A 57671-nucleotide genomic window follows, 5' to 3' on the forward strand; every position below is an offset into this window, starting at 1 on the left:
TAACATGAGTAGTTTTACAGGCAAAGCCGAAACGGATGATAACCACCTACTGAAGTAGGTGGTTTAGGGCTGAAAACGAAAAGAGAGCACAATTGTGCTCTCTCTTTATACCATTTAGTTCTACTTTTTGAAGGGTAATTAAATCGTAAATACTCGGTAATCTTTTAGCTCAGGGATTTTCTTCAACAGATCGTTTTCTTGCCCTGCCATGTCATCCAGCGAATCGCACAAGTCTTCTGCTTGTTGCTCTACCTCTTTCGAATGCTCGGCTAAACGCTCTTCTACTTTCGCGCTGAGTTCAGCCATACTCTCTGATAATGCAGTGAGGTTTATCCCTCCCTCTTCCTTCATTTTTTTCGATAAAGCATCCAACGAACTGGCTAAAAACTCTTTATTGAAGATCTCTTGTGCTTTTGCAAAGTCTTCAGTCCACCCTTGTGTCATAGACTCAAAACTCTCCGCAGGCAGGATGAAATCACCATCTTTGTAGTAACGTGATTCAACATCAGCGAAAAAGTCCTTTACTGCGACTTTTACATTATCAAACGCACCAGGTGCATCGAGGCTTTCCGCAACATCATCAATAATATCATTCGCAAGCGCTAAACCATCACTCGCCAATTGCTTTGCTTGTGGAATATACGCGTTCATTTTTTCGCGATAGTCTTCAATTGCCGCTTTTTGGTCGGCATTGAGTTCAATTAGCTCACCTTTGATGAAGAGGTTGTTATCCTCATCCACGACAGCTTTATCACCTGTCGTTTGGCGAATTTCCAAGCTTTGCCCATCCATACGGACTTCATTATTGATGTCCACACGACACTGCGCTGCATAACCAGTAGCACTGACCATCAGCAATGAGAGTGTAAAAAGCTTTTTCATGTCATTCTCTTTTATTTAACATTACTCGTGTTAAACATAACACTGAGTGATACATGAGATGTCAGCAAACCGTCACGACTTCGTAACAAGTTGTTTTATCTCCTATTTTCACGTCAACCTCATCACCTTCTTCTTTTCCGAACAACGCTCGACCCAGAGGAGATTTAGCTGTTAAGACAAAGACTTCCTGAGCCTGATATTGAACAGTCAAACCACCAGAGCAAGGGCCTACAAAGAAGTGCTTTTCAAGCAAATTCTCATCTGCGAGAACAACGTAAGCGCCAACACCAACAGGCGCATTCTTAAAGTCGCGAGTCACTAAAGAACGATATTGACGCAATTCCTCTTCACTATCTTGGATTCGCATGGCTTGTCCATGAGCAAGATACGCGGCTTCAAGTGCCAATGTATCGTACTTGTGCTCGGGAACAGTTTCTTCATCTGTCGCGGCATCGATCGCTCGCTGAGCCGATGCATGGGCAACTTGAAGTTTTTCTTCCAGATGTTGGATGATAATTTGGACTAAGTCAGCTTTGTTCATACTTTTAGGACGCGCGTTTAGTATTCGGGGTGTGTTAATGTAGCCAAGTTTACCATCAAAGAAAGGTTTCCCTATTATGCAAAGTGACTCGCTGCATCAAACACTTCAATCTGTATTTGGTTTTGACTCATTACGCCAAGGTCAGCAACCCGTTATTGAAGCCGTTATGAATGGTTACTCTGCTGCGGCTATCTTTCCTACAGGCTCGGGGAAGTCACTCTGTTATCAACTACCTGCAACCATATTACCCAACCTTACGTTGGTGATCTCTCCGTTGTTGGCGTTAATGAAGGATCAACTGAGCTTTTTACAAAGTAAAGGAATCGCTGCCGCTTCTATCGATAGCAGTCAAAGTAGAGAAGAAGCACAAAAGGTCATGGCTGGCGTGAAGAATGGACAAATCAAAATCTTGATGATTTCTGTTGAGCGGCTAAAAAACGAGCGTTTTCGTGAATTCGTTCGCCAAGTACCGATTTCTTTGATGGTCATTGATGAAGCGCACTGTATTTCCGAATGGGGGCATAACTTTCGTCCAGATTATCTCAAACTACCGCAATATCAACGTGAACTGAACATCCCACAGTCTTTACTTCTCACCGCAACGGCAACGCCTGCAGTTATTGAAGACATGCAAAAAAAGTTCGATATTGCCAGTGAACATATTACCGTTACAGGCTTCTACCGCCCCAATCTGGATATATCGGTGATCCCGTGTGAGGAAACAAAGAAACAAGAACAGCTCAGTGAGATCATCGCCTCTTCACCTAAGCTTCCGACCATCGTATACGTGACGCAGCAGCAAACAGCAGAACGAGTAGCAAAGTCATTAATCCATATTGGCATTAACGCTCACGCATACCACGCTGGCATGAAAAGCGACGTTCGTGCACAAATCCAACAGCAGTTCATGGATGGCCAAATTGACTGTATTGTTGCAACGATTGCATTTGGTATGGGGGTCGATAAATCTGATATTCGCCGCGTCATTCACTTCGACTTACCCAAATCAATCGAGAACTACGCACAAGAGATTGGACGTGCAGGCAGGGACGGGAAACGCTCTGAGTGCATTCTGCTAGGCAATACGTCCGGCTTAACGGTGTTGGAGAATTTTGTCTATGGTGACACACCAGAATTTGCGTCAATTAACTATGTAGTCGAGCAAGCGAAAGAACATGCTCCACAATGGGAGGTAGTGCCACTGCGTTTGTCGCGTGAAAGTAATATCCGCCAATTGCCACTCAAAACCTTGTTGGTTTATTTGGAGCTACATAACGTCATTGAAGCAAAGTACAGTTACTTTGCAGAATATCGGTTTAAGTTTTTGCACGATCAGCAATTTATTGTGAATCAATTTCAAGGCGAGCGACGTCAATTTGTGGAGGCTATTTTTTCCTGCTCACAAAAAGCCAAAGTGTGGTGCCAAGTTGATCTAGAAGCGCTATGGATGAACTATCAATCGGAACGCAGCCGAGTTGTCGCAGCGCTCGACTATTTTCACCAGAACGGCTGGATAGAACTAGAGAGCAAACAACTGACGGACGTGTACTCAGTTATGCCAACCAAACAGAGCTCGGATGTTTTAATCCAACAACTGTCTGAACTGTTCCAATCCAAAGAAAGCAAAGATATCGAAAGAATCCACACCATGCTGCACTTGTTCCAGTCCGAGCACTGTTTGAGCTCACAATTGGCGAACTACTTTGCGGATCACGATGCACCAAAGCAATGTGGTCACTGCTCCGTGTGTCGTGGTCACGTCGCCACATTCACAGCACCAGAACCTGAAGATATTGAACAATCTCAAGTATCGATATGGGCGCAGGAGTTTATTCAGCTTTCCCCATCGGCCATCAGTAATGATGCCGTTGCTCGCTTCTTGTGCGGAATCAGCACTCCTTTGATTAGCCAGCTAAAAGCCTCAAAGCTAGCAGGTTATGGTGCAATGGCAAACGTAAGTTTTGAGCAGGTATTAACGCAGGTAGAAACGGTAAGGGCCTAAAAAAAGCTCAATTGACGCGCTTGGTCTTCGGGCTTGAGCATCACGTTCAAGCCTAAAAGGCGAATTTCCCGTCCATTTTGGCGTTTAAGAATATCTCTTAGCAAGATCTTGAAGTCCTCAAGCTCTAATTGCGGATGGATGTGCTCAATTGTTGTCAGTTGAAAGTCGGCAAATTTGACTTTAATACCTTGTTTAATAATCGACTTATCTGGGCTTGCACGCTCTAAACGTTTCTCGAGTTCAGGATAAAGTTTCTCCTCAATCACTTGCCAACATTCATCATAGGTTGCGATGTTCTGGCTGAATGTCCTTTCCACACCGACGGACTTTCTCTCGCGCTCAACAACGACTTCTCGATTATCAATTCCATGGCTTCGCTGCCATAAGGAGGCACCCTGACGACCAAACTGCCTCAACAACTCTCGATAGTCACTGTTTTTAATGTCCTCACATCGATAAAAACCGGCTTGGTGGAGCTTCTCAAGACTCACCTTCCCCACACCAGGAATGTTCTCTAGCGGAAGACTATCGATAACCTCTTGGACTTTCTCTGGCGGAATCACAAATTGACCGTTGGGCTTGTTCATGTCTGACGCGACCTTGGCAAGAAACTTTATCGGAGCAATGCCCGCCGATGCCGTCAACCCAAGTTCACTCCAGATATCGCGGCGAATTGACTCTGCGATCAACGTAGCGGAGCCACGGCAAGCTGTCGAGTCCGTGACATCGAGGTATGCTTCATCCAATGAGAGAGGTTCAATGATAGGCGTATAACGCTCAAAAATAGCACGAATCTGCTGAGAGACTTGCTTATATACATGCATTCTACCGGGCACAACCAACAAATGAGGACAGAGTTGCAGCGCGCGCGCCGTTGACATTGCACTGCGAACACCATATTTACGCGCATCATAATTACAGGTGCTAATCACTCCACGCTGCTTTTCATGTCCGCCAACAGCGAGTGCAATGCCACGGTAACTGGGGTTATCTCTCATCTCTACGGCAGCATAAAAACAATCCATATCGACATGAATAATTTTTCTAATTCGATCTGACATAGCCATCAAAGCACTGTTCAAAAAAACAGTATAAATCAAATCTACCTGAAGAGAAATGGGCGTGTTTAAGCGAACGTCAATCTCGAAGCATTACGTCCAATTGATCGACTAATTCGGCCCAATCTGCATCTTCTTCGATGGCTTGTTTTAGAAAGTTCGCCTGTGACATCGTCCAAAAGCTAGCTTCATGTAAAGGCGCAGAATCTCTTTTGTGTCGATGTTGATTAATAAAATCTTTCATTTCTTGAGGAGAGCTACCGAGGCCCAGTTGTTGAAATAGCTCAGCCATACCATGTTGATGCATTTCCATACTACTTTCTCCCTACGTTAGCTAAACATAATTATATAACTAAGACAGGAATAATGATGTGATGTTAACGGATGCGTGTCAAACATTTGAGTAGTTGTTCTACTTTTGGTTGACATGTGTTTTTTGATGGCGATAAGTTTAATTTTAGTTATCATTGATTTTAAACAATTAATTTTGGGGACTGCGCTTGAGTAATAAGATTCTGGTTGTTGAAGATAGTCGTGCATTTAAAAACTTTCTTTGCCAAACAATAAGCCAAGCTGGTTATGAGGTCATCGCAGCGGAAAGCTACGCGGAGGCAAAGAACTTGTTATCTTCAGCACAGGACCTCTTCTGTGCGGTTTTAGACTATTGTTTACCGGATGCTCAAGATGGCGAGATTATTGACCTCGTTTTGGAACATGGTCATCGTGTCATTGTTTTAACGGCTCGATTTCAAGAAGACACTCGCGAAAAGATGCTTGCAAAAGGTGTCCTCGACTATATTTTGAAAGACAGCATGGCGTCCGTTTCCTATCTATTACCACTCCTCAAGCGACTAACCAACAATCAACAACACAAATGTTTAGTCGTTGATGATTCACACACCGTAAGAAGACACATTGCCCAACTTTTGGAGCATCAATATATTCAGACGTTGGAAGCTGACAATGGGCAAAAAGCCCTAGAGCTTGTCGAGCAAAATCCAGATATCACTCTCGTTTTAACCGACCATGATATGCCCGTTAAAGATGGCATTACTATGGTGCGTGAATTACGTCGGAAGTGGGATAAAAATCAATTAGCCATTCTCGGCTTGTCGGGTAGTAACTCTAAGACCATGACGGCTAGGTTTCTAAAAGCAGGGGCCAATGACTTTTTATACAAGCCATTTAATCAAGAAGAATTTTTTTGCCGTATTCACCAACTGTTAGATATCAAAGACGCAACATCTGAACTGTTTAAAATGGCAAATCAAGATGCGCTAACGGGCTTATGGAACCGCCGCTTTCTGTTTGAGCAACCCCATGTAGAAAACGCTCAAAGAAACATCGCGATGCTTGATATCGATTTCTTTAAGCAAGTAAATGATACACACGGACATGAGGGCGGCGATGCAGTGTTAGTCATGATAGCGAATATTCTAAAAATCTATTTTCCAAATGATATTGTCGCTAGGCTTGGTGGCGAGGAGTTTTGTATTCAAGCCAGTGGCGACTATGACGGCTTTCTAACACGCTTAGAACAAATGAGACAGCGCATAGAAAAAACGCCAATAACTTATTTGGACAAAAACATTCTTGTGACCGCGAGTATTGGTGTAAGCAACATCGAGGGGGAGCTGGAACAACAAATAAAAGTGGCGGATGAGCGACTTTACATGGCCAAAGAGAACGGACGTAACCAAATCATTTCTTCGTCCTAATGACTATCAGTGTGGTCTTGCTCTGTAACATGAGAGAAAGAAACAACAAAACACGGTATTGGGCTCTTTCTCGGACATCTGAGCTTTGGTTAGCTGCCTAAAAATAAAGCTCAGCAGAACGCTGAGCTTTATCACTTTCTTAGTACGATTAACCAATACTAAGCAATTCTATCTTTTTCCCACGCAGCCAATTTCTCAGCACGCGCAGCCTCGCGCGCTTCACGTTTTTTACGCGCATCGCAGGGTTCTGGACAATTACACACTTTTTCGATGCCAACTGCCCCTAAGCCACCACAGCTACCTTTCACGACTTTCTTTTGGAAAATGTATCCGACAGCCATTGCAGTGATTACCGCGACAAACACAGCAAAGGTAATTAGAAATGTATTCATAAAAACATGCTCACTTCTGTTGTTATTTCTTCATGAATGGCTTGTATGCTTCCGAAGCCAACTCTTTAAAACCATCTTCCGTTTTCACAATCATGAAAACAGGAATATTATTTTCGTTCGCAATTGCCATGCCTTTGTCTTCACCTAGCACCATAAGACCAGTTGCAAGACCATCAGCAGTCATCGACGATTTATCTAATACCGTTACAGACACCACTTTATGATGAATTGGTTTGCCTGTTCGTGGATTAATAATATGAGAGTATCTCACACCATTACTCTCAAAGTAATTACGATAGTCACCACTTGTTGCAATTGCCATGTCGCCTGGTTCAATAATTTCTTGAATTGAACGTTCATCAACGGTCGGTTTTTCAATTGCGATACGCCAAGGCACACCTTCACGATTGACACCTTTGAGACGCATTTCACCGCCAACTTCGACCATAAAGTTCTGTACCCCTTCAGATTGAAGGTAGTCAGCAACCACGTCAACCCCCCAACCTTTCGCAATCGTCGATAGGTCGACGTACAAGTTAGGAAGGTCTTTGGACAGTGTATTACCATCAACAGATAGGTGGTGAATACCGGTATTTGCTTTGCGAGCAGCGAGTTCTTCATCGGTTGGAACTACATCTGGACGAGCTTCTGGACCAAACCCCCACAGGTTAACTAGAGGGCCGACCGTCACATCCAATGCACCTAAAGTAAGACCGTTAAGGCGAATTGCTTCTTTCACTACCGTTGCAGTTTGTGTCGAAACTGTAAATGGCTCGCTCGTTTGATGCTGATTAAAACGACTTAACTCTGAGTCGTCACGATAGGTCGACATTTGGTCATTAACCTCTTCCAATAAGCGATCAATTTCTGTCTGCATCGCTTTTGGCGTTGGAATACCATCTTGCTCGATATACTTGATGTTGTAAGAAGTCCCCATGGTAGGGCCACTTAAATGAATTTGATCGGCAGGCTGCTCACAGCCAGCCAAAATCAATAGAGAAGCAAATGCAACAAGCCACTTTTTCACTTGTTAACTCCCAATGTTGTTGAATTGATATGGGAAATAGGATCAATCCTTTCAATCCGATTACCTATATCAACTGTTGAGTATCAGTTTTATGTCTATAAAAAATAATGGCTAGCTCTCTTGGAGAGCTAGCCATAGATTCAATCACTTGGAGGAATTAACCACCGAAGTCATCTAGTAGGATGTTTTCATCCTCTACACCTAGATCTTTTAGCATGCCGATTACAGCAGCGTTCATCATAGGTGGACCACACATGTAGTATTCACAGTCTTCTGGCGCTTCGTGATCACGTAGGTAGTTCTCGTAAAGAACGTTGTGAATAAAGCCAGTGTAACCATCCCAGTTATCTTCTGGAAGTGGATCAGACAGTGCACAGTGCCATACGAAGTTGTCATTCTCAGCTTGTAGCATATCGAAGTCTTCTACGTAGAACATTTCACGCTTAGAACGTGCGCCGTACCAGAAAGACATCTTACGCTTAGAGTGCAGACGCTTAAGTTGGTCGAAGATGTGTGAGCGCATTGGAGCCATACCAGCACCACCACCAACGAATACCATTTCTGCATCTGTATCTTTCGCAAAGAACTCACCAAATGGACCAGAAATAGTACACTTGTCGCCTTCTTTTAGAGACCAGATGTACGAAGACATGATGCCTGGTGGTACGTCTGGGTTGTTCGGCGGCGGAGTTGCGATACGAACGTTAAGCATGATGATACCGTGCTCTTCTGGGTAGTTAGCCATAGAGTATGCACGAATGGTCTCTTCATTAACTTTAGACTCGTAACGGAAAAGGTTGAACTTCTCCCAGTCTTCACGGTATTCCTCAGGAATATCGTAGTCTGCGTATTTCACGTGGTGAGCAGGAGCTTCAATCTGGATGTAACCACCAGCACGGAAAGGTACTGATTCGCCATCTGGAATTTGTAGCTTAAGCTCTTTGATGAATGTCGCTTTGTTATCGTTAGAGATAACAGTACATTCCCACTTCTTAACGCCGAAGATTTCTTCAGGAAGCTCGATATCCATGTCAGTTTTCATTGCAACCTGACACGCTAGACGCTCACCTTCACGCGCTTCACCTTTAGTAATATGGTCAAGCTCGGTTGGTAGGATGTCGCCACCACCTGATTTAACTTTTACGCGACACTGACCACATGAGCCACCGCCACCACAAGCAGAAGATACGAATACGCCAGCACCTGCTAGAGCACTCAGTAGCTTACCACCTGGTTGTGTAACGATCGCCAGAGAAGGGTCATCGTTCACAGAAATTGTAATGTCACCTGTTGGTACAAGCTTAGACTTAGCGAAAAGAATCACTAGTACTAGTGCTAGTACGATCAGAGTAAACATCACTACACCAAGAATAATGTCCATTGACTATTCCTTAATTGTTGCGGTTTACCCGACTTACAGTTGAACACCAGAGAAAGACATAAAGCCTAACGCCATAAGACCTACAGTGATAAATGTGATACCAAGACCACGTAGACCTGGAGGTACGTCAGAGTACTTCATCTTCTCACGGATACCTGCAAGAGCAACGATTGCTAGCATCCAGCCCACACCAGAGCCGAAACCGTAAACGATCGATTCAGCAAAGTTGTAGTCACGTTGTACCATGAAAGATACACCACCGAAGATTGCACAGTTTACTGTGATCAGCGGTAGGAAGATGCCTAGCGCGTTGTACAAAGGTGGGAAGAAACGGTCTAGGACCATCTCTAGAATCTGTACAAGTGCTGCAATTACACCGATAAAGGTGATGAAGTTTAGGAAGCTAAGGTCCACGCCCTCAACTAACGCGTTCTCTCTCAGAACTAGGTTGTATACCAGGTTGTTCACAGGAACAGCGATAGTCAGAACTACCACAACTGCAACACCTAGGCCGAAAGAGGTCTTAACCTTCTTAGATACGGCAAGGAAAGTACACATACCTAGGAAGAAAGACAGAGCCATGTTTTCGATGAAAATCGATTTAACTAACAGACTAATGTAATGTTCCATGACGTCCTTACTCCTTCGCTTCTACTTGTTCTGGTTTCAGAATACGGATTACCCAGATAAGGAAGCCGATTAGGAAGAATGCTGATGGTGCTAGTAGCATTAGGCCGTTAGGCTGGTACCAACCACCGTTGCTCACTAGAGGTAGAACTTCTAGACCAAATAGTTTGCCTGAGCCAAATAGCTCACGGAAGAAACCTACAGTGATAAGAACGAAGCCGTAACCTAGACCGTTACCAATACCGTCAATAAGAGATGGTACTGGCGCAGACTTCATTGCGAATGCTTCAGCACGACCCATTACGATACAGTTAGTGATAATCAGACCAACGAATACAGATAGCTGTTTAGAGATATCGTATAGGTAAGCTTTTAGCACTTGGTCTACCACGATTACTAACGATGCGATGATTGCCATCTGAACGATGATACGCACACTGTTAGGAATGTGGTTACGGATCAATGAAACAGAGAAGTTAGACAACGCAGTTACAAATGTTACCGCTAGTGTCATTACAAAAGCTGTTTCTAGTTTAGTTGTTACTGCAAGAGCAGAACATACACCAAGAACTTGTAGCGCGATTGGGTTGTTATCCAACACTGGCGCTAGGATGCTCTTTTTAACGTTTTGTGCACTAGACATTAGTTAAGTTCTCCGTCACGAACTTTTGCTAGGAAAGGACCAAAGCCCATATCACCTAACCAGAAGTCAAATGTGTGTTGAACACCATTACTAGTGAGCGTCGCTCCTGATAGGCCATCAACACCGTGCTCAGAACCTTGCGGTGCGCCGCCTTTCACGACCTTAATCGCTGGCTGGTGATCTTCATTGTACAATTTCTTGCCAATGAATTGATCGCGCCATGAAGGGTTCTCTACTTCACCACCAAGTCCAGGAGTTTCACCTTGCTCGTAGTAAGTAATAGCAGACACAGTGTTACCATCAGTTTCAACGGCTACAAAGGCATACATCATCGACCATAGTCCTTTACCGTGCATAGGCAGGATAACTTTTTGGACTTCATCTTGATCTTTTACAAGGTACACCACTGCTGTATTCGCGCGACGACGGATATCAGCTACATCTTCTTCTGGTGTCAATGCGATTGAACGTTCTGCATCTTTTGATGCTTCACGTTGATCGTACGTAGATGCATTACCCTCAGTAAAGTTACCTGTTTCAAGGTCTACTAGACGAGGTTCGATGTACTCAGCAAATAGCTCTGGTACTTTCTTACCGTTTGCGTCAATGCCTGCAACTTCAACGATCTTTGATTGCTTATCTAGGACAGCGTTAGCTTTTTGCTTATCACGCAGACCTACTGCTGCTGTTGATACGATGATTGAACAAACAAGGCTCAACCCGATAACAACACCCAGCGTCTTTTTAATGCTGTCGTTATTACTTGCCATAGCGTGCTAGTCTCCGCTTGATGTTCTTCTCAATCACTACATGGTCGAACAGAGGTGCGAATAGGTTCGCGAATAGAATCGCCAGCATCATACCTTCTGGGTACGCTGGGTTAACTACACGGATCATCACACACATTGCACCAATCAGGATGCCGTACCACCATTTACCTTTGCTAGTAAATGACGCTGATACTGGGTCCGTTGCCATGAAGAACATACCGAATGCAAAACCACCTAGAACTAGGTGCCAGTGCCATGGCATATTAAACATTGGATTAGTGTCAGAACCGATCACGTTAAACAGAGTCGATACTGCGATCATACCGATCATCACACCCGCAATGATGCGCCATGAAGCGATTCGCATGTAAACGATCATCGCTGCACCGATCATTAGAGCTAGAGTCGATACTTCACCAATAGAGCCAGGGATGTTACCGATGAACGCGTCCATCCAAGTGATAGGAGCGCCAGTTACTGTGTTAACTAGAGCACCGTTACCACCTTGAGCCCATTGGCTAAGAGCAGTTGCACCAGAGAAGCCGTCAGCTGCAGTCCATACTACGTCACCCGAAATTTGTGCTGGGTAAGCGAAGAATAGAAATGCACGACCTGCAAGTGCAGGGTTAAGGAAGTTACGACCTGTACCACCGAAGATCTCTTTTGCTACAACAACACCAAATGTGATACCTAGTGCCGCTTGCCATAGAGGTAGCGTTGGTGGAACGATAAGTGCGAATAAGATAGAAGTTACAAAGAAACCTTCGTTAACTTCGTGTTTACGCACCATACAGAACAACACTTCCCAGAAGCCACCAACAATAAATACTGTTGCGTAGATTGGCAGGAAGTAAGTCGCACCTAGTAGCATCTTACTGCCAACACCCGCTTCCGCACCGATAGTGCCGCCAAGCATTTCTGTTAGCCAGTAGTGCCAGTTACCTGCGATAACTGTCGCTAGTTGGTCACCAGCGTACATGTGGTTAAGTGCTGCAATAGCTTGGCCACCTGCGTTGTACATACCCCAGAACATTGCTGGGAATACCGCAAACCAAACCATGATCATGATACGTTTTAGGTCAACGCTATCACGAACGTGCGAGCTTTTATTTGTTACGATACCTGGGGTGTAAAAAACTGTTGCTACAGCTTCGTACAGGGCAAACCATTTTTCGTGTTTGCCACCAGGCTCAAAATGATGCTCGATGTCTTCAAGAAACTTTTTAAGAGCCATGAAAATTACCCTTCCTTCTCGATAGTATCTAGGCATTCACGAAGTAACGTACCGTACTCGTACTTACCTGGACATACAAAGGTACACAATGCTAGATCTTCTTCATCCAGTTCAAGCGCACCCAGTGCTTGAGCACTGTCTGTGTCGCCGGCACATAGATCACGAAGCAGCAAAGTAGGCTCCATATCTAGAGGCATTACGCGTTCGTAGTTGCCAATTGGAACCATTGAACGATCACTACCATTGGTCGTCGTTGTCATATTGAACAACTGACCTTTGAATACGTGACCAAGGAAAGAGCGAGTTACCGAGAACTTATTCTTACCAGGCATTGCCCAGCCAAATAGTTCTTTTTCACGGCCTTCACGTAATACAGAAACCTGTTGATGGTAACGGCCAAGGTATGCGTGTGGACCAGTTGCATGTGTACCTGTTAGTACTGAACCAGAGATCACACGAACTTCGCCAGGCATCAGCTCGTTATCTGTTAGGTCATCTAAGCTTGCACCCATTACGGTACGAACTAGACGAGGGTTATTCACAACTGGGCCAGCTAGAGACACAACACGATCTGTGCATAGCTCACCAGTTAGGAACAGCTTACCGAACGCGATAACGTCTTGGTAGTTGATGCTCCATGCCACATTCTCTGCATTTACTGGGTATAGGAAATGCATGTGGGTGCCAGCAAGACCTGCTGGGTGAGGGCCATCGAAGACGTGTTCTTCTACGTTAGACTGTGAAGAGCGTGGCAGGCTAGTGCCAGATTTACATACGTAAACCTTGCCTTCTGTCAGGGCTGAAAGAATGTCTAGACCAGCAATGAATGCTTCTTGTTGCTCATTAATGATCAACTCAGGCTTAGCTGCTAGTGGATTAGTATCCATTGCAGTTACGAAAATAGCCTTAGTAGAAGACTCGATTGCAGGAACCTTGCTAAACGGACGAGTACGTAAAGCGGTCCATAAGCCAGAGTCAACCAACTGAGTCTTGATCACTTCACGATCTAGACCTGAAAGTTGAGCGGCTTCGAACTTATCAAATGTCACCTGCTCTTCACCTGCCACTTCAATCACTACAGATTGAAGGACACGTTTAGCGCCACGGTTAACTTCGATCACTTTACCGGCTGCTGGTGCAGTAAATTTCACGCCTGGGTTCTTTTTATCTTCAAAAAGAACTTGCGCTTTTTTCACTTCATCACCAACGCGGACATGCATGGTAGGTCGCATGCCAACGTACTCTTCGCCAAGCAAGGCGACTTTTTTGATGGTCTTACCATCATTAATCACCTGGGATGGAGTTCCTGCGATAGGAAGATCCAAGCCCTTCTTTATTGTAATCATACGCACTTGCACTACTTTTATCGGGAAAAAGATTCTTTTGATTGCGTAACTTTTAGACACGACATCAGTGTCCGGTTTTGATGTTGTTTTAAACATCAAAATCGCAACATCCTATTAAAAATCTCGTCACAAGGAATACGCGAGATTTATCAGGTGCCGTAGTCTAGCATTTTTTAGGAACTTGATGCCATGATCAATCATTAGAATAGAGGGGTTATTTCGGTAGAATCAGGTCTAAAAGGTCAAAGAATAGTCATAACTTTGACCCATCGCACAAATGCCATATTCCATACATATCTTATGGAAAAGTGATATTCATCGCCTGAAATATTCTGCAATTTCCATTCATTTGTTGAAACACTGTTAACACATTTTTTAACCAGAATTTGTGCCACGTTAACGTCCCTAAAGAATGTAAAACGAAAAAAGATGGCCTTAAGCCACCTTTCTCTGCACCTTTATATCTTGCGTTTTTAGTGACCACCACCCATACACATCGGGCTATCAGGGGCGCCATCTTGTTCACGCTTCCACTCTTCATCAGTATATGTATGAATAGCTAATGCATGAATGTGGTTGTCCAGTTCATCTGCCAAAATTTGATGAACTTGACGATGGCGCCCAATCAAACGCTGTCCCGCGAACGAATCACTCACAACAATCACTTTGAAATGACTCTCTGAGCCTGGTGGCACATTATGCATGTAGCTCTCATTAATGACTTTGAGATAGCTGGGTTGCAGCTCACTGTGTAGTTTCTTCTCTATGATTTCTTGGATCATATTCGTTCCTCATTGATGCGAATTCCATAAGTATATACCTAAGTAAAGCAGACATGCATCACTCAAACGTCACTCTCATTATTGACGCACTTTGTAGACATATTGTCTCAAGGCGCTTGACTCCACGAACATGTCTAAAGAGCAGCCATCACTGAACTCGTAAAATTTGACAGCTTTTTGTATCTCGACACGTCATCATTTGCGACAATAACACTTAATTTCTAAATCAACTTACATTTAGCTATGAAAACCGAACTGAACCTTCACGAGCGAAGCTTAACACTTCATCGTTTCCCAAAACGTAGTAACGAAACGCTACAAGCGTGGGATGCCGGTGATGAGTATCTTATTAATCATGTTGAAGAGCTTGCTTTGCCAGACAATCAAAACATCCTCGTGATTAATGACAGCTTTGGTGCCCTCTCCTGCTGGTTTTCGGAAAAGCACCATGTAACGCTAATGAGTGATTCATTCATCTCACATAAAGGTGCACAGCAAAATCTCGAGCAAAACCAGTGCAATAAAGTAGCGTTTGCCACCACGATGGACCTCGTTCCTGCCAATATTGATCTCGTCTTGCTGCAACTGCCCAAAAGTAACCGCCATCTAGTGTGGATACTAAGCCAATTAAGAAAGGCGCTACCGGCTTCCTGCCCCGTCATTGCAGTCAATAAAGCGAAAGACATTCATACTTCGACGCTAAAACTGTTTGAAAAATACTTAGGCGAAACAAAAACATCTTTGGCCTGGAAAAAGCACAGATTGGTGTTTTCTCAAGCAACAGTTGAGCCTACGATTGAAGTAATGCCTTTCACGACTTGGCGCGTTGATGGCGAAGATATCGAACTCAAGAACATGCCAAATGTCTATTCAGGAGAAAGTTTAGATTTAGGTGCACGCTTTATGCTGCAGCACCTGCCTCAAGACCCTTCAATAGACAATGTCATCGACCTCGGCTGCGGCAATGGTGTTCTGTCTGTTAAATTTGGTCAGTTGAATCCAAATGCTCGGCTAACATGTGTTGATGAAAGCTTTATGGCGCTTGAGTCGGCAAAACAGAACCTACGCGACAACCTTGGTGAAAATAGAGACATACAGTGCATAGCGAACAATTGCTTGGACGGTTTTAAACACAGCAGCAGCTCTATGGTTATGTGTAATCCACCGTTTCATCAACAACAGGCAATCACCGATCATATTGCTTGGCAAATGTTCTGCGATGCTAAACAAGTATTAAGTGAAAATGGCCGTTTACTGGTTATCGGAAATCGTCACCTCGGGTACGACGCAAAACTCAAACGTCTGTTTGGCGATAAAAATGTGAAACTTATCGCTTCCAACAATAAGTTTGTGATTTTACAGGCTACAAAAAATCCTGCTAAATTAAGCGCAAAATAAGCTTTAGCAAAATAGTTAAAAGGAATAATAAAATGAGAAAATTGGTACTTGCGGCTTCGGTTGCGTTGCTTGCTGCGTGTTCAGCCCCTCAACAACCTCAGCTGAACCTGATGCCAGAAAGCACATTGAGCACCAATCCAATTGTTCAAGGCAAGACTTACAGTTTGACCAGCAAAGATGTACGTGCAGCGCAGTACGTGGCGTTGGTGGATAACGGCCGTTCGAACATTCTTCCTCTTCATGCTAAACAGAATTTACGTATTGCGTTAGAAGAAGCATTAGAGAAGCAATTCTCATCTCAAGGTTTCCATGCGGATCTAAACAGCAACAACGCGATTGAATTGAGCGTTCAAGAAGCGTTGGTCAACGTGAAGCATTCGGTGATGGAAAATGAGATGGATGCTAAAGTTGTGCTGGAAATCACAGCAGAGACACCTGAGGGCAAGCTAGTCAAAACTTATACAGGTACAGCAAAGCGATCTGGCACATTGAGTGCTTCTGATGCCGATATTGAAGAGACATTGAATGATGTGGTGACATTGACGCTTAAAGAGATTGCCAATGACCCTGAGCTTCGTCAGTACATGCAGGAGCGTTTCTAATGTTACGCAAAGCGATTCTGTCCTTAGCACTACTCAGCTGCAGCGTTTGGGCTGGACCAAAAGTAGCGTTTGAAACGACACTTGGTTCATTTACGGTTGAGTTAAACGAAGAGAAAGCACCTATCACTGTCGCTAATTTTCTAAAATATGTAGAAGATGGGAGCTACGAGGGTACTATTTTTCATCGTATTATCCCAGGCTTCATGGCACAAGGTGGCGGCTTTAACCAAGATATGCAGATGGTGAAAACATACGCGCCAATCAAAAACGAAGGAAATAATGGTCTAAACAATGACCGTGCTACCATCGCCATGGCACGAACCAATGCACCAAACTCTGCAACTCGTCAGTTTTTCGTCAACTTAGTCGACAATGACTTTCTCAACTATGGCGCTCGACCACCAGGTTATGCTGTATTTGGTGAGGTTACTGAGGGGTTCGACGTTATCCAGAAAATGGCTCAGCAGCCGACCACGACGGTAGGCCGAATGCGTGATGTACCAGAGACGCAAATCGTCATCACCAAAGCTACACTACTTAAATAGCCAAAACGATAAGCCCTTTGAATAATCGAAGGGCTTTCTCTTTCAACGGCTTCATTTTATTGGATTGATTTATGTCTTCATTACCTTCCATCACTTGGTTGGAAACGGTAAAAAGTTACCTCGATAAACGACTCATGTGGGTTTTCATGCTGGGCTGCTCTAGCGGCTTTCCGTGGGTTCTTATCGGTTCAAACATGTCAGGTTGGCTAAAAGATGCCGGCTTGACCCTCTCCGCAATTGGCTATTTTGGTAGCGTTTTTGCGGTCTATGCGATCAACTTTCTGTGGGCACCTCTGGTTGACCGCGTGAAGCTGCCAGTCCTCTTTAGACTGCTGGGGCAAAGACGTAGCTGGATTTTCTTTTGTCAAAGTATCGTACTCGTCGCTACCCTATTTATTGCCGGTGTTAATCCAGCGGAAAACTTGGTGTTTGCGTCACTACTCGCCTTGTGTATTGCAACGGCTTCAGCGACACAAGACATCGCAATTGATGCTTTTCGTATTGATACTTTCCCAAAGTCAGAAGAGTCTAAACTGCCTCAAGCTTCTGCAATGGCGGTCATTGGCTGGTGGACAGGTTATTCACTACCGGGTTATTTAGCGTTTGTTAATGCTGACAGTGTCGGTTGGAATGGTGTGTATTACGGGATGGCGGTGATAGTCGGCATTCTAATGGTCTTTACGATTTTAGTCGGTGAACCTAAGACTCAACGCGAACAACTTCAGTCTGCCGCTGAACAACGCCACAAAGAAGTGGTTGGTTCGAAAGTCGTAGCTTGGTTTACCGTGACTGTTGTGGAACCTTTCCTTGATTTCTTTAATCGCAATGGTGTCCGTGTCGCGATTACTCTGTTGCTGTTCGTTTTCCTATTTAAAATTGGCGAAGCGTTTTTGGGCAGGATGTCGATCGCGTTCTACAAAGATATTGGTTTTAGCAATGAACAAATTGGCTATTACTCCAAACTGATTGGTTGGGGAGCCACCATCTTCTTTACTTTTGTCGGAAGCATGTTCAACGTTAGGTTTGGTATTGTACGTGGATTAATGATCGGTGGTATTGCTATGTCTGCCAGTAACTTGATGTTTGCTTGGATTGCTTCGGTAGGCCCAAACGAGCACTTGTACTTAGCCACGATTATTGTCGATAACTTTACGACTGCTTTCTCAACTGTCGCTTTTGTTTCATTTTTGACGATTCTAACCGGACAAGCATTTTCGGCAACTCAGTATGCGTTGCTTGCTTCTCTAGGAAACTTCGGACGGACGACTCTTGCTTCTTTCAGTGGCGAGCTAGTGGATTATCTTAATGATTGGAGCACATTCTTCGTGCTTACCGCTGTCATGGTCGTGCCAAGCTTGATTATGTTGTACTCGCTACGACATTACTTTGATGCTCTATTGGAAAAAGCACGTCACAAGCATTAACGAAACATATAAAAAACCACCGAATTCGGTGGTTTTTGTTTTGCGAGATATAAGATAAGAGGTCTATGGGTATAACCCTTTACCAAACATATTAAATATACGTGCCACGCCTTGAGTAAAGATCATCGGCTCAGTCAATACGGTTAAACACAAGCAGTCTTCTCCGGCCTTAGTGTAAGGGCTGTGCTTCACTGATGCGTCTCTAATCATCAAATCGCCCTCTTCATATTGGCCATCCTCGTCACTAAATCCGCCATGCAGGATCAATGTAGACTCCAGGCCTTTGTGCGTATGTTGAGGAATTTGCACATCTTCCCCGATGTACATTAAGCTGACACGAGCGTCTTCCCCTAGGTCAATCTGAGCACTAAAAACCTTGCCTCCGTAACTTCTCCATGACCCTACGAGGTCAGAGAAACGCGCTAAAGTTTTAGGAAGAGCGAAACTTTTTCCTGCGACATTAACAGCAGCAGAGTCGCGGATCACGATATTATCAGTCGCTGGCTCCGCATTGATGATGTCATTAAACATGTCGTCAAATTCAGAAACATACTCAGAAGGTATGTCACTTACGATGTTCGCTTGACTTGCTTCGACTTGGTTCACATAAGCTCGGCACTTGGTGCATGTTTCTAAATGGGTTGCGACCACAAGACCAGAAACCGCATCAATGCTTCCCGAAGCGTATGCTTCTAACAAGCTGTTATCTGGGTGTTTGTTCATAGTTGCTCCGTATGCATTGAATGCCTTAGCTTTTCTACTGCAAGCCTCAGCCTGGATTTTACAGTACCGAGGGGTATATCAAATAATTCCGCGACCTGTTGATGAGGTAGCTCTTCAAGATATACCGCTTGTAAAACATCTCTCTGGTTTTTCGGTAATATATCTAAAAACTTAACCACCTGTTCTTTCAACATATCTTGTTCTGGTGAATAGTGATCAACAAGATCAGGTGGATAATACTCTGACGGCCAAATGTCATCAGAATGAATGTGTAATTCCTTACCTTTCTGTTTTCTCAGCAAATCAAAACAAAGGTTTCGGATTATGGTATATATCCAAGTCGATAACGCGCTCTTTTCACCATCATAGAGGTGCGCTTTCTGCCAAACTGTCGCCATGGTCTCTTGCACCATCTCCATAGCAACTTGCTCATTACCAACATGTTTGTAAGCGAATTGCTTCAGCTTGGGTGCGTAAAAACGGAATACAAAAGCGAACGCATCTTTGTCTCGAGCCTTCACTTTATCCATGTAATCGTTCCAATCACTGCGCCCCAGTTTTTTCGGGCTATCACTCATCATAATCGGCCTTAATTTGTGGGAGGAGTCTCCTCCTCCCATTCGTCCTAATCGGTCACGTCATCGACCAACAAGTTGAAACCACCGTTGTTCCCATCATCAATGGCAACGACTTGGTACACAACACCGTTCATTACATTGACTGGTGCTGAGTCAACCGCAACAATACTTGGGTTACCAGCCACTGTTACCGTTACATAATATGTACCTTCAGCGACATATAATCCTTGTACGCTATTTTTATACGCAAAATTAGCAATAGTTGGATCACTTCCATCTATTCCTGCACTCGTAGTGAGGTAAATATCCACCATTTCCGCTATAGGATTAGCCGCAGCGTGTGTCACATTCAATGTCGCGCTAGTCGCCACAGCGCGTCTCATATCTTCAACAACCAGAGCTTCGATATCAATCGCTGGGCTAACAACACCGACTGCATAAACACTGTAATCCATTCCACCTGCAACCATTAACCCGTCAACATCTATGATCGGATTGGTTGTTGTGCCATCCACGTAAACGTCAATATCGTAAGCGCCAGCAGCAAGATCCAAATAACCACGAATCTCTTTGAACGCTAAGTCGGCAAGAGGAGCGAAGGCCGCCCCGTTAACGTTAACATCGACGACTGGCGCTCCATCGACAAGGTGTCCGACTCTTACTTCAGCTTGGCTGCCCATATCTTCAATTATAGAAGAGCCCGAACCGTCCAACACCAAGAGTTTGACAGGTGACGTGCTATTCGAATCTCCTGTGCCGATAGCGGCAATCGTCAAGTTGGAATTAGCCGCAAGAGGTACTGTGCCGGAGTCAAAAGCAACGCTGTCTCCTACGGCAAGTCGAACTTGATACTCACCAGCTGGGATGTTCAATACGTCGGTAGAAGCTTTGTAAGCAAGGTTAGTTATTGGAGTCGCGCTAGCAAGAGCAACACCTGGCTCAGTGACATAAAGATCAACAGCAGGAACGCCTGAAGCTGCATGAACAACTTGAACATCTAGACTATTGGCATCAGCCATTGAATCGGCGCTGCGAGTCACAACTAAAGGCTCAACTGGGTTTGGCGAACCATCGGCATCGCCAACAACGAACACGTTATAATTGAGGTCGGAATCAAGATCTAGTTCTGTTTTAGGTATTACGGTCGCGGTTTCATTACCTGGGAGCTGAACATCGACCTGAATCGAATTCATCCCCTCTCGCAATTTAACGTAGCCAGATCCCACACCATAATCAACATTCGTTAATGATGGTTTATCGTTGATCCACACATTTGCAAGCGGCGCATCAGAAGACGCGTGCACTGCTTGTAAATTGGAATACCCGATAGTGTCACTGTCGGAGCCACACGCCGCCAGTCCTAATGCCGCCACCATAGTTAGCGCAGCTCTGCCAAATCCTTTCATATCCTTGCCTCTTTGTTAGTCGGGGCTTCTATGGCTTCTGTCAGAAATTGCAACGCAGGAATGCAGTTCTCTGCGCCAACGAGCTGTTCGAACAGATTGCAGTCTAAAGGAAGTAATTCAAGCCAGCGCTGGGTCACCCAAGCTGAGTCATCGTAAAAACGATGCTGGTAGAGGTTTCCAAGTTGAGGAAACTCTTCATAAACATGGGATAACTGCTGGCTTAAATAGAAGAAATCTGGTGAGTTGTCTGGATGTTGCCAATTGTCTAACCATTCGACCTCTGCATGGCGTAAGCCGTCCGCATCTGCACGAACTCGTTTGACAACAAAGCGTTTCTCACCAGCGACTGTAATACCAAGAAGACCATCACTGAGTGTTTCAAAATCAACAATCCTGACCAAAGTTCCGATAGATGAAACGTTACCCACGTCTTTAGGGTCACCTTCACTTCCTACTAGGCAAACTCCAAAACCCACATTTTGTAGGCTGCATTCCTTTACCATTCGCTTATATCGTGGCTCAAAAATGCGCAGATTCATTTTACCTTCAGGGAGTACAACTGAAGTGAGTGGGAATAACATGACTTCTTTCATTCAAACGTCCTCTTTGATTCACGGATACATACGAATCCCTTATCACTCCGATCACTAACGATTTATGTTGGTTAATCGACTGGCTTAAAAAGTCATAAAATCGCTCACGCAAACGATCCAAATCACACATTTATTGCAATAAAATGCAACAAACAAAAAGTTCCGTAAATAAAGATAATTTCGTGATGCAACTCACCAAAAACGTTTCATTTTGCACCCTTTATCACTTTCATTTGGGATTTTTATCGCTATTATTCCCGCCAATTGGAAAGCGCAGCACAGATTGCGTGTTCTGAATCATTACAAACATAGAGAGTCCCCTTATGCGTAAATCACTTTTAGCTCTTAGCCTTCTAGCGGCTACTTCAGCTCCAGTTATGGCGGCAGATTACTCTGACGGCGATATTCACAAAAACGATTACAAGTGGATGCAATTTAACCTAATGGGTGCATTTGACGAACTTCCAGGTGAGTCTTCACACGACTACCTAGAAATGGAATTCGGCGGCCGCTCTGGTATCTTCGACCTTTACGGCTACGTTGATGTATTCAACCTAACTTCTGATCCAGGTAGCGACAAAGCTGGCGCAGAGAAGATCTTTATGAAATTCGCTCCACGTATGTCTCTAGATGCGGTAACTGGTAAAGACCTATCTTTCGGTCCAGTTCAAGAGCTATACGTTGCAACTCTAATCGAGTGGGGTGGTAACTCTGGTGTTAACTCTCAAAAAATCGGTCTAGGTTCTGACGTAATGGTTCCTTGGTTTGGTAAAGTTGGTGTTAACCTATACGGCACTTACGACGGCAACAAAAAGGATTGGAACGGTTTCCAAATCTCGACTAACTGGTTCAAACCATTCTACTTCTTCGAGAACGGTTCATTCATTTCTTACCAAGGCTACATCGATTACCAATTCGGTATGGATGATGATGCTGGTAACAAGTTTGGTTCAACCGCGTCAAACGGTGGTGCAATGTTCAACGGTATCTACTGGCACTCAGACCGCTTCGCAGTGGGTTACGGTCTAAAAGGTTACAAAGACGTGTACGGTATCAAAGATACTGATGGGTTCAAGTCAACTGGCTTTGGCCACTACCTTGCTGTAACTTACAAGTTCTAATTGAACCACTAAGTTTGCTCAAAAATGGCGCCTTTCGGCGCCATTTTTATTTGCTTTCCTTTTTTCCCTCATTATCCTTGCAGCAAACCTTTTTAATGAGAGCGTTTGGTGAATATCCTTATCCTCGGTCCAGGTGCGGTGGGCTCACTCTGGGCAACAAAATTTAAGCTTGCCGGGCACAATGTTTCATTGTGGGGAAGAAGTTCTGAAAGCCAACAATCACTTCAGTTGGATGACACACCCGCAATCGTATTCAGTAATCAAGATATTTCCTCCGTAAATAAAGCAGATCTCATTTTGATCACGGTAAAAGCTTGGCAAGTGGAAGACGCCATTCAGCCTTTGCTCCCTCATATCAATACAGACACGATTATCATGCTGATGCACAATGGTATGGGTACTGCCTCTGCCTTGGAGAAGGTTGTGCCAAACAATCCGATAGTGCTCGCAACAACGACGCACGGCGCATACAAACCAGATAACCAACACGTATTGCATACCGGTCACGGAACAACGCAAGCGGGTGGTTATAATGACAAAGGAATGCAGTGCGCTTTTCTGCAAGATGTTATGCATCATGCTCTTCCAGAGGTCATTTGGAATCCACACATCCAATCTGCGTTATGGACTAAGTTAGCAATTAACTGCGCGATTAACCCACTGACTGCGATTCACCAGTGTAAGAATGGTGAGCTTGCGCAGCCCGAGTTTAAGATACAACTCGAAAGCATCACTCAAGAACTGGTTGAAGTAATGAGTAAAGAAGGTATTGCTATCGAGTTTCGCTCTCTTTTCGATACGGTAATGCAAGTGGTGAACGCCACAGCTGAGAACTATTCTTCAATGAGGCAAGACGTATTCCATCAACGTCGAACGGAAATTGATTTTATAACCGGATACTTGTTAAAGGCTGCCGAGAAACATCGTATCAATACGCCTGAGAATTTAAAACTTTACCAACGCATCAAACAAATAGAACAAAGCTGGACAGAACAATGAGTAAGAAAATCTTAGTGCCAATCGCTCCAGGCACCGAAGAAATGGAAGCCGTCACCGTTATCGACATGATGGTTCGCGCGGGTTATGACGTTACAGTAGCGAGTGCTGCTTTTGATGGATCATTGACGATGAAAGCTTCTCGCGGAGTCACACTAACTGCCGATTGTAAGCTAGTCGATATCGCTGATGATGAGTTTGACGCCATAGCGCTTTCTGGTGGTGTTGGTGGTGCAGAAATTTTTCGTGATAGCACGGTGATGATAGAAATCCTTAAGCAGCACATCTACGAGGGAAAATTGGTCGCTGCTATCTGCGCAGCACCGGCGTTGGTATTGCAACACCATGATCTTTTCCCACAATCACTGATGACCTGTCACCCGAGCTTTCAGTCACATATCCCGGAAGAGAAGTGGCGCAGCAAACGCGTGACCTTTGATATCAACCACAACCTGATCACCAGTCAAGGTCCGGGTACAGCTTTAGAGTTCGCGATGGAAGTAATCATTCAACTCTCAGGTAAAAAACACGCATGGTCAGTTGCTGAACCAATGATCCCTCTGCCTACTCTGCACTACCACAAGCTTGGTGAAGAATAATGTTTGACGTAAATGCTGTACGCGAGCAATTTCCTGCTCTAAACCAATCCGTCAACGATACGCCCTTAGTGTATCTAGATAGCGCAGCGACAACGCAAAAACCGCAATGTGTGATTAATGTCATCAGTCATTACTACAGTGCGCAAAATGCCAATGTTCACCGTGGCAGCCATAGTTTAACGGCTAATGCCACCAGCCAGTTTGAAGCGGCACGAGAACGAGTGGCAAGCTTTATTGGTGCAAACAGCTCTAAAGAGATCATTTGGACACGGGGCGCAACCGAAGCACTGAACTTAATTGCTCAAACCTACGCCCGTAGCACGTTACAACCAGGTGATGAGATCTTGATTAGCGAGATGGAGCACCACGCCAACATCGTGCCCTGGCAAATCGTGGCAGAGCAAACGGGTGCTAAAGTCATTAAAGTTCCGATGACATCAGATTGCCAGTTCGACATCAGTGCATTTGAGGCGCTTCTGTCTGACCGCTGTAAAATTGTTGCTTGCGCGCAAATAACCAACGTAACAGGCACACGCCAACCTATAGAAAAAATCACTGAACTGGCGCACAACGTTGGCGCGGTTATTGTAGTTGATGGCGCGCAAGGCATCGTACATGAGCAACTTGATTTATCGGCATCAGATATCGATTTCTACGTTTTCTCAGGTCACAAACTTTATGCACCAGCAGGCATTGGGGTTTTATACGGCAAGCTTGAACTTTTGGAAGCCATGCCACCATGGCACGGCGGCGGTAAAATGGTTGAACGCGTTTCTTTCGAAAAAACGACGTTTTCTGCACTTCCTGGAAAATTTGAAGCGGGCACACCAAACGTTGCGGGCGCGATTGCTCTAGCGAAAGCCATTGAGTGGTACCAAGGTTTTGACCATCACGAAGTAGAGACTCATCTCCATGCGCTTCAGGATAAGGCCTACCAAGCACTAAGCGCTTTGGATGACATCCATATTCTAGGCTATCAACCGAATGCCTCTGTACTGACCTTCGTAATGGACGGCGTTCATCACCAAGATATTGCGACGCTGCTCGATCAACAAGGCATTGCGGTACGAGCAGGACACCACTGCGCTCACCCATTGATGGATGCGCTAAATGTGAAAGGCACGGTACGCGTCTCTTTTGGTATTTATAACACGACGAGCGATGTGGAAAGACTCATCGCCGCCGTAGAAAAAGCCGTCGACATGCTATAACGCCAACGGTTTGATTTGGAGTAACCAACAAGGTTACTCCATCTGCCTATCCAGAGTCGCCACGCAATTTCTGCCATTTCTTTTCGCAGCATAAAGCGCTTTATCTGCATGCGCATACAAACGTTTGGTGGTTTCATTTCTGCCTATTTCCACCACGCCTACACTCACCGTGACCGGAATTTCAATCTTTTCAAATTCGAACTGACAATTTTGAATGTGGGAACGTACTTCCTCTCCTACCTCTTTCGCCGCCGACAGAGAAGTTTCTGGCAAAATAATCGCAAACTCCTCCCCTCCGACTCTTGCGAAAATTTCGTCTTTGACGAGTAAGTGAGAAACCAAATCAGCTAACGTCTCTAAGACATAATCCCCCGCATCATGACCACGTTTATCATTGATGACTTTAAAAAAGTCCAAATCAAACAATAACAACGCGGAGTGATAATCTGGAGCTTGGGATTTAATAACTTCTTCTGTGAGCTTTTCGAAAAAAACACGTCGGTTGTAGATATTGGTGAGAGCATCTATTTGGCTTTGATGGCGAAGAAGGGTTTCAACTCGGTGGCGATTGGAGATGTTGCGTGTAAGAATAAGGACAACGCGACGACCCCGGTATTTTATAGCGAGTGGGCAGATCTTGCCTTCGTAGTATAGCTCGCCTCTTGGCCCACTGTTAGCATCTATTCCCTGAATGCTGTCGGCGCACATCTTGTACTCGATCGTCACAATACTGTCTTGTTTCAGTGACCGATTTATCTGTTCGATAAACCAGTCAGCTTTATCTTTCTCGAGTACGCTGTGCAGCGTCTCACCTATCAAATTACTTCCATCGTGATAGGCTTTTTTATCTGTTCCTCCAAAAACATCAATATAGATACCATCTTCACTCAGAATAAAAGTGGGGTCTGGCATTCCGGATAACACGTCTTGCGCATGTTCCAAGGTGAATTGCATATAGGGAGGTTCCTAGCATTTGTATCTAAGTAACCCAATCGCTTCCAAGTGTGTTTCCACATTGGGGAATAGGAGCGAATGGGGCATATGTCTATTATCTAATATAGACAAATTTTAAATACAATTGAGTTTATAAAAACCAAGTGGGCAATATAATGAACCAGGATCAATAGAATGGTTAATTAACGCTAAAATAGTCGACCATTTGCATACTTTTTATCCATATGCAAAAAATATCTCAACTCAGATACAAAAAACGCCAAACAGTTAGGCTATTCGGCGTTTTTTAAGAGTTGGGAAAATGACTCGTTACACGGCGATTTGCTTAATCTGCTCTACAATAGCTTTCAAGCCATTACCACGTGACGGGCTTAAATGGGAGACAAGCCCCAGCTGATCAAAATAAGCATCAATATCAAATGCTTGAATTTGATCGGCCGTTTTACCGTCATAAGCTGCCATTACCAAGGCAATCAATCCACGGACGATACGCGCATCGGAGTCCGCACAAAAATGCCAAACGCCATCTTGCTCTTTGCTCACTAACCACACCAAGCTTTCACAACCCGAAACGGTAACTTGTTCTGATTTCAGCTCTTCTGGCATTTGTGGCAGCTTTTTACCCCACTGAATAACCTGACGGTAGCGATCTTCCCAGCCTTGAAATTGCTGCATAGTCGCTACAATGTCTTCGCTGGTGATATCTGTACCAAATGGAGAAACGGGAAAATCTGTCATGATGCGCTCTTCTTCTAGTTTACTTCTTATATTTTGAAATCAACTTCTCAACGATTCGCGATACCGCGACAAAGCCAAACGTTGCAGTTACAACAGTCGCCGCACCAAAACCGCTAGCACAATCCATACGTTTTGGGCCTTCCGCTGTCGACTTCACACCACACACTGAACCGTCTGCTTGAGGATACTTCAGCTGCTCGGTTGAAAACACGCAATCAATACCAAACTTACGAGCCGGATTCTTAGGGAAGTTATGATGACGACGCAAGGTGTCTTTGATTTTCTTCGCTAGAGGATCTTGGATCGTTTTCGTTAAATCAGCGACCATGATCTGCGTTGGGTCAACCTGACCACCAGCACCACCCGTGGTGATCACTTTGATCTTGTTGCTGCGGCAATACGCCAACAAAGACGCCTTCGCTTTTACGCTGTCAATCGCATCTAGCACGTAATCAAACTCTTTGCTTAAGTACTCATGTTGATTGCCTGGCGTGATGAAATCATCAATCAGGTTGACTTTACACTCTGGGTTGATCAATTTGACACGCTCGGCCATCACTTCAATTTTGCTTTGGCCAACGGTGCCCGTCATCGCATGAATTTGGCGGTTAATATTCGTGACACAAACATCGTCCATATCAATCAGAGTCAACTCACCGATCCCCGTACGAGCCAGCGCTTCCACCGCCCATGAACCTACGCCACCAATACCAATCACACAAACGTGTGCAGCGCGAAGAATGTCTACTTCACTGTTGCCATAAAGACGACGAGTGCCGCCAAAGCGTTGATTGTAGCTGTCAGATGCTGGGGTATCGAGTTCACGCATATTGAAGTCCAGATGATCGATAGAAAAACAAAGAGTGCGATTTATACGCACTCTTTGATGAAATGTCTAGATAAGAGAGTGTTCCTCTTTCTTGGGTCGCTATTGTAGCTTTTCTGGCGGTAAAGCCCAAGGCGCTTGAGTTGGTGAGTTTTCCAGCCCAAGTTTCCAAACTCGACCAAAATGCTTGTAGTGCCCTGCTTCCGTTCCTGCTCTCGCACCAATGCCATGATACAGATCCAAATGGTTCTGTTTTACCGCACCACCAGTGTCTAAAACGATCAGCATTCTCAGTTGATGAGCACCGCTCCACGTACCATCCGCATTCAGCAATGGTACTTCCGCCAAGATTGGTGTGCCCATTGGTAAGATAGAACGGTCACCCGCGACCGCGGCCATTGGCAACAAAGGAATACCAGCCGACCCCGTTACTGGCGCTTCCGCTTTTGGCGCAAAGAAGACGTAAGAAGGGTTTTGCTCCAACAACTCGCGTACTGTTGCGTCGTCGTTGTCCATTACCCACTCTTTAATCGCTTTGAGAGACATTTTTTCACGCGGGACTTCACCACGTTCAATCAAAATTCGGCCAATGCTGACGTAAGCTTTATTATTTTTCCCTGCGTACGCGAAGTACTCCAACGTATCATCATCTTCAAAATGCACATAGCCACTGCCCTGTACTTCCATCATAAATGGGTCGATACGATTAGGCGCGTAACCTAGCACCAAACCTTGTCCATCTAGTGCTCCATTGTAGATCTCCGCGCGAGTCGGACAATCTGATGAGCAGTTTGGCTTGCCATAAACTGGGTACTTAAAAATGTCGTTTGGTGTATGACGCAGTTCCATCACGGGAGAAAAGTATCCGGTAAACAGCACATTACCTTTTTTATCACCACCACCCAATTGCGCGGCTTGAATGCCAAACGCACTCAACGCACTGGTATCTCCGCTCTGTTGCGCCCACTCACTTAATCGTTGATATAGCGGTTGGTACATCTTCGCCATGGATGGTGACTTTATCACCACTTGCTCAGCTTGCTTGTTAAATTCAGTAAAATCGCGTGGTTTGTTAGACTCAACCACATCCACTTGATTGAGGATCTGAGGAAACTCACCATCAAGATATTGCTGAGCACGATCATTTTGTTGAGCACAGCCAAAGAGTAGGCTCAAAGAGATAATAGGAAGGAGTTTTTTTAACACGTGTCTTTTCCGTAAAAGAGAATAGCAAAAGGATGGCAAACAAATGCATACGGTGCAATTGAAAAGCAACGACAAATGTTTCAACGCTAAGCCAATCCGTTTACTCGTTGTGAATTCATTCAGTTAATACAACATGATAGCAGCGGAAGAATTACGGAATTGTCCGGATTATGTTTGAAAGTAAGATTTACTGATTGAGAGATGAAATTGTGATCATCCATGTGACTCACAGACGCAAGAGATCTCTGCTTAACAGACAAAGATAAAAACGACTATCTTACCGCAATCCTTGCACGCCCCTCTAAACGGAATACAGGTAGATAATGTGCATTGGCATCCAGCTTCATTTCTGCATGCTGCTTACCCACAAAATTGAAGTGCCGCTCATTTGAACCCACTCGATACGAAAACGAATCCCCATCGAATTCAAAACTGGTCGCCACTGTAGAACCATTTACGGTAACACCGCGCTCACTCAACACAAATTCTTCACGAGCATAAGGCGCAACATCTTGCTCAACCCAGCGACCATAAATTGTCGATTTGGGAATGGGCGGATTAATGGTTCGAGTAATCAAATCACTATACAGCATGCACACGACAACGGTTCCAACTATCGCTATAAGCATGAGAGAACGCTCTAGCCACTTACGAAGCATTGATTTAGATGACGTTTTTGACAGATTTGAAGCAGTGATCGCAGCATTCTTATTAACAGCAGAAGACATGAGGTTCACGTATTGAGGAAAGACGCCACCATTGTAACCTTCCCTCTTAACAGGACCAAGAACCTACCTCAATATGTTTGTGCTTTATTCCAAAATTTCACCTTGCCACCAAGTGAATAAAAAGGCATTATTTTGACATAATTAAACAAAGGAATGGCTGTAGTGAAAATTCGTAGTACTGCTCTCGTAAAAGGATTTCGTCAATCAACACCTTATGTCAATGCTCACCGCGGAAAAACCATGGTGATCATGCTGGGCGGAGAAGCCGTCGCACACAAAAATTTTGGCAATATTATTAATGATATCGCACTCATGCACAGCCTCGGAATCAAAGTCGTGGTGGTGTATGGTGCACGTCCTCAAATTAATCAGCTGCTAGAAAAACAAGACCTCACTACGCCTTACCACAAAAATATCCGCATTACGGATGAATCGGCTTTATCTGTTGTTATGCAAGCTGCCGGACAACTTCAACTTGCGATTACTGCGCGCCTATCAATGAGCCTCAACAACACTCCGATGGCAGGCACCCAGCTCAATGTCGTTAGCGGAAACTACATCATTGCTCAGCCACTCGGCGTTGATGATGGTGTGGACTATTGCCATAGTGGACGCATTCGCCGCATTGACACCGATGCTATCAACCGCACTCTTGATCAAGGTTCAATTGTTCTGCTAGGTCCCATTGCTAGCTCTGTGACTGGCGAGTGCTTCAATTTATTATCGGAAGAAGTCGCCACCCAACTAGCGATAAAGCTGGGTGCGGATAAGCTGATTGGTTTTTGCTCCGAACAAGGTGTCATTGATGACAACGGCAATGCTGTCGCCGAGTTACTACCAATTGAGGCGGAGCATGTCATCAAAACGCTTTCTGAAAATACGTCTCCTGACCTAGATTACAACACTGGGACACTGCGCTTTCTTAAAGGCTCTATTGCCGCTTGCCGTGCCGGAGTACCTCGTAGCCACTTGATCAGTTATAAAGTAGATGGCGCCTTAATTCAGGAGTTGTTCTCTTTCGACGGTATCGGTACCCAAGTTGTTATGGCGAGTGCTGAACAAGTGAGGCAAGCTAATATTGACGATATTGGCGGTATCTTAGACCTCATTCGCCCTTTAGAAGAACAAGGTGTACTCGTTAGGCGCTCTCGAGAGCAGCTAGAGCAAGAGATAGGAAAATTTACCATCATCGAAAAAGACGGCTTGATTATTGGCTGTGCTGCCCTTTATCCATACCCAGAAGAGCGTAAAGCTGAGATGGCTTGCGTAGCGATTCACCCTGACTATCGTGATGGAAACCGAGGTTTGTTACTGCTCAACTACATGAAACATCGTTCTAAATCCGAAACCATTGATCAGATTTTTGTCCTCACGACACACAGTTTGCATTGGTTTAGAGAGCAAGGTTTTTACGAAGTCAGTGTCGACTATTTGCCTGGAGCCAAACAAGGGTTATATAACTTCCAGCGTAAGTCCAAAATCTTAGCGTTAGATTTATAGCTTAACCTTAAATCAGGGAGCGAAACTTAACGTTCCACTATACCAACTAACCTCAAAGGGCAGGATTTAGTTCATTAACGCTCAACCCTGCACATCGAGCTTGTTTAGGAACGAGTTTGTTTAGGAGTAAGGCCACACATAACCCCTACTCCGGACTAGCGGGTCATCATGTAAACCCAACTTAGATATGCGCAAACCATTGCTTGATTTTTGTTCCAATTTTATCTTTTAAATATACATTTGGTTGGCTATACTCTGCTCGCTAGTGATTGGTTTTTAACCAATACGAATGGATCTAGGTGATGTAATGTAGCCTTCACCCTAAAATACTGGGCAATTGAAAAACTAGTTAGCTCCGTATTGCACACCAAGGACAGTTGTTAATCTGACTTTAAATAAGCCGAGACGAGCACTGTTATGAGAACAATCATTTGTAATTCGCTTCAAAGCTTCTGGGATATGGCTGACAATCAGTTTTTAGAAGGCCTAGACGTCCACTGTGTTTTCCCCGTAAATGACGCTATCCGAGATTTTATTCTTGCTTATCAACAGCAATACAAAATACGCAGCGTGTCTTTTACCAACGCGTTTGCAAAACATGCATAAAAGAAGACCGAGCCATAAGCTCGGTCTTCTTGTTTTAGTTAGTAAGCCGCTGTACTAACCCACTCGCACGAGTGGTTTTCACCTTAATGCCTCGCTTCAGAACATTAAGTTCGGCGTAAAGAGCTAAACGCTTTTTCGCGCGGGTAATGCCTGTGTAAATCAACTCACGGGTTAATATCGGGCTAAAGTCTGGTGGCAAAATCATCAGGGTGTAATCAAATTCACTGCCTTGCGATTTATGGATGGTCATGGCGTAAGCCGTTTCATGTTCAGGTACTCGGCTCGGTAAGACCGATTTCACACTGCCGTCAGGTAACTCAAAAAAGACTTTCAAACGCGGTTCTTCTTCAGTGTCATCTCGCATGCAAATACCAATATCACCGTTATACAAACCTAAACCGTGATCATTACGCGTAACCATAACGGGTCTGCCGTGATACCAAATTTCATCCTGAACTTGAATGAACTTGCGCGCCGCGAGCGCTTTCTCGATGCGCTGGTTTAGCCCAGCCACACCAAAGTCACCTTCACGGATCGCGCACAGCAGTCGGCATTGGTTGAAAGTATCTAACACCGCTTTGGCTTTGTGCGTTAGCGACTCTGGCTTTCCGGTTTTAGGATCAGTTTCCTGTTGTCCAATGCGTTTGAGGTAACGACCGTATTCCTGCACCAACGTCTGCATCATTTGGTTGTAATGTTGACTACTTAGCGCGAAATGTTCGATGTCAGAAAAGTCACGCGCCCAGACGTTATCTACGCTCGCAGCAGAACCTGAGTTAACCGCTTTTGCCAACTGACCAATGCCTGAGCGAGCGTCAAATCGGTAGCTCTTTTGCAGCATACATAAACTATCAGCAATGCTAGATGCACTGTTACCCGTATGCGCTAAAGTATCGAAACCCGTCAGTTTTGCGATGGCTGACGCCTGCTCTTTGCCATAACCCAATGCATGGAACGAACAGATATCACCCAACACTGCCCCAGCTTCAACTGAGGCAAGTTGGTCTTTATCACCTAACAAAATCAGCCGCGCATGTTTCGGTAAGGCATCGACCACTTTGTACATCATTGGTAAATCGACCATCGACGCTTCGTCGATAACTAAAATATCCAAATGCAGTGGATTTTGCTTGTTGTGACGAAATTCTGCACTATTAGGAATCGCGCCCAGCAACCGATGTAAAGTGCTCGATTCAGTCGGAATTTTGGCTTTTAGCTCCGGAGAAACTGGCAGTTCTTGCACCGCTTTACCAATGGACTCGGTTAATCGCGCCGCCGCTTTCCCCGTCGGGGCCACCAGCTTAATGGTTAGATTTTTCTCTTGCGTCGCCTGTTCAATCAAAGCAGCAAGCAATTTGGTTACTGTCGTCGTTTTACCCGTACCAGGGCCACCAGAAATCACAGCAAATCGACGAGTTAACGCAACCGCCGCCGCGACTTTTTGCCAGTTCACACAAGCTGAGAGTGGCACGAGTTCATCCAGTGTTTGCAAATCTTGAACCTTACGCGCATTGCTAAGCACGGAATCAATCGCGTGCCAATCCAACGATTCGCTTGCGACCACATCAAGGTGGTCACACACCAATTGTTGACGCAACACTTGGTTGCTGCTTCCCGCTTCTACTGCTTTGCCTAACGCGTTAAACAGAAAATGGTATTGGCGTGCAAACAAATAGTTGAGCAACTCGGATAATCGCGCAAACTCTTGTGGTTGCAAGTTAACTGCGGCGCCCAACTGATTGAGCTTTTCCGCCAGTGTCACTTCATAATGCCAATAGCGATGCAGATACAGACGCTCACCATCGAACATTAAAGGCAAGGCTTCTCCTTGCGCGCCGACCACGCTGGAATTTTGTAATACTTGAATCCAGTCTATGCCTTGCAACTGTGTGTTGAGCGCCAATGCCGACTCACCAAACAGCCCTAACTTACTGGCTAAATCCGCAGATTGCCCTTGTGCATCGAACAGAGACAGACAGATATGTCCTTTGCCGAGCTCACTACTGACAACACCAGCGATAAACGCCAATGCTTGGCTGTCCGACGATTCATCATGCGCTTGAGAATCAATAAAGCAGGCGAATTGGTAGTCGAGCTGACGAATAGCACCTTTGTGCGCCAAGCGTTCCAGCACTACCAATAGACTATCTTGGCCAGAATGAAGATTGCGATTTGTCGTCATTAAAGTAGCTCCATCTGCCCGGCTTGAGTTGAGCGCGTTTCAAGTGCTTGACCATCAATCAAACGATCCATCTCTTGTAAGAAGTCTAAGGTTGGTTTCGCGGCAAAAATGCCGTGGTCACTCTGCCCATCCATGCCGCGCAAGAACAAGTAATACACGCCACCGAAGTGCTGTTCATAATCATAATTGGCCAATCGGCTGTGTAGGAAACGATGCAGGGCTAACGCATAAATCTGATACTGCAAATCGTAGCGGTGATCCGCCATCGCCGATTTCAGAGCCTCACCATGATAGTGCGTTACATCGTCGCCAAGATGATTCGATTTCCAGTCAAGCACGTAGTATTTACCTTGATGTTCAAACACCAAGTCGACAAAACCTTTGAGCATGCCTTGCACGGTTTGGAAACCTAAATCCCCCGCTTTCGCCGACAACGGATCGTGACGTTGAATGACTCGGTTTAACGCCGGCGCAGACAACACTTCAATCGGCAACAAAAATTCCATCTCCACCAAACGTTGCGACGGTGCTTTTTGATTCAGCAGCAAAGACTTACCATCCAACGGCGTTGCGAGTACGGTATCAATCAATTGCTGTAAAATGGGCAACCACTCTTCATCTAGCTGTTCGCTTTCCATCAAGCCAAGGATGATTTGTGTATTCTCTTCCGTCGTGGCTGGCTGAGTAAATTCAATTTCCTCAAACAGGCTGTGCAGGAACGTACCCGGACGCGCACCACGAGGGAAGGTAAAAATCGAACGCTCTGGCTCCACCAAATCCGCTTCGTCTTGTTCTTCAGATGAGTCGATATCAAAACCCGTAATCTCAATCGTGGCATCATGCTCGGCGTGATGAGAGCCTTGCTTGACCAAGCCAGAGTAACTGGTGATGCGCCAGTTTCTGTCGATAGGGTTTTGCAGTTCTTTCGCACTAAGATCGTGTACTTCTTCTTGTGGCGCTACGTACTTCTCTTCGAGTTTCTGCGGCGGATCGGCCACAACGACACAATCAAGCTCGTCTTGTTGCTTTGTTAAACCTTGGTGCAAATCGTTAATGCCACCTTCTTGACCATTCTGAATCAAATAGCCAATCGCACTGCGGTGTACGCCAGTTGGCTCTTTGGTCGAACGACCATTGCGCAAAGGCGAGGCTCCAATAAAACACGCATACACAGCACGCGTTAGTGCCACGTATATCAAGCGTAAGTCTTCCGCCAAACGCTCTTTATCCGCTTGCTTCATGGACGCATCGTTGCCAGTGATATCCAGTACCGTGCAGTCATTGGCTGCATCGTAATATTTGGCTTCACTGGCTTCTCGATAGCTGAACACAAACGGCAGAAATACGAGGTCATACTCCAAGCCTTTTGATTTGTGAATAGTTACGATCTGCACTAAGTTACGTTCCGATTCTAAACGTTGGATTTGGTCATCACTGCCACCCAAACCGTTTTCCGCATCACTGATAGACTGAGCGAGCCAACGCAGCAGACCGTGGTCGCTATCCAGTTCATTACTGGCTTGTTGAAGCAGTTCACCGATGTGCATTAAATCGGTAAGTACTCGCTCACCATTCTCACCCTGTGAACTAGCACCTTCTTCTAGTAATCGCTCGGCAATATGGCGTTTGCTGATCACCGCGCGCAACATCGGCAGCACACCACGTTGAACCCAAAGTTTGCGATATTCTTTGAATTCGTTTACGGCGTTTTCCCACACCACTTCATCGTTATTAAGCGCATCCAAACTTGCTGCGTCGAGGGCAAACAGCTCAGAAGCAAGACTTGCACGCAGCGCACGGTCATTTTCTGGAGTCAGCACCGCTTGCAGCAAACGCTGTAAATCCTGCGCCACTGAACTGGTAAACACACTGTCTCGGTTAGACAGGTACACGCTGGCAATACCTTGGTCTGCTAGCGCTTGTTTGATCATCCGACCTTCGCTACCTGTTCGAACCAACACTGCGATATCGCCCGCTTGAACCGCTTTCTGTTTTTCGCCATTCACCAGACACGCTTGCCCCTGTTGAGCCTGCGTCAAAATGGTTTGGATTTGGCTTGCGGTCGCCTCTGCCATTCGAGTCAAATACTCGCCTTTTGGTAGCGGTTTATCGTCCGCTTCTTGCAACCAATAAGTCAGCGCGGGTTGCTTTTGGCCACCCATAGTCCAAATGCGTTTTTCGGCATTGGGACTGTATTTTACAGGTAAGAACGGGATGTCCGAATCATAGATAAATGGACTGTCTGGCAAAGCAAATACTTGGTTTACCGCCTGCACCATATCTGCGCTAGAACGCCAGTTGGTTCCTAACGTGTAGTGGGCACTTACTTGGTTACGCGCTTTGATATAGGTGAAAATGTCTGCGCCACGAAAGCCATAAATCGCCTGCTTGGGGTCCCCGATCATAAACAAACCACATTCCGGGTTGCTCAGATAAATACGGCTGAAAATACTGTATTGAAGCGGGTCGGTATCTTGGAACTCGTCAATCATTGCGACAGGATACAAAGTACGAATACGCGCCGCTAAAAGCTCGCTTTCGTCCGTATCGATAGAAGCAGAAAGTTGTGTCAGCAAATCATCGAAAGAGAGCCACTGTTTTTGATTTTTCGCGTTGGCCAGCATCACACGACAATGCTCAATCGCATGAGCAAGCAGTGGCGCTTTTAAGCTGATTGGGTTAGCAAGAAATGTTTCAATGGCTTCAAATACCGCGTGCTGCGGCGCACTGCCTTTCGGTGTTTTTTCCAACAAGACGTTTTGCGCGAATTTCTCCAGCTTGTCTGGATAATCGTAACCTGTGGTTTCCTTTGCTGCCCAAGCGTTTACCGCCTCCAACCACGTCGGCAGAGACTTTTTGGTGTAGCTGCGTTTGTTAATATCTGAATCTGAAATCAGCGTCAAGAAGTCATCTTGGCTTTCTCGCCACTGTGCTTTTAATTCATCAATTTTTTTCAAATTTTCAGTATGAAGATCAGCCAAACTGCCTTTCATTGCTGGAACAGAAAGGCTTAACGGCGCGCCAGTTAAGTAATTGCTGATGTCAGACAATAACGCAGATGGAGAGCCCCATAGCTGGCGGATTTCTCCCGCCAAAGTAAATGGCAATGGGTAGAAATTTCGGCGCCAGTAATCGGCTACAACTTGCGCTTTTAGGTGACTTTCATCGGTCACAAACTCGTTATTAAATCGGCTGCCAGATTCAAACGCATTTTGCGTTAGCATACGTTGGCAAAAACCGTGAATGGTGTAGACCGCCGCCTCGTCCATCTGACGCTCTGCCTGCAATAAAATTTCTGCGGCTTGCTTGTGATCGTCAAACTCATTAAGCAAAGGTTGGATCACCGGATCGGAACTCTGTCCACGCGCAAACGCGATTCGCGCATCATGGATTCTTGCCCTGATACGATCGCGTAATTCCGCAGTTGCCGCTTCGGTAAAGGTTACGACCAGAATTTGGTCGACCGTAAGCGGTACGCGATGTCGAGTTTCCGCGCTGCCGTGACCAAGCAAAAGGCGCAGATATAAACCTGCAATAGTGAAGGTTTTACCTGTACCTGCTGATGCCTCGATTAACCTCGCACCGTGCAGAGGAAACGTCATCGGTTCTAGTGGCGTTGGTTGAGGTTGCTCTGTGCGGTCTAACGTATGTAGAGGACACTCTGCACCTGACATTTGATCCATAACGCTGAATCTCTCCGGATTATTTACTAGGACGTATCACCTAATAAATGTGATCTATAGTTAAAAATTCTATTAATATGTTTAACAAGTTGGATAATTTAGAGCTTTGTGAGATCTTTCTCACGGTTATCCATAAGACGTACCGTTAGTATGCGCCCCACGAGATAAGCCAAACCTTTTGGCGGCACAACTCAAATGAATTAAACAAAAGTATCATGGTCCCTCTGACCTTGTGGCCGTACAGCGAACGCCCTACAAAAAATAATGATTTTCTGGCGGCCACCCTACTCTTCCTTCTCTTTACCCAGCTGTCTTTATTACGCTTTTACATCATCAGCGTCTTGAACCGCTAAGCGCGCACCTTGCAAAACTAATGCTGTCAGCAAACGAACTTCTGAGGCCAACTCATCATTCCAAGCAGGCCAAATTCGAGAGATGTACGCATTATTGCCTTCGCCCGGGCTCATGAAGCCATCATTGAATGCGTCAGCCATTTTCTTCAAAGATTTCTCTTCGTCATCTACCCACTGACCGCGACTAAAGCCCGCTTCAACACAAGCCAACGCCGTTTTCGGGAAATAAGGCAAAGGCTTAGTCATGCCTTCGAAGAATAAGCGAACTAATTCAGTCAGTAGCTGTTTGGCATACTGCGCATCGGCAATTTCTGGGTAGATCAAATGCAGCGCGCCTTCTTTACGATCGTAACCAATGATGTGGGTTTTCTTAGCATGACCCGACGCCGACATGGCAAGGTGATCGATCCACGCTGCAAGGTAATCCTGCGATCGAATCTTACCGCTTCGATAGCGAATCAAACCGGATTGGTAGCATTGAGTTAGCCAACCTGTTAGGCGAACGTTTTTCTCTTCGCCTTCATTTCGCTCAAACAAGGAATCAAACGTCAGGTCGATTTCCAAATCGTCTTGAGGCGCACCAGATAAAAACGCCAGTTTATCCACCAGCTCTTCCGCCTGAACTCGGTTGGTTTCAAATTCGATATCACCAAACGCCCCCACCGGCAGTTTGCCTTGCGCGCGCTGTTGACTCATAAAGTGTTTAAGCACCTCTGTTTTTTTCTCTGGCTGCATCAATGTCGTTTCAAGCAAGATTTCTAACAGCTCATCACGCATTTGATAGCTTTCCAAACCACCTAAAACAAAGGGTTCGTCGTCTTCCATCACCGGTAGCGGCGGTTCAAAGATTACTTTTAAACGACGATTGAAAAAATACTGCACTGGTAAACGCCAGAAACGTTGCAACTCGACTAAGTCGAGCTCAAGCGGGAACGTCGCTCCCAACAGATAGTCGTCTAATGCCCGATTAAAATCACGACGGACATAGCCTTGCGATTGACTGCTTTGAGTCAATGCCGCTGGAATCCACTCTTTCGCGTAGCTGGCGTGCATGCCTTGGAACGCACTTGGGCTAAACGGCACCATGGCGTGGGTATTCACCAACGCATTTAATAAGTTGTCGCCAGACTCATCAACAGGCAACGCTTCATCACCACTTAAACAATAGTTTTGGTGGCAGTATTCCATCAGCTCAGAAACCAGAACCGAAGGCACTCGCTCGGTATTGTCTTGGATTGAACGGCCAACATAACTGATGTAGAGCGTTTGTTGTGCAGACAACATCGCTTCGAGGAATAGGTAACGGTCATCATCTCGGCGCGAACGGTCGCCCGGTTTGGTTCTTCCTGTCATCAAGTCAAAGCCTTCTGGCGGCATGGAGCGTGGGTACACGCCGTCATTCATCCCCAGTAGACAAACGGTTCTAAACGGAATAGAGCGCATCGGCATCAGGGTACAAAAGTTCACTTGACCAGCAAGGAAGCGCTGGCTGACTCGTGTGCCAGATAATTTGTTTTGAAGGTATTGGCTGATGATCGACGGCGATAACGCATCATCAAATGCGGCATCAGCTAATTGCTCTTTGAGTTGGCTGAGCGTATCGCGAATGGACTTGAGCGCCATTTCGCCTTCTAACTCAACTGAGAAGAAGTCATCCAGCAGTGAAACCAAAGTCTCTCGCCAACCATCGATAGTTTGAACATGAGAAAGTTTGCTTCGATAAGTGCTAATTTGTTGGATAAAGTGTGCCAACTTGCCCGCCAGCTCTGCGCCCATGCCTTGCACTTCGTTGTACGGAGACAAACTGCCTTGCTCGGTTTCAAACAAACCAGCGGATTCTGGCATCGCGTAGCCAAGCAACATGCGTTGAATACCAAATTGCCATGTGTTTTGACGGGTTTCCGGCAGTTCAAATTCGCGTCCGGTATTGGCATCCAATCCCCAGCGAATCCCCGATTCCTCAACCCATTGTTTGGCTTGTAAAAAATCATCTTCGCTGAGTTCAAAACGCTTTAATATCGCCGGAGTTTCCAGAAGTTCGAGTAGTTCTGATGCCAAACAGCGCGTATTGGGTAAGTTCACCAACTGCATAAATGCGGCCAGAATTGGGCTCTCTTGATCGGCGGTTCGGTCAGAAATCGAATAGGGAATAAAACGCTCACCCGGCGCGTTACCAAAGACCGCCTGAATCGCAGGGCTGTAAGCGTTGATGTCCGCGACCATCACGATAATATCGCGCGGTTTTAACGTTGGGTCAGCATCGAACATCGCCAACAGTTGATCATGCAGCACTTCCACTTCGCGCATCGGGCTGTGACAAGCGTGTAGGCTCAGTGATTTATCACCCAAGCTAACCACTTGTTTGTGATGACTGTTTTCAATCTGTTGGTCATCTTGATGTTCTTCAAGATTGAGAATATCCGCTTGCAATTGATGGAGCAGACTGTCGCGCTCAACATCAACAAAGGCTTCAACTTCATGAGATTCCAGCTGAGACAACAGATACATATTGTCGCGCCCGAGTTTACCCATGGATGCCAACAGACTGTTTCCGACCACATCGGTGTGCAGCTCATCGATCACATTATCTTCCAGTGATCCTTTCAGTTGCTCAGTTTCACCTTGCACTTCCGAGTGATCGTCCTGCCACACAACGTGCTGACGATGTTTCGCCGCCAAACGAGCCAGATATTTGCGATCTCGAACTTCACCCCAGTAATAACGACACGGGTTGGTGAACATCAGATGCACGTCGATGTGTTCACCAATTGCTTTTAGCGCATCCATATAGCGAGGCGGCAACGAAGAAATGCCAAAAACAAACAAACGCTTGGGTAAATGGTCAAAATTGCCGTTAAAACTCTCTAACGTGTCGATAAAGTGCTCATAAAGGTTGGCACGGTGATATGGAGACTGTCCTAATGACACAGTGTGATCATACAACGCTTGCCATAAGATCGGCTGCCACGGATGCTCATCTTCCAGCTCTGGCACACTCTGCCCAGCTTCCCAACTTGCGATCCATTCCGGACGATACACCAAGTAACCATCGAAAATATCGGCAATTTTCTCAGCCAGCTGATACAGCTTAGAGTGGTCAATGTCATCTTTGAGGTACTGCGCTAACGGCGAAAACACCTCTTGGTTGAGAAGCCCCGGAAGCAAATGCATCAACTTCCACGTCATCGCTTCTTTGTTAAACGCACTGCGTTTTGGCACGTCTGGCAATACCTGCGTAAACATTTCCCAAATGAAAGTCGCAGGGAGCGGAAAATCAATGTTCGCGGCAACACCAAACTCTTTGGCCAATTCCATTTTTAGCCACTGGGACATGCCTGGACTTTGAACCAGAATTTGTTCTTTTTCGAACGGGTTTTCCAGCGGACTGATTCGAATCAGTTCGACAAGGAGTGATTTAAGAACGTCAACTTGGTTGGAGTGATAAACAGTAAACAAATTGGGAATACCGAGCGCCGATTGAAACTGTTAGCTAGCTTAGCACAGCCCCATTTAAACCCGCAGTGATCTCGCGTTCGGAAAAAACAAAAGGTTATATATCACTCAAATAGAGTATGAATCTTCTGAATTTTCACATGTCAATCAAGTCTGACATTTCCATACAAAATGTGACATTCGTCGCAACTATTCCATAATAAAAAACACTGTTTTATACTCCCTCTACCCATAATTTATAAACAAACAAAAAGTATGTTTCGCAAACTGTCTTCCAACAGCGCTTGGCTGATTGCTTTTTTTGCTTGCTTTGCAGTGTACCTGTCGATCGCTTGTTATCCTTTTGTGTTGTCTAACAATCAGAATGAACCGCTAACCTTGTTGCAAGGTTACTATTTGGTTTCGACTCAATATGGCTGGCTGGGCTTGATCGCTCTTCCATTTATGTTGTTGAGTTTATTGCTCTCTTTTCTACCGACTCGAGCATTCAAAGGTATCGTGATCGCTATCGCGATCTGTCTATTGATCATGTTTAAAGTCGATATCCTCGTTTTTCAGCAATACAAACTTCACATCAACGCCCTATTAATCCGTATGTTTTTCGAAGGTGGCGGTGATGTCTTCGATATTTCTTGGATGAGTTGGCTTATCTTCGTCAGTGAAGTTGCCGTTCTGGTGATCGGGCTCGCCTGTACCGTTTGGGTAAGTAATAAACTGGCACAAAGCCGAGCTAAGTTCGTTTTGATCAGCGTTTGGTTTGCTGTATTGCTTAGCACGCAGATGATTCATGCGTACAAAAACGCACTTTACGACGATGAAGTCAGTCAGTTTTCGAATAACTGGCCACTTTACTACCCGCTGACGGCTCGTAAATTTATTTACAAACACGACCTAGTGGATGAGAACATTGCATCGAAGAACCGCGTAGAGTTAACCAACATTGAACGTAGCTCACTCAACTATCCGCTTGCGCCGATTCAAGTGCAAAGCAAAGAGAAACAACCCAATGTCTTGTTTATCTTGGTTGATGCGTGGCGCTACAGTGATGCGACGCCGGAAGTCATGCCAAATGTCAGCAAGTTCGCCGAAAAAACAGTGAATTTCACACAACATATGAGCGGCGGCAACTCAACTCAAGCGGGTATTTTCAGCCTGTTTTACAGCTTGCCAGCGACCTACTGGGAAAGCTTTTACGCAAGTCAACGCTCTCCTGTTTTTATGGATACGCTGCAAGCAGAAGGCTACCGCATGGGCATTTTTGGCTCGGCACCGCTCACCAGCCCGCCACTTTCTCGCACGGTATTCAAAAAAGTGTCGGACTTGACCCTGAAACAAACTGGAGAAACAGCTGTCGAGCGCGATCAGCAGATAACAGACAAGTTCATCGAGTTCCAAAAGCAGGACAGCGACAAGCCGTACTTTGGTTTTCTGTTCTACGATGCCGCCCACGGTACGGTGTTTCCTGAACCTGAATTTGCGAAATTCAAACCATACTGGGAACGCGTTGACCACATTTTGCTCAACAACGATTTTGACGCTTCGCTTTACCACAATCGATACAAGAACTCGTTGTACTACATCGACAGCTTGATTGGTGATGTGCTGAAAAATGTCGACTTAGACAACACCATTGTGGTGATTTCATCAGATCATGGTGAAGAGTTTAACGACCATAAGATGAACTATTGGGGCCACACGGGTAACTACAGTGACGTTCAAGTACATGTGCCTCTTTACGTGTACATGCCAAATCGTCAGCCAGAGCAAGTTGATTACCGCACGACCCATTTTGACGTCGTGCCAACCATGATGAATACGCTGTTTGACGTTCAAGGCACAACGAGTTCATACAGCGTTGGTCATAACTTGTTTGATAGCTCTGCCTCTCGCGATTGGTATATTGCAGGCAGCTACTACAACTATGCATTGGTCGGCAAAGAACTGATGCTTGTGGTCAACCCTGGCGGGCACTCTCAGCAACTGAATCGCCAGTTAAAAGTCGAGAAAGAACAGAAAATTCCTGTCGATATCATTCGTCATTCTCTGGATGAGATGTCGCGATTTTACAAAAAAGGCTAGTGTCCAACATCGACGCCGATTGAAATAAAAAAGCCTCTTGGTTGTAAGACCAAGAGGCTTTTTCCTATCTGCTATTTAAGCGTGATGAGCGTGCATCAAGCGTGGCTGAATCAACAAGTTGTTGATGTATTGTAAGGCCACATAAGAGACAACAAATGTTGCCACAATCAACTCAAGACTAGCTAAGCCTCGCACTTGTTGAACATAGTGCGCAGCCAATCCTTGCAACTCCATCCAATTCGCCATTTTAAACAGCGCCGTCGCACCGATCACCATCGGGAAAGTGAACGCCGCATAGCCTGGGCTAAATGGCAGTCTAAGCAATTTAAAGAATGCGAGGTAAATGATGGCTGTCATCAATACCGCGATACCAAATAGCATAGCGATGATCACTGGTGATGGTGTCGCAGTGACCGTTAAGTACCCTGCCAATGATAGACTTGCTGGTGCCGCCATAATTGCCATTGTTGGTTTCGCTGCATCCGGAATTTCATGGGTAAACATGAAACGGTAAATCATCATCGGCAACATGATCGCGTACGCCACCATACCAAACATCAATGCACCTTGTGCCACTGGTGCTAACATCGGGTTGCCAGAGAAAGACACATCCGCAACGATGATACCCACAGGCGGTACAAACCAACTAGGAACCATGTGGTGCAATTCAAAATCTTTGGCGCGATGGTAAACAAAGCTCACCAAGAATACGATGTGCAAAACCACCGCAATCAGCCAAAGCGCATCGCCAGCTAATGGGTAAAAATGGCCGAGAGAGTTCGATACCACCATAGTGCCCATCGCAAATGTCGGAACCACGCTGCCCACAACCGGATGAGCAAGATCTTGTCTCAATAGATGATTATGTAGCAAAAACTTGGTTGCCAATATAGCCAACAATATGCTCGCGATACCCGCACTAATCCACTGTCCGTAGCCATGTAATTCGGCGAAGTTCTCCCAACTCCAGCCCAAGCTTGCAATACCAAGAGCCAAACCCGCCATTGGAGTTGGTGCTCCCATTACTTTTGCTTTTGTTCTTTGAATCATGATGACCTCAACCAGACTCACTCTTGATGGGACGTATAATACGCTTGCACTTCGTTCCGATATATCTAATTATTTAAAACAAACGTTCAGAATTACTTAACGGTGGGGTATGGCAAGTCACATTTCTCTTAAACAACTGAAAGTGTTTACGACGATCACGCAGCACAAAACGCTCACAGCGGCTTCTGATAGTCTCTTTTTATCGAAAGCCGCAGTGAGCATGGCACTCTCAGAATTAGAAAAGCAGATCGGCCATCACTTATTTGATCGTGTTAATAACCGACTGATTTTGAACCAAGAAGGTCAAAAACTACTGCCACTGGCGGATGAATTACTCAACCGAGCCAAGGACATCGAGAGAATTTTCGATGGTGACCAAGCGCTATCGGGCCAACTTCGCATTGGTGCCAGCGACACCATTGGCAACCAAGTCGCGCCCTATTTGCTTAGCGAATTTCGTCAGCAAACGAACCATCGTTCTCAAAGTCTGTTCATTTCTAACTCCGCACAAATCTGCGACATGCTGACCGATTACGAGTTAGACATAGCCCTCATTGAAGGCAAAACACTTCACCCTGAATTGCAGTCTACCCAGTTTAGCGAAGATGAAATGTGCGTGATTTGCGCGCCCAATTCCCCAGCCGCGCACGAAGGGCCAGTAAACTTAACCGAGCTAGAAAACAGTGAATGGATATTGCGAGAGGCAGGATCTGGTTCACGCGAATTTTTTATGCGCGTTGTCGCGCCGCGCTTGGAACATTGGCATGAAGCTTTTCAGCTCAATACCACCGAAGCGTTGATCAACTCAGTATCGGCAGGGTTAGGCTTGGGCTGTTTGTCACGTTTGTCTGCAGAACCTGCTATTCGTGACGGCCGCGTAAAACTGCTCGACATGCCTTTAGATATGAAACGTCGCTTCTGGTTACTGGTTCATAAAGAGAAATATCAAAGCCCATTGCTCAGAACGTTTATCGAATTTTGCCAAGATTGGGAGCGACCAACAAACCTTCCTTTGGCGGACAAATCCGCAAAGTGAAACCAAGATAGTTTAAATGCTAGTCAGTTAGTTGTACGTGTCTCTCATTCTGAGGCTTGTCGCTAGACTTGATTGGTCAAAAACTGTATAAAAAGCCAGTATCAATACACCAAATTAGGGGACCAACCATGGCTGTAATCGTCAAGTACGTGGTAGAACGCAATGGAGAAGAGAAAATGACTTTTACCTCTAAAGCGGAAGCTGACGCATACGACAAAATGCTGGATATGGCAGACGAGTTATTCTCACTGCTGGGTAAAAGTGAACTTCTAGAAGACGAAGGTAAGCAAGAAGATCTTGCAATGTTCCTTGCGCAAAACAAAGAAGAAGTGCTTTACGCTCTTGGTGCAAAACGTAAACCTGCACCAAAAAAAGCAAAGAAGCTTGAAGCTGTTGAAGAAGATAGCGAGCAAGAAGACGCTGCATAAGCCTCTCATTTGTTTAGAAAAAACGTCGCATTATGCGGCGTTTTTTTATTCCTTCCGTTTATCTCCATATATCTCTGAGAATATAAAGAACCGATTTAATATCCCAAATTGCTCTAAATTTCATGTTGCAGATTAGTGTGACTTAGATCTAGTCTAAATGGGTTCGGTGATGGGGTGCCACCGGAATCGAAAGATTCGAACCGCTTTTACAGCTAATGACTCCTACAGAAACGAAAACAGGTCAGCCCTGTTGGAAATGCTTTACCAATGTTGTTAAAGCAAGAGTTCTGTAGTGAGCAATTCAACTCTTCTCCAACCCCGCTCCTGTTTTCTCAAAAATTAAAAAGATATCCAAAATAGTTGTTAACTCAACAAGGCGACAAACGCATGAACCTCCTGAACATAGTTTTCTATTTGATGGAGCGAATAAGAGCAGTCAACGCCGTTGAGTCTGACAAATAGGCTGGATATCGTACACTGGGAAAACACTATGCAATATTCACACGAAATCCAATCAATGTGCCCGATTCAACGCGGCGATCTTCATGCATCTGCACCGATCCCTGTTGAAGGCGCAATGATCAATCCAAAAGACGTTATCGCGATTTCTGGTCTTAGCCACGGCGTTGGTGCTTGTGCTCCTCAACAAGGTGCAGCAAAACTGACTCTTAACGTCAAAAACGGCATCATCGAAGAAGCTTTGATCGAAACGATCGGCTGTTCAGGCATGACTCAATCAGCCGCGATGGCCGCAGAAATCCTAACTGGCAAAACCATTCTTGAAGCACTGAATACCGACTTGGTATGTGATGCTATTAACGTCGCGATGCGCGAAATCTTCCTTCAATTTGTTTACGGTCGTACTCAATCTGCTTTCTCTGAAGGCGGCTTGGAAATTGGTGCGGCACTGGAAGACCTTGGTCAAACTCAACGCAGCCAAGTGGGTACTAGTTACTCAACTAAAGCAAAAGGCGTGCGTTACATGGAGTTGGCTGAAGGCTACGTAACAAAACTCGCGCTAGACGAAAACAAAGAAGTGATTGGTTACCAATATCTCAACCTCGGCAAGATGATGAAAGCCATCAACGAAGGCGTATCTGCTGCAGAAGCCGCAGACAAAGCAACGGGGACTTACGGTCGTTTTGACGAAGCCGTAACTACCATCAACCCACGCCAACAATAATTGCCACCAAGAGGAAAGAGATTATGAACACTCCAATTACTGAATCTGTACGTCGCACATTAGACGAAATGCAACTTTCTTCTCTGGAAGAGGCTTACCAATACTGTATGGATCGTGGTATCGACCCTAAAGCACTAGTGATGGACACTCAACCTATCGCGTTTGAAAGCGCTGCCGATGCCTACACGCTAGGCACTGCTTTGGCGATTTTCCGCGGAGCAAAAACAGCAGAAGAAGCTGCAAACATCATCGGTGAAGGCCTTCAAGCCTGCACAAAACCAGACAGCGTAGCAGAACAACGCCGAGTGGGTATCGGTCACGGTGCATTGGCGGCTCGTCTATTGAATGAAGAAAGTGGCTGTTTCGCTTTCCTTGCCGGTCATGAGTCATTCGCAGCAGCAGAAGGCGCAATCAAAATCGCATTGAACGTGAACAAATCACGCAAAAACCCGTTGAAAGTGATCCTAAATGGTTTGGGTAAAGACGCCGCTTACCTAATCTCACGCATCAATGGTTTCACTTACGTACGCACTCAGTACAACTACCAAACTGGTGAGTTAGTGGAAGTAGAACGTCGCCGTTTCTCCCAAGGTCCACGTGGTGAGATCCTTTGTTACGGTGCAGACGATGTACGTGAAGGTGTGGCTATTATGCATAAAGAACAAGTGGACGTGAGTATCACTGGTAACTCGACTAACCCGACTCGCTTCCAGCACCCAGTTGCCGGTATCTACAAAGCAGAGCGTAACCGTGAAGGCATGCCTTACTTCTCTGTGGCATCAGGCGGTGGTACTGGTCGTACTCTACACCCAGATAACGTGGCGGCAGGCCCTGCCTCTTACGGCATGACAGACACTATGGGTCGCATGCACGCCGATGCGCAATTCGCGGGTAGCTCTTCAGTACCAGCACACGTAGCGATGATGGGCTTTATCGGTATGGGCAACAATCCAATGGTAGGTGCAACTGTTGCACTTGCTGTGGAGGTCGGTGAGCTAAGCCTCTAAGTCGATTTATCGCTTTACTATCCAAAGCCAGTAAATCCAACAAACCCAGTGTAGGGGGAGTGACTTCGGTCCTCCCCTTATTTTTTGCTATGCCCCCTTCTCCAACTTCACTTTGTCTTTACCCCAAACCGGTCTGAGAAGGCTTTTGCGACACATTTCTCATCAGACAAACATATCTCTAAAAAGACAAAAGGTATCCATCTACGGACTTTCTCCATTTCCCCTCTTTAAACTCCCGAACACTCTCTTTATGATGACTGACAACTTAATTATTTCTTGTCAGTGAACAGACGAGACACAAGACTCAACACATGGAGATCAACTATGGCTTTCTTCTCTCTAGCCTTTGGTACGGCAACTAAAAACCGCGACGGCAAAATCATCGAAGCGTTTTTCCCAAACCCAGTTCTTAACCCAAGCGAAGCGCTTGTTAACGCACTAGCAGCAGTAGCAGGTTACGAGCAAGGCAACCAAGCTATCGAGATCTCTGCGGCACAAAGTGCAGAACTTGCGGCAGCATTCGAAGCAAACGGCGATGCAGCAAACGCATCTTTCGCAGCAAAAGCAGCAGAATCAGCACAACCACTTGTACTGGTTATCCTTGCAACTGACGAACAGCCACAAAGCGTTGCTGAAGGCTTCCTAAAGCTTCAACTTATCTCTAACCGACTAGTTCAACCACACGGCACGGTACTAGACGGTATCTTCGGTCTACTACACAACATCGCATGGACTAACGAAGGTCCAATCGACCTACCTGAACTAGCAGAGCGTCAAATCGAAGCTCGCCTAGCGGGTCGTGCACTAAGCGTTGATTGCGTAGACAAGTTCCCTAAAATGGTGGACTACGTGGTACCAACTGGCGTTCGTATCGCTGACACTTCTCGCGTACGTCTTGGCGCACACGTTGGCGAAGGCACAACGGTAATGCACGAAGGCTTCATCAACTTCAACGCGGGTACAACAGGCGTGAGCATGGTTGAAGGTCGTATCTCTGCTGGCGTAGTGGTTGGTAATGGCTCTGACATCGGCGGCGGCGCATCTATCATGGGCACACTATCTGGCGGCGGTAAAGTTGTGGTTTCTATCGGTGAAAACTCTCTACTAGGCGCGAACGCAGGTCTTGGCTTCCCAATGGGTGACCGTTGTACTATCGAATCAGGTCTGTACGTAACTGCTGGTTCTAAAGTACGCATGCTAGATTCTGACGGTCAAGAAGTCGAAGTGGTGAAAGCACGCGATCTTGCTGGTGTTTCTGACCTACTGTTCCGTCGTAACTCTATAACAGGTCAAATCGAGTGTCTTGCAAACAAGAGCGCGGTTGAACTGAACAGCGAACTGCATAAAAACAACTAATAAATAGTTAAGAAAAATCCCCCAGCAGGAAACTGTTGGGGGACTTTTTAGCTTAAAGCAAAATGCGTGAGTGCTGATTACTGATTTAAAAAGCTGACCGCTTTATCTGGGAAATCAGTAAACAAACCATCCACTTTTACTTGGTTGTAGTACACATCCATCATGCCTTCAAAGCTGTCAGTGTACGCTGGAATGCGTCCTGGATCGGCGCGGAACGTGTATGGATGCACTTGCAAGCCAGCGTCTTTTGCAGCCTTCATCAACGGCTTGATGATGATATTGTCTTTGGTTGACTTATCATCTACCAGCATCGGCTTCCAAGGTCCAATTCCTTCCGCGTAACTCGCTACTTTCTTCATTCCGTCGGCTTCGAACATCCAGTCATAACTGTATGGTGTTGCCTTGTCGCCTTTGTACACCATAGTTTCGTTCCAGTCCGTGTAAGCCATAAGCTGAACGAGCTTTAAGTCCATGTCCATTGTAGGCATGAGTTCACTGTTGATGCGTTGAAGTTCATTCGCATCAAAACACTGAAGGTAGACTTTGTCGTCTTGAGAGCCGTAACCGTACTGCTTCAAGACTTTAAGTACTGCTTTAGAAATGTCCTTACCTTCATGACGATGGAACCAAGGCGCTTTAATTTCTGGGTAAATACCGATGTCATAACCCAGCGTTTTGTTTAAGCCTTGGATCAGCTCAATCTCTTCAGCAAACGTCGGCACGGTGAAATCAGATTTCCACATAGGGAATCGGGTTGGATAGCCCGCTACTTTGTTGCCTTTCTCATCGATGTTGAACCCTTCGGTAACTCGCAAGGATTTGATTTCCGCCAGAGTGAAATCAATCGCGTAATAACGACCATCTTTACGTGCACGATCAGGAAAACGCTCCGCAACATCCGTTACGCGATCGAGATAATGGTCATGCAACACGACCAACTGGTCGTCTTTCGTCATTACCACATCTTGCTCTATGTAGTCAGGTTTCATTGCGTAAGCAAGTGCTTTGGCTTCTAGCGTGTGCTCAGGCAAGTAGCCCGATGCGCCACGGTGCGCAATGACAAGCGGCTTCGCAATCGCACCAGCAGAGAGGCTAAGTGCTAAAAAAGTAAGACATACTGACTTTGTTTTCATTGTTATTTCCTTGATAAAGCGAAGAGGCAGTATTCCACTGCCTCTTTAAATAAATATTACGCTAGCGCTTCCTTCTCGCGCTCTTTTTGCTCGTGGTGCGCACGTTCACCTAAGAAGGCGTACATCAAACACACGATAGAAGTAATACAAGAACCCACTAAGATGATAAAGCCACCATCCCAGCCAAAGTGGTCTACGGTGTAGCCCAAAATCGCGTTTGCGGCAACTGCCCCACCCAGGTATCCAAACAAACCAGTAAGACCAGCGGCAGTACCTGCGGCTTTCTTCGGAGCGAGTTCAAGTGCGTACAAACCGATCAGCATAACCGGACCATAGATTAGGAAGCCAATTGCAATAAGCGCCATCATATCTACTGTTGGGTTGCCTGCAGGGTTAAACCAATAAACCATCACTGCAACTGTCACTAACACCATAAATAAGATACCAGCAGGTGCACGACGACCTTTGAACAATTTGTCAGAGATCCAACCACACAATAGTGTTCCTGGAATGCCAGCCCATTCGTATAAGAAATAAGCCCATGACGATTTATCTACCGAGAAATCCTTCGCTTCTTTTAGGTAAACAGGTGCCCAGTCCAGTACGCCGTAACGAATTAGGTAAACAAATGCGTTTGCAATTGCAATCGACCAAAGAAGTTTGTTGTTGAAGACGTATTTGAAGAAGATTTCCTTCGCTGTCATTTCTTGTTCATGGGACTTGTCATAGTCATCTGGGTAATCGTCTTTGTATTCTTCAATAGGAGGCAGACCACAAGACTGAGGGGTATCGCGAACCGTCATCCAAACAAACACAGCAACCAACGTGGCGAAAAATGCAGGAACATAAAATGCAGTGCGCCAATCATCATTAAATGCCCACAGGCCAAGAATAAATAGTGGACCAATCAAGCCGCCACCCACGTTGTGCGCCACGTTCCAAACCGAAACGATCTCACCACGCTCTTTACGTGACCACCAGTGCACCATGGTTCGGCCACAAGCAGGCCACCCCATCCCTTGGAACCAACCGTTCAAGAAAAGCAAAATGAACATCGCAGTGACGCTACCAGTCGCCCATGGCATAAAGCCAAAGCAAAACATCACTAATGCAGACATCAATAGGCCGCCACTAAGGAAATAGCGAGGGTTGGAGCGGTCTGAAACGCTGCCCATTAGAAACTTAGAGAGACCATATGCAATGGAAACAGCTGCCAAGGCGACACCTAAGTCTCCGCGGCTAAAGCCTTGCTCGATAAGATAAGGCATCGCCAAACTGAAGTTTTTACGAACTAGATAGTAACCGGCGTAGCCAACAAAGATACCGATAAAGAGTTGCCAACGGAGGCGAGAGTAGGTGCTATCGATGCTGCCAGGGGACAGACGATCAATGTGCGCCTTAGGTTTGAATATTCCAAACATAGGAACCTCATTATTTTGTATGCGATGGTAAAAACACAAAAGGAGCGAACGAAACAAAACAAATCTTCGTTCGAAAGTTCATGAATTGTATGGAGTTAGGATTTTATTTCTGTGACAAATGTTGCACATGGATTAAATATAAGTAAATACAGTAAATTATATGAGCATTAATTAGATCATCGTTCAACTTTACTCAAGATTCGTTAATATGAAACTGATATTCAAACCTCTCACTTGAGCATTCCAATTCGAAACCTTTGAAACAAAGGCTCGAATTAGAACATAAACTAACCGTAAAAAGGGCGATTTACGCCTGCCCTACTCGCTCCGAACCAACTAATAACTAAAAAGCTGAAAAACGATCACGTTTAGCATCAAACGAAATAAAAAAAACAATTTTTATCTGAATACAAGCCGAAGCAATGATTCACAAACACAAGACATTAACAGCGTTTATTCTCTTCTCAACTCATCCTATTGGTATCAATGGGATGACGATTTTTTCTAAAAGTCCAAACATGACAGCGTATTTTTTTATATCACTGCTAGCCCTTGATACATTTGACATTCTCCTACTCCTTTAGGGTTAACTGCTACACAAGTTCTGTGTAATAAATCTCCAAGCACGTAGCAGCTTCACAAAACTCCTCTTACCAGTTGTGCATTCTTTTTCACATCGGTAATTTGAGCGCTCTCAACACTGGCCTCGTGACAAATAAATTATTTTCGTTGTGTTCTTTTCCGGTTAAAAGATGCGCCATTTAACAAAAACGAAGACTTTGATTAACAAATTTATGCTCAAACGCTCATTTTTAACGCTCGTTTGTTTTCGCAAACGTTTATATATGCACAATAGTACCGTGCTAGACAGGCAAAAATGATCAAAGGACTTTTAACATGACAACGAACAAACACCCCTCTCTGCTCGGAGAATGTTTGGCCGAGTTTATCGGTACAGGACTACTTATTTTCTTCGGCGTAGGCTGTGTTGCAGCCTTAGTTCTAACAGGCGCATCATTTGGACAATGGGAAATCAGTATTGTATGGGGCTTCGGTGTCGCCATCGCTATTTACTGTACGGCTGGCGTCTCTGGTGCACACATCAACCCTGCCGTTACCATCGCACTTGCTATGTTCCATGGTTTTGATAAGGCGAAAGTGGTGCCATACATTATCGCTCAAATGCTTGGGGCATTCTGTTCTGCTGCATTGGTATACAGCTTATACAGCAACCTTTTCACCGACTACGAAATCGCTCATAACTTCGTTCGCAGCAGCCAAGATGCACTAGCAACTGCTGGTATCTTCTCAACCTATCCGCATGCCTCCCTCTCTTTCTTTGGTGCTTTTGCTGTGGAATTCGTTATCACTGCTGTGCTGATGTTTGCGATTCTGGCTCTGGGCGATGAAAATAACGGCGCAGCACGTGGCGCAATGAACCCTCTATTGATCGGTATTTTGATTGCCGTCATCGGTGGTTCACTTGGCCCACTAACAGGCTTTGCGATGAACCCTGCTCGTGACTTTGGACCGAAGCTGTTCGCTTACTTCGCAGGTTGGGATTACGCTCTGACAGGTGCTAAAGACATTCCTTACTTTATCGTGCCTTTACTTGCTCCGATTGCAGGTGCGTGTTTTGGTGGTTGGTTGTATCCAAAAGCGATTGCGGCTTACCTTCCACAACAAGGCCACGGCTGTACAATTCCAAACCAATGTGAGACGGAAGAAGAAACAGAAGAAGCTAGAGCTTAAAACTGACGTAACTCGAACATTTACTAAAATATAAATAACGAAACAAAAGGATTCTTACCATGACTGAGCAAAAATACATTGTTGCCCTAGACCAAGGTACAACAAGCTCTCGCGCAGTGATTCTTGATCATGATGCGAACATCGTAAGCGTCGCGCAACGCGAATTTACTCAGATTTATCCAGAAGCTGGTTGGGTTGAACATGATCCAATGGAGATCTGGGCAACACAAAGCTCTACCTTAGTAGAAGCTCTAGCTAAGTCTGGCATCCGTAGCGACCAATTAGCGGCTATCGGTATTACTAACCAGCGTGAAACGACTATCGTCTGGAACAAAGAAACAGGTAAACCCGTTTACAATGCGATTGTATGGCAATGTCGCCGTACTGCTGATATCTGTGAAGATTTAAAAGCACGCGGTCTCGAAAACTATGTACGTGACAACACTGGTTTGGTGCTTGACCCTTACTTCTCAGGTACCAAAGTTAAATGGATTCTGGACAATGTTGAAGGTGCACGAGAAGACGCAGAAGCAGGCAAGCTGTTGTTTGGTACTGTCGATACTTGGTTAGTTTGGAAGATGACTCAAGGTCGCGTCCACGTAACCGACTACACCAACGCATCACGTACCATGCTGTTTAACATCAACGATCTATGTTGGGATCAAAAAATGTTAGATGAGCTTGGCATCCCAGCATCTATGATGCCAGAAGTGAAGCGCTCATCGGAAATTTACGGTAAAACCAACATTGGTGGTAAAGGCGGTACTCGTATTCCTATTTCTGGAATCGCAGGTGACCAACAAGCGGCGCTTTACGGCCAAATGTGTGTTGAAGCGGGTCAAGCGAAAAACACTTACGGTACGGGTTGTTTCTTGCTAATGAATACGGGCCAAGAAAAAGTCACTTCGACACATGGTCTTCTAACAACTTTGGCTTGTGGTCCTGCAGGCGAACCAGCTTATGCACTTGAAGGTGCCGTATTCATGGGTGGTGCTTCTATCCAATGGCTACGTGATGAATTAAAAATCCTAAACGGCGCAGAAGACTCTGAATACTTCGCAACCAAAGTGGATACATCAAACGGCGTTTATGTCGTGCCTGCATTTACTGGTTTAGGCGCTCCATACTGGGATGCCTACGCACGTGGCACGATTGTCGGCCTTACTCGCGGTGTGAATTCAAACCATATCATCCGTGCAACATTGGAAGGCATCGCTTATCAAACTCGTGACGTACTGGATGCGATGCAAGCTGACTCAGGCATTAAGCTTGCGAACCTTCGCGTCGATGGTGGTGCAGTAGCGAACAACTTCCTCATGCAATTCCAATCCGATGTATTGAACACAGAAGTACACCGCCCTCAAGTAACTGAGGTTACCGCTCTTGGTGCAGCCTACCTTGCCGGCCTTGCGGTTGGTTACTGGGATAGCATTGATGAGTTGCAGAATAAAGCGGTACTTGACCGCACCTTTGAGCCACACGATGATGAAGAAAAACGCAATCGTCGTTACAAGGGCTGGAAACGTGCAGTGAAATGTGCACAAACCTGGTCTGAACTTCACGACGAAGAAGATTAATCTCATCTCCATAAGAAAAAAAGAGCGCCATTTGTGCGCTCTTTTTGCGCTTTATCCCCGATTCCTGAACTCGCTTACTTCTCACAACGCGCAAATTCGAGCACAATAGAGCTTCGAATTTGAAGCATTGGCCGTTACCAATGCACAAGGGAGTGGTAAGTGAAGCAAATACCTCGACACCAACAGATTGTTGAGTTGGTGAAAAAACAAGGCTATGTCAGCACGGATGAGTTGGTAGAAAGATTCAATGTCAGCCCACAAACCATCCGACGCGATCTCAATGAACTCGCCGACGACAACAAAATTCGTCGTTATCACGGTGGTGCAACCATCCCTCTCAGTTCTGAAAACACATCTTACAACACGCGTAAAGCGCTCAACTTCAATGAAAAAGATGTCATTGCAGACGAGGTAGTCAAACACATTCCAGATGGTGCCACACTATTCATCGATATTGGCACCACACCAGAAGCAGTTGCGCGAGCGCTCAATAAAAACCATAAACAGTTGCGTGTTGTCACCAACAACATCAATGTTGCGACCATTCTTTTCCCTAACCCTGAAATCAAAGTCATCTTAGCGGGTGGAGAAGTCCGCAGCAGAGACGGCGGCATTGTTGGAGAAGCCACTCTCGACTTCGTTAAACAGTTCCGTCTCGACTTTGGCATTCTTGGCATCAGTGGTATCGACTTTGATGGCTCGCTATTAGACTTTGATTACCACGAAGTAAGAGTCAAACAAGCGATCATTGACAACAGCCGCAGTGTATTTCTTGCCGTCGACCACACCAAGTTCGGGCGCAATGCCATGGTGAAGCTAGGCAATATCGCTCAGCTCAACATGATCTTTACCAACAAGCAGCCACCAGAAGAAATCTTGTCGATTTTAAAAGAAGCTTCAATTCCACTTGAAGTCGTTGAAGCGAACGAGACAAACTTCGAAAACGAGTAGTTTCAATCATTAATTTGCCTCTCAAATGACCTCTGTCTTAATTAGGCAGAGGTTTTTTTGTGCCTAAATCACACAAAACGCTCACAAACGAAAATAATAGATGATCACAAACGAAACCTAAGCTAGGATTAGATCATGTTCCAAAATGCTCGTTCGCTCACCAAGAGGTCAAATTTATGAGTATACAAAAAAATGCTTCCACTACTAGCTCATCCACTACCTTAGACTTGATCGTAATTGGTGGCGGCATAAACGGGGCTGGTATTGCGGCAGACGCAGCTGGCCGCGGTTTGAGTGTTGGCTTATACGAAGCAAGTGACTTCGCGTCCGCTACTTCTTCGGCAAGTTCTAAACTGATCCACGGCGGTTTACGCTACCTTGAACACTACGAGTTTCGTTTGGTTTCGGAAGCGCTCGCAGAACGTGAGGTTATTCTTCGTAAAGCACCACACGTCGCACTACCAATGCGTTTCCGTTTACCGCATCGCCCATTCCTACGCCCAGCTTGGATGATTCGTTGTGGCCTTTTCCTTTACGATAACTTGGGTAAACGTACGACGCTGCAAGGCAGTAAAACCGTCAACCTTGCGAAATCTGGCTTGCTAAAACCAGAAATGAAAACGGGTTTCGAATACTCTGACTGTTGGGTTGATGATGCACGTTTAGTATTACTGAACGTTCTTGCGGCTCGCGAAAACCATGCTGAAGTGCGTAACTACTGCCGCGTGGAAAAAGCACACCGTGAAGGTGGTATCTGGCACGTTACTATTCACGATGTGATGACAGACCAACGTTTCGAACGTAAAGCGAAAGCGTTAGTCAATGCTGCGGGTCCTTGGGTAAAACAGTTCTTTGATGATGGATTAGAGC

General features: G+C 45.4%; 50 protein-coding genes and 1 riboswitch (1 of these 51 running past the window's edge). Of the genes, 22 read left to right on the plus strand and 28 right to left on the minus strand.

Annotated features, from left to right (window positions below; genetic code table 11):
* Positions 1-138: 138 nt before the first annotated feature.
* Together R7P74_RS20885 and R7P74_RS20890 are read right to left on the minus strand one after the other, a co-directional pair.
* Positions 139-882, minus strand: a complete 744-nt coding sequence (locus R7P74_RS20885; RefSeq protein WP_005380283.1) for a YggN family protein — start codon at positions 880-882, stop codon at positions 139-141.
* 61 nt (positions 883-943) lie between these two features.
* Entirely contained in the window at positions 944-1423 is a 480-nt protein-coding gene (locus tag R7P74_RS20890) for a GreA/GreB family elongation factor (protein WP_053349827.1), read from the minus strand.
* A 76-nt stretch (positions 1424-1499) separates the two neighbouring features.
* Between R7P74_RS20890 and R7P74_RS20895 the strand changes: the two genes are divergently transcribed.
* A complete protein-coding gene (locus R7P74_RS20895; RefSeq protein WP_054577579.1) occupies positions 1500-3425 on the plus strand; it encodes a RecQ family ATP-dependent DNA helicase in 1926 nt (641 codons plus the stop codon).
* Here R7P74_RS20895 and dinB read toward each other — a convergent pair.
* Both dinB and R7P74_RS20905 read right to left on the minus strand, forming a co-directional pair.
* Positions 3422-4486, minus strand: coding sequence for a DNA polymerase IV (gene dinB, locus R7P74_RS20900; protein ID WP_025768236.1), 1065 nt, complete (start codon positions 4484-4486; stop codon positions 3422-3424). The genes R7P74_RS20895 and dinB overlap by 4 nt on opposite strands.
* A 76-nt stretch (positions 4487-4562) precedes the next feature.
* On the minus strand, positions 4563-4796 hold the full coding sequence (locus R7P74_RS20905) for a DUF2789 domain-containing protein (RefSeq protein ID WP_005380277.1): 234 nt from the start codon (positions 4794-4796) through the stop codon (positions 4563-4565).
* 187 nt (positions 4797-4983) lie between these two features.
* On the opposite strand from R7P74_RS20905, the gene R7P74_RS20910 reads away from it, so the two are divergent.
* Positions 4984-6201, plus strand: coding sequence for a response regulator (locus R7P74_RS20910; protein ID WP_005380276.1), 1218 nt, complete (start codon positions 4984-4986; stop codon positions 6199-6201).
* A 158-nt stretch (positions 6202-6359) separates the two neighbouring features.
* Here R7P74_RS20910 and nqrM read toward each other — a convergent pair whose 3' ends face one another.
* The 9 genes from nqrM to bolA form a co-directional block, all read right to left on the minus strand.
* Positions 6360-6593 carry a (Na+)-NQR maturation NqrM gene (gene nqrM, locus R7P74_RS20915; RefSeq protein WP_005380273.1) on the minus strand — a complete coding sequence of 78 codons (234 nt, stop codon included), beginning with the start codon at positions 6591-6593 and terminating at the stop codon, positions 6360-6362.
* Positions 6594-6615: 22 nt separating this feature from the next.
* Complete coding sequence (locus tag R7P74_RS20920; protein ID WP_005380272.1) at positions 6616-7620, minus strand: FAD:protein FMN transferase; 1005 nt, start codon at positions 7618-7620, stop codon at positions 6616-6618.
* 157 nt (positions 7621-7777) lie between these two features.
* A complete protein-coding gene (gene nqrF / locus R7P74_RS20925; RefSeq protein WP_005380271.1) occupies positions 7778-9001 on the minus strand; it encodes an NADH:ubiquinone reductase (Na(+)-transporting) subunit F in 1224 nt (407 codons plus the stop codon).
* Positions 9002-9034: 33 nt separating this feature from the next.
* The gene (gene nqrE, locus R7P74_RS20930) at positions 9035-9631 is read right to left on the minus strand and encodes an NADH:ubiquinone reductase (Na(+)-transporting) subunit E (protein ID WP_005380270.1); all 597 of its coding nucleotides are present in this window, start codon (positions 9629-9631) and stop codon (positions 9035-9037) included.
* Positions 9632-9638: 7 nt separating this feature from the next.
* Positions 9639-10271 carry an NADH:ubiquinone reductase (Na(+)-transporting) subunit D gene (locus R7P74_RS20935; protein WP_005380269.1) on the minus strand — a complete coding sequence of 211 codons (633 nt, stop codon included), beginning with the start codon at positions 10269-10271 and terminating at the stop codon, positions 9639-9641.
* Positions 10271-11041: a Na(+)-translocating NADH-quinone reductase subunit C gene (locus R7P74_RS20940; protein WP_005380267.1), complete on the minus strand. Its 771-nt coding sequence runs from the start codon at positions 11039-11041 to the stop codon at positions 10271-10273. Before R7P74_RS20940 ends, R7P74_RS20935 begins: the two co-directional genes overlap by 1 nt.
* The gene (locus R7P74_RS20945) at positions 11031-12275 is read right to left on the minus strand and encodes an NADH:ubiquinone reductase (Na(+)-transporting) subunit B (RefSeq protein ID WP_005380265.1); all 1245 of its coding nucleotides are present in this window, start codon (positions 12273-12275) and stop codon (positions 11031-11033) included. The genes R7P74_RS20940 and R7P74_RS20945 overlap by 11 nt, the downstream gene beginning before the upstream one ends.
* A gap of 5 nt (positions 12276-12280) precedes the next feature.
* Positions 12281-13621 carry a Na(+)-translocating NADH-quinone reductase subunit A gene (locus R7P74_RS20950; protein WP_005380264.1) on the minus strand — a complete coding sequence of 447 codons (1341 nt, stop codon included), beginning with the start codon at positions 13619-13621 and terminating at the stop codon, positions 12281-12283.
* Between the two features lie 473 nt (positions 13622-14094).
* A complete protein-coding gene (gene bolA / locus R7P74_RS20955; RefSeq protein ID WP_005380262.1) occupies positions 14095-14403 on the minus strand; it encodes a transcriptional regulator BolA in 309 nt (102 codons plus the stop codon).
* A gap of 243 nt (positions 14404-14646) precedes the next feature.
* Here bolA and R7P74_RS20960 point away from each other — a divergent pair, with 243 nt between their 5' ends.
* The 4 genes from R7P74_RS20960 (at position 14647) to R7P74_RS20975 (ending at position 18372) form a co-directional block, all read left to right on the plus strand.
* The gene (locus R7P74_RS20960) at positions 14647-15801 is read left to right on the plus strand and encodes a methyltransferase (protein WP_005380260.1); all 1155 of its coding nucleotides are present in this window, start codon (positions 14647-14649) and stop codon (positions 15799-15801) included.
* A 32-nt stretch (positions 15802-15833) separates the two neighbouring features.
* On the plus strand, positions 15834-16403 hold the full coding sequence (locus R7P74_RS20965; protein WP_005380259.1) for a YajG family lipoprotein: 570 nt from the start codon (positions 15834-15836) through the stop codon (positions 16401-16403).
* Positions 16403-16948: a peptidylprolyl isomerase gene (locus R7P74_RS20970; RefSeq protein WP_005380258.1), complete on the plus strand. Its 546-nt coding sequence runs from the start codon at positions 16403-16405 to the stop codon at positions 16946-16948. Before R7P74_RS20965 ends, R7P74_RS20970 begins: the two co-directional genes overlap by 1 nt.
* A gap of 71 nt (positions 16949-17019) precedes the next feature.
* The gene (locus R7P74_RS20975; protein ID WP_005380257.1) at positions 17020-18372 is read left to right on the plus strand and encodes an AmpG family muropeptide MFS transporter; all 1353 of its coding nucleotides are present in this window, start codon (positions 17020-17022) and stop codon (positions 18370-18372) included.
* Positions 18373-18435: 63 nt separating this feature from the next.
* Here the strand turns inward: R7P74_RS20975 and R7P74_RS20980 are convergent, their stop codons facing one another.
* The 4 genes from R7P74_RS20980 to R7P74_RS20995 are packed head-to-tail and all read right to left on the minus strand — an operon-like array spanning position 18436 to position 21672.
* Complete coding sequence (locus tag R7P74_RS20980; RefSeq protein WP_005380256.1) at positions 18436-19095, minus strand: ChrR family anti-sigma-E factor; 660 nt, start codon at positions 19093-19095, stop codon at positions 18436-18438.
* The gene (locus tag R7P74_RS20985) at positions 19092-19676 is read right to left on the minus strand and encodes an RNA polymerase sigma factor (protein WP_005380255.1); all 585 of its coding nucleotides are present in this window, start codon (positions 19674-19676) and stop codon (positions 19092-19094) included. Before R7P74_RS20985 ends, R7P74_RS20980 begins: the two co-directional genes overlap by 4 nt.
* Before the next feature lie 44 nt (positions 19677-19720).
* Positions 19721-21079, minus strand: a complete 1359-nt coding sequence (locus R7P74_RS20990; protein ID WP_318123144.1) for a DUF4397 domain-containing protein — start codon at positions 21077-21079, stop codon at positions 19721-19723.
* A complete protein-coding gene (locus R7P74_RS20995) occupies positions 21076-21672 on the minus strand; it encodes an LON peptidase substrate-binding domain-containing protein (RefSeq protein ID WP_005380253.1) in 597 nt (198 codons plus the stop codon). The genes R7P74_RS20990 and R7P74_RS20995 overlap by 4 nt, the downstream gene beginning before the upstream one ends.
* Positions 21673-21995: 323 nt before the next feature.
* On the opposite strand from R7P74_RS20995, the gene R7P74_RS21000 reads away from it, so the two are divergent.
* From R7P74_RS21000 to csdA, 4 genes are all read left to right on the plus strand, one after another.
* A complete protein-coding gene (locus R7P74_RS21000) occupies positions 21996-22793 on the plus strand; it encodes a nucleoside-specific channel-forming Tsx family protein (protein WP_005385292.1) in 798 nt (265 codons plus the stop codon).
* 108 nt (positions 22794-22901) lie between these two features.
* Positions 22902-23792 (plus strand): 2-dehydropantoate 2-reductase, encoded by an 891-nt coding sequence (panE, locus tag R7P74_RS21005; protein ID WP_017820775.1) that lies wholly within the window; start codon positions 22902-22904, stop codon positions 23790-23792.
* On the plus strand, positions 23789-24388 hold the full coding sequence (locus R7P74_RS21010) for a DJ-1 family glyoxalase III (protein ID WP_006742560.1): 600 nt from the start codon (positions 23789-23791) through the stop codon (positions 24386-24388). Before panE ends, R7P74_RS21010 begins: the two co-directional genes overlap by 4 nt.
* On the plus strand, positions 24388-25599 hold the full coding sequence (gene csdA / locus R7P74_RS21015) for a cysteine desulfurase CsdA (RefSeq protein WP_025768229.1): 1212 nt from the start codon (positions 24388-24390) through the stop codon (positions 25597-25599). The genes R7P74_RS21010 and csdA overlap by 1 nt, the downstream gene beginning before the upstream one ends.
* A gap of 33 nt (positions 25600-25632) precedes the next feature.
* On the opposite strand, the gene R7P74_RS21020 is transcribed toward csdA, so the two are convergent.
* The 5 genes from R7P74_RS21020 to R7P74_RS21040 all read right to left on the minus strand — a co-directional run bounded on the left by R7P74_RS21020 (position 25633) and on the right by R7P74_RS21040 (position 30051).
* A complete protein-coding gene (locus tag R7P74_RS21020; protein WP_206957681.1) occupies positions 25633-26553 on the minus strand; it encodes a GGDEF domain-containing protein in 921 nt (306 codons plus the stop codon).
* Positions 26554-26862: 309 nt separating this feature from the next.
* Complete coding sequence (gene csdE / locus R7P74_RS21025) at positions 26863-27291, minus strand: cysteine desulfurase sulfur acceptor subunit CsdE (RefSeq protein WP_005380244.1); 429 nt, start codon at positions 27289-27291, stop codon at positions 26863-26865.
* Positions 27292-27310: 19 nt separating this feature from the next.
* The gene (tcdA, locus tag R7P74_RS21030) at positions 27311-28120 is read right to left on the minus strand and encodes a tRNA cyclic N6-threonylcarbamoyladenosine(37) synthase TcdA (protein WP_206957683.1); all 810 of its coding nucleotides are present in this window, start codon (positions 28118-28120) and stop codon (positions 27311-27313) included.
* Positions 28121-28219: 99 nt separating this feature from the next.
* Entirely contained in the window at positions 28220-29323 is a 1104-nt protein-coding gene (gene mltA / locus R7P74_RS21035; RefSeq protein WP_012841480.1) for a murein transglycosylase A, read from the minus strand.
* A 272-nt stretch (positions 29324-29595) separates the two neighbouring features.
* Complete coding sequence (locus R7P74_RS21040; RefSeq protein ID WP_005380234.1) at positions 29596-30051, minus strand: DUF2850 domain-containing protein; 456 nt, start codon at positions 30049-30051, stop codon at positions 29596-29598.
* Positions 30052-30213: 162 nt separating this feature from the next.
* Here R7P74_RS21040 and argA point away from each other — a divergent pair, with 162 nt between their 5' ends.
* Both argA and R7P74_RS21050 read left to right on the plus strand, forming a co-directional pair.
* Positions 30214-31551 (plus strand): amino-acid N-acetyltransferase, encoded by a 1338-nt coding sequence (gene argA / locus R7P74_RS21045; protein ID WP_012841478.1) that lies wholly within the window; start codon positions 30214-30216, stop codon positions 31549-31551.
* A gap of 417 nt (positions 31552-31968) precedes the next feature.
* The gene (locus R7P74_RS21050) at positions 31969-32157 is read left to right on the plus strand and encodes a hypothetical protein (protein WP_005380230.1); all 189 of its coding nucleotides are present in this window, start codon (positions 31969-31971) and stop codon (positions 32155-32157) included.
* A gap of 34 nt (positions 32158-32191) precedes the next feature.
* On the opposite strand, the gene recD is transcribed toward R7P74_RS21050, so the two are convergent.
* The 3 genes from recD to recC form a co-directional block, all read right to left on the minus strand.
* On the minus strand, positions 32192-34339 hold the full coding sequence (gene recD, locus R7P74_RS21055) for an exodeoxyribonuclease V subunit alpha (RefSeq protein WP_054576301.1): 2148 nt from the start codon (positions 34337-34339) through the stop codon (positions 32192-32194).
* Positions 34339-38013 carry an exodeoxyribonuclease V subunit beta gene (gene recB, locus R7P74_RS21060; protein WP_318123150.1) on the minus strand — a complete coding sequence of 1225 codons (3675 nt, stop codon included), beginning with the start codon at positions 38011-38013 and terminating at the stop codon, positions 34339-34341. Before recB ends, recD begins: the two co-directional genes overlap by 1 nt.
* A 326-nt stretch (positions 38014-38339) precedes the next feature.
* Positions 38340-41831 (minus strand): exodeoxyribonuclease V subunit gamma, encoded by a 3492-nt coding sequence (recC, locus tag R7P74_RS21065; RefSeq protein ID WP_318123145.1) that lies wholly within the window; start codon positions 41829-41831, stop codon positions 38340-38342.
* A gap of 252 nt (positions 41832-42083) precedes the next feature.
* Between recC and R7P74_RS21070 the strand changes: the two genes are divergently transcribed.
* Complete coding sequence (locus tag R7P74_RS21070) at positions 42084-43907, plus strand: DUF3413 domain-containing protein (RefSeq protein WP_182016228.1); 1824 nt, start codon at positions 42084-42086, stop codon at positions 43905-43907.
* Between the two features lie 75 nt (positions 43908-43982).
* Here the strand turns inward: R7P74_RS21070 and R7P74_RS21075 are convergent, their stop codons facing one another.
* On the minus strand, positions 43983-44957 hold the full coding sequence (locus R7P74_RS21075) for a TDT family transporter (RefSeq protein WP_005391714.1): 975 nt from the start codon (positions 44955-44957) through the stop codon (positions 43983-43985).
* Between the two features lie 109 nt (positions 44958-45066).
* On the opposite strand from R7P74_RS21075, the gene R7P74_RS21080 reads away from it, so the two are divergent.
* The 5 genes from R7P74_RS21080 (at position 45067) to dapD (ending at position 49967) form a co-directional block, all read left to right on the plus strand.
* On the plus strand, positions 45067-45993 hold the full coding sequence (locus R7P74_RS21080; RefSeq protein ID WP_318123148.1) for a LysR substrate-binding domain-containing protein: 927 nt from the start codon (positions 45067-45069) through the stop codon (positions 45991-45993).
* A gap of 128 nt (positions 45994-46121) precedes the next feature.
* Complete coding sequence (locus tag R7P74_RS21085; RefSeq protein WP_005380208.1) at positions 46122-46421, plus strand: YebG family protein; 300 nt, start codon at positions 46122-46124, stop codon at positions 46419-46421.
* A 156-nt stretch (positions 46422-46577) separates the two neighbouring features.
* Positions 46578-46653: riboswitch (Fluoride riboswitch) on the plus strand.
* Positions 46654-46911: 258 nt separating this feature from the next.
* Positions 46912-47604, plus strand: a complete 693-nt coding sequence (locus R7P74_RS21090; RefSeq protein WP_005386501.1) for an iron-sulfur cluster assembly scaffold protein — start codon at positions 46912-46914, stop codon at positions 47602-47604.
* A gap of 23 nt (positions 47605-47627) precedes the next feature.
* Positions 47628-48611, plus strand: a complete 984-nt coding sequence (locus R7P74_RS21095; protein ID WP_005386498.1) for a GGGtGRT protein — start codon at positions 47628-47630, stop codon at positions 48609-48611.
* Positions 48612-48935: 324 nt separating this feature from the next.
* Complete coding sequence (dapD, locus tag R7P74_RS21100) at positions 48936-49967, plus strand: 2,3,4,5-tetrahydropyridine-2,6-dicarboxylate N-succinyltransferase (RefSeq protein WP_017820786.1); 1032 nt, start codon at positions 48936-48938, stop codon at positions 49965-49967.
* 77 nt (positions 49968-50044) lie between these two features.
* Here the strand turns inward: dapD and glpQ are convergent, their stop codons facing one another.
* Positions 50045-51100, minus strand: coding sequence for a glycerophosphodiester phosphodiesterase (gene glpQ, locus R7P74_RS21105; protein WP_017820787.1), 1056 nt, complete (start codon positions 51098-51100; stop codon positions 50045-50047).
* Between the two features lie 56 nt (positions 51101-51156).
* The gene (glpT, locus tag R7P74_RS21110) at positions 51157-52521 is read right to left on the minus strand and encodes a glycerol-3-phosphate transporter (RefSeq protein ID WP_005380199.1); all 1365 of its coding nucleotides are present in this window, start codon (positions 52519-52521) and stop codon (positions 51157-51159) included.
* A gap of 897 nt (positions 52522-53418) precedes the next feature.
* Between glpT and R7P74_RS21115 the strand changes: the two genes are divergently transcribed.
* The 4 genes from R7P74_RS21115 to glpD all read left to right on the plus strand — a co-directional run.
* Positions 53419-54273: an MIP/aquaporin family protein gene (locus R7P74_RS21115; protein ID WP_005380195.1), complete on the plus strand. Its 855-nt coding sequence runs from the start codon at positions 53419-53421 to the stop codon at positions 54271-54273.
* Positions 54274-54332: 59 nt separating this feature from the next.
* Complete coding sequence (gene glpK / locus R7P74_RS21120) at positions 54333-55850, plus strand: glycerol kinase GlpK (protein WP_005380193.1); 1518 nt, start codon at positions 54333-54335, stop codon at positions 55848-55850.
* A 159-nt stretch (positions 55851-56009) separates the two neighbouring features.
* Positions 56010-56801, plus strand: coding sequence for a DeoR/GlpR family transcriptional regulator (locus R7P74_RS21125; protein WP_006742414.1), 792 nt, complete (start codon positions 56010-56012; stop codon positions 56799-56801).
* Between the two features lie 176 nt (positions 56802-56977).
* On the plus strand, positions 56978-57671 hold the start of the coding sequence (gene glpD, locus R7P74_RS21130) for a glycerol-3-phosphate dehydrogenase (RefSeq protein ID WP_318123149.1). It continues 866 nt past the right edge of the window; only the first 694 of its 1560 coding nucleotides appear in the window; it begins with the start codon at positions 56978-56980; the stop codon falls past the right edge of the window.

It is taken from the genome of Vibrio sp. 2033, assembly GCF_033339735.1.

Excerpts from the sequence above, each read along its gene's own strand:
- R7P74_RS21040 (WP_005380234.1), bottom strand. The coding sequence starts at position 30,051 with ATGTCTTCTGCTGTTAATAAGAATGCTGCGATCACTGCTTCAAATCTG.
- csdA (WP_025768229.1), top strand. The coding sequence starts at position 24,388 with ATGTTTGACGTAAATGCTGTACGCGAGCAATTTCCTGCTCTAAACCAA.
- R7P74_RS21050 (WP_005380230.1), top strand. The coding sequence starts at position 31,969 with ATGAGAACAATCATTTGTAATTCGCTTCAAAGCTTCTGGGATATGGCT.
- recD (WP_054576301.1), bottom strand. The coding sequence starts at position 34,339 with ATGACGACAAATCGCAATCTTCATTCTGGCCAAGATAGTCTATTGGTA.
- R7P74_RS20905 (WP_005380277.1), bottom strand. The coding sequence starts at position 4,796 with ATGGAAATGCATCAACATGGTATGGCTGAGCTATTTCAACAACTGGGC.
- R7P74_RS20960 (WP_005380260.1), top strand. The coding sequence starts at position 14,647 with ATGAAAACCGAACTGAACCTTCACGAGCGAAGCTTAACACTTCATCGT.
- R7P74_RS20885 (WP_005380283.1), bottom strand. The coding sequence starts at position 882 with ATGAAAAAGCTTTTTACACTCTCATTGCTGATGGTCAGTGCTACTGGT.
- nqrF (WP_005380271.1), bottom strand. The coding sequence starts at position 9,001 with ATGGACATTATTCTTGGTGTAGTGATGTTTACTCTGATCGTACTAGCA.
- R7P74_RS20970 (WP_005380258.1), top strand. The coding sequence starts at position 16,403 with ATGTTACGCAAAGCGATTCTGTCCTTAGCACTACTCAGCTGCAGCGTT.
- glpQ (WP_017820787.1), bottom strand. The coding sequence starts at position 51,100 with ATGAAAACAAAGTCAGTATGTCTTACTTTTTTAGCACTTAGCCTCTCT.
- R7P74_RS20965 (WP_005380259.1), top strand. The coding sequence starts at position 15,834 with ATGAGAAAATTGGTACTTGCGGCTTCGGTTGCGTTGCTTGCTGCGTGT.
- tcdA (WP_206957683.1), bottom strand. The coding sequence starts at position 28,120 with ATGCGTGAACTCGATACCCCAGCATCTGACAGCTACAATCAACGCTTT.
- R7P74_RS20895 (WP_054577579.1), top strand. The coding sequence starts at position 1,500 with ATGCAAAGTGACTCGCTGCATCAAACACTTCAATCTGTATTTGGTTTT.
- dinB (WP_025768236.1), bottom strand. The coding sequence starts at position 4,486 with ATGTCAGATCGAATTAGAAAAATTATTCATGTCGATATGGATTGTTTT.
- R7P74_RS21020 (WP_206957681.1), bottom strand. The coding sequence starts at position 26,553 with ATGCAATTCACCTTGGAACATGCGCAAGACGTGTTATCCGGAATGCCA.
- R7P74_RS21115 (WP_005380195.1), top strand. The coding sequence starts at position 53,419 with ATGACAACGAACAAACACCCCTCTCTGCTCGGAGAATGTTTGGCCGAG.
- R7P74_RS20985 (WP_005380255.1), bottom strand. The coding sequence starts at position 19,676 with ATGATGAGTGATAGCCCGAAAAAACTGGGGCGCAGTGATTGGAACGAT.
- bolA (WP_005380262.1), bottom strand. The coding sequence starts at position 14,403 with ATGATCCAAGAAATCATAGAGAAGAAACTACACAGTGAGCTGCAACCC.
- R7P74_RS20995 (WP_005380253.1), bottom strand. The coding sequence starts at position 21,672 with ATGAAAGAAGTCATGTTATTCCCACTCACTTCAGTTGTACTCCCTGAA.
- R7P74_RS21000 (WP_005385292.1), top strand. The coding sequence starts at position 21,996 with ATGCGTAAATCACTTTTAGCTCTTAGCCTTCTAGCGGCTACTTCAGCT.
- nqrM (WP_005380273.1), bottom strand. The coding sequence starts at position 6,593 with ATGAATACATTTCTAATTACCTTTGCTGTGTTTGTCGCGGTAATCACT.
- R7P74_RS20890 (WP_053349827.1), bottom strand. The coding sequence starts at position 1,423 with ATGAACAAAGCTGACTTAGTCCAAATTATCATCCAACATCTGGAAGAA.
- R7P74_RS21010 (WP_006742560.1), top strand. The coding sequence starts at position 23,789 with ATGAGTAAGAAAATCTTAGTGCCAATCGCTCCAGGCACCGAAGAAATG.
- R7P74_RS21090 (WP_005386501.1), top strand. The coding sequence starts at position 46,912 with ATGCAATATTCACACGAAATCCAATCAATGTGCCCGATTCAACGCGGC.
- R7P74_RS20945 (WP_005380265.1), bottom strand. The coding sequence starts at position 12,275 with ATGGCTCTTAAAAAGTTTCTTGAAGACATCGAGCATCATTTTGAGCCT.
- R7P74_RS21070 (WP_182016228.1), top strand. The coding sequence starts at position 42,084 with ATGTTTCGCAAACTGTCTTCCAACAGCGCTTGGCTGATTGCTTTTTTT.
- R7P74_RS21085 (WP_005380208.1), top strand. The coding sequence starts at position 46,122 with ATGGCTGTAATCGTCAAGTACGTGGTAGAACGCAATGGAGAAGAGAAA.
- dapD (WP_017820786.1), top strand. The coding sequence starts at position 48,936 with ATGGCTTTCTTCTCTCTAGCCTTTGGTACGGCAACTAAAAACCGCGAC.
- R7P74_RS21080 (WP_318123148.1), top strand. The coding sequence starts at position 45,067 with ATGGCAAGTCACATTTCTCTTAAACAACTGAAAGTGTTTACGACGATC.
- R7P74_RS21075 (WP_005391714.1), bottom strand. The coding sequence starts at position 44,957 with ATGATTCAAAGAACAAAAGCAAAAGTAATGGGAGCACCAACTCCAATG.
- R7P74_RS20990 (WP_318123144.1), bottom strand. The coding sequence starts at position 21,079 with ATGAAAGGATTTGGCAGAGCTGCGCTAACTATGGTGGCGGCATTAGGA.
- glpK (WP_005380193.1), top strand. The coding sequence starts at position 54,333 with ATGACTGAGCAAAAATACATTGTTGCCCTAGACCAAGGTACAACAAGC.
- nqrE (WP_005380270.1), bottom strand. The coding sequence starts at position 9,631 with ATGGAACATTACATTAGTCTGTTAGTTAAATCGATTTTCATCGAAAAC.
- R7P74_RS20975 (WP_005380257.1), top strand. The coding sequence starts at position 17,020 with ATGTCTTCATTACCTTCCATCACTTGGTTGGAAACGGTAAAAAGTTAC.
- csdE (WP_005380244.1), bottom strand. The coding sequence starts at position 27,291 with ATGACAGATTTTCCCGTTTCTCCATTTGGTACAGATATCACCAGCGAA.
- recB (WP_318123150.1), bottom strand. The coding sequence starts at position 38,013 with ATGTCAGGTGCAGAGTGTCCTCTACATACGTTAGACCGCACAGAGCAA.
- R7P74_RS20980 (WP_005380256.1), bottom strand. The coding sequence starts at position 19,095 with ATGAACAAACACCCAGATAACAGCTTGTTAGAAGCATACGCTTCGGGA.
- glpT (WP_005380199.1), bottom strand. The coding sequence starts at position 52,521 with ATGTTTGGAATATTCAAACCTAAGGCGCACATTGATCGTCTGTCCCCT.
- R7P74_RS21095 (WP_005386498.1), top strand. The coding sequence starts at position 47,628 with ATGAACACTCCAATTACTGAATCTGTACGTCGCACATTAGACGAAATG.
- R7P74_RS20935 (WP_005380269.1), bottom strand. The coding sequence starts at position 10,271 with ATGTCTAGTGCACAAAACGTTAAAAAGAGCATCCTAGCGCCAGTGTTG.
- R7P74_RS20940 (WP_005380267.1), bottom strand. The coding sequence starts at position 11,041 with ATGGCAAGTAATAACGACAGCATTAAAAAGACGCTGGGTGTTGTTATC.
- R7P74_RS20950 (WP_005380264.1), bottom strand. The coding sequence starts at position 13,621 with ATGATTACAATAAAGAAGGGCTTGGATCTTCCTATCGCAGGAACTCCA.